The sequence below is a fragment of the Actinomadura sp. CNU-125 genome, assembly GCF_001942465.1.
In the GTDB taxonomy this organism is placed as follows: Bacteria; Actinomycetota; Actinomycetes; order Streptosporangiales; family Streptosporangiaceae; genus Spirillospora.
On the sequence record NZ_MKJY01000443.1, the window covers coordinates 1 to 46,100 of the forward strand.

Genomic DNA, 46,100 nt, shown 5'->3' on the forward strand with positions numbered 1-46,100 from the left:
CCGGCGGCGGCACGTGGGAGCCGTCGGCCCGGCGCGGTTCGGCCGGCTGCTCCCCCGCCGGCGCCGCGCGGCGCTCGGCCAGGACGGCCATCAACGCGCGCGCCGTGTCCGCGTCCATCCGCAGCAGGACGCTCGGCGTCCCGCCCTGGTCGACGAAGGGGGACACCGACGGGTCGGTCGGCAGCTGCGAAAGCGCGGCCCGCATCTCCTCGCGGAGATCCTGGGCCAGCCGCAGCGCCTGTCGGTCACTGTCGCTCAAGTGTGCGGTCATCGCGATCTCCGGCGAGTTCACGTGCGGGGGTCCGGGGCAATCCTGCTAGCAATGGCGTGCATGTGCAAGAGCCGATGCACGTGCATTTTACGGTATATCTCCCCGTAACCTTCGCGCACGCCGCTCGTTCGTGACCGCCCCATGCACCGCGTTCCGGCCGTCCGTAACGTCTTGACCAGCACAAATGCCGATCACCGACGGTGAGCCCTGATCGTCGCGGCACCGCGGCGGGCGGACGGCCCGGGCCGCGGACCCGGTCGGCGACGTTGCGAGTTCCCGCCGGTCGGAGGGGCGTCCGCATAGCGCCCCGACGAGCGGGAACGCCACCGGCGCCGGCACGTCCGCTCCGCCCTGAGACTTATCTCACTCGCCCGGAAGACGCCGGGCGCGCGCCTCGCCGACGGCCGTGTCCTATTACTCCCCGCGCCAGGGAAGACTCAGCGCCGCCGCGACCGCGAGAACGCACACGACGACGGCGACCACCCGGTACCCGGCGGACAGCCCGCCGGTGAACACCTCGATCACCCGGGCCCGCGCCGCCGTGTCCCCGCCCGCGGCGCCCAGAGCTTCCCCGACCGAGTGCGCCGGCCCGCCCGTCCCGGACGGCGGCCCGCCCGCGAGGCGGCCGGTCAGGACCGTCCCGAGGACGGCGACGCCGAGCGCACTGCCGATCTCCCGTGCGGCGCTGTTCAGGCCGGAGCCGAGACCGGCGCGGGCGGGCGGCAGCGAGGCCATGACGCGGACCGACAGCGGCGGCACGCACAACCCCATCCCGATCGACATGAGCGTCAGGACGAGCGCGTACAGGGGATAGGGCGTCGATGCGTCCGCGAAGGACAGCAGCCCCAGTGCCCCGCGATCGTGAACAGGCCGAGCGCGGCCACCGCACGGACGCCGAACCGCTCCGTCAGCCCCACGCTCCGCCGCGACACCACCACCATGCCGACCACGAGCGGGACGATCGCCGCACCGGTGAGCAGCGGCGAGTAGCCCTTCGCGTACTGCAGGTACTGGGCGTTGACGAAGAACAGCGCGAACAGCCCGAAGAACGCCAGGGCGATCCCGAGCACCCCGCCGCGCACCGGCGCGATGGCGAACAAGCGCGGGTCCAGCACCGGATGCGCCGTGCGCGCGCGCACACCGCGAACAGCGGAAGCAGGACGGCGGCGCAGCGAACCCGGCGAGCACCGGCGCGGACGTCCAGCCGCGCACGGGCCCCTCGATCACGGCGAGCAGCAGCGCGAACGGCCCGCCGGTGATCAGCGCGACACCGGGCGCGTCGAGGGCGGCCGGGGGCCGCTCACCGCGCGGCGCGAGCGCGCGACCAGCGCCGCCAGGACGACCGCGACCGGCGCGCCCTGGCAGGAAAAGGCGCCTGCCAGGGCAGCCACTGCAGGACCGCTCCCCCGGCGACGTTCGCGACGCGCCGCGACGCCCGTCGCGGCCGTCCAGGCGGCGATGGCGCGGGCCCGCCCCGGCGACCAGCCGTCCCGCCAGCATGACGGGCACCGCGGTCGCGGCGGCCGACAGCAGGCAGCCCGCGGCGAAGACGCCGAGCCCCGCGAGCAGGACGCCTTTGCGTCCGTACCTGTCGCCGAGGGCCCCGGCGAGGATCAGCAGGCAGCCGAACACCAGGACATAGGAGTCGACGATCCACAGCAGCTCCGTGGACGACGGGGCGAGCGATCCCGCCGAGAGTGCGGGGATCGACAGGTTGATCGCGGCGACCATGGCCACGACCAGCACGACACAGCCGCACATCAGCGACGTCATCGCGCGTCCGGGTCGGGCGGGGGCGCCGATCGCGATGACGCGGGCCGGGGCGGCGCGGCGTCACGGGCGGCATCGGGCGTCATGGGACCTCCGGGGTCGGTGAAGAGACGCGGCTCATCCGGCCGCACTGACCGGGACGTTCACGCTGCAGGCCGAGGACGGCACCATCAGCGTGCTGGCCGGGACGCTGCTCGACCGGATCGCGGCGGACGCCCCCGGCGTCACGCTCCGGTTCCTCGGCGAGGGCCCGCGCGACGCCCACCTGCTGCGCCACGCGGAGGTCGACCTGGAGGTCGGGTGATCGACGCCGCCGTCCCCGACACCAGGGTCGAACCGCTCCTGGAGGACCGGTTCGCCTCGGTCGTCCGCCCGGGCCGTCCGCTGGCCGGCCGGACGCCGACGATCGCCGAGTGGGCGTCGGCCGCCCACATCGTCAACACCCGGCGCGGCCGCCTGACCGGGCCGATGGACGCGCGGCTCGCCGAAGCCGGGCTCGGCCGACGGCCGGCGGCAACCGTCCCCACGGTCGCCGCCGCACTGCTCGTCGTCCGGGGAAGCGGCCTGATGGGCTTCGCCGCCGAACGGCTCCACCGGCCCCTGGTCGAGGACCTCGGGCTCGTGTGGGTACCGATCCCGCTGGAACTGCCGCCGCTCGTCCTGTCCCTGGCGTGGCACGCTCGCTACGACGCCGATCCGGCCCACGCGTGGCTGCGGGAGTGCGTCCGGGCGGCGGTCCACGACGTCGCCACAGGACCCGCAGTAGGGTCGGCACGGTGACGCAGACCCTCGGCATCCGGGCCCTCAACCGGGCGACCCTGGCACGGCAGTTGCTCCTGGCGCGGGAACGGGCACCGGTCACCGAGGCCGTGGGCCGGCTGCTCGGGATGCAGGCGCAGGAGCCCAAACCGCCCTTCCTCGGCCTGTGGACGCGCCTGGACGGCTTCGACGCGGCCGAACTCCGCGCGGCGCTGCACGACCGCACGCTCGTCCGGGCGACGGCGATGCGCGCCACGCTGCACCTGATGACGGCACCGGACTACACCGCCTTCCGCACGACGTTCCAGCCGGTCCTGGACGGCGCGATGCGGGCGCTGGGCGACCGCGCCGAGGGGCTCGACGTCGGGAAAACGGTCGAGGCGGCACGCGCGCTGCTGCAGGACGGGCCGAGAACGTTCAACGAGATCCGCGCGCTCCTTCAGGAGGAGTTCCCGGACGTCAACGAACGCGCGCTCGGCTACGCCGTCCGGATGTGCGTCCCGCTGGTCATGGCGCCGACGGACGACCGGTGGACCTTCCCCCGCGCGTCCGGGTTCGCGCTCGCCGACTCGTGGCTCGGCTCGGCGCCCGCCGCCGAACCGGACGTCGACGCGCTGATGCTGCGCTACCTGGCGGCCTACGGGCCCGCCTCGGCCGCCGACGCGCAGACCTGGTCGGGGCTGGCCGCGCTCGGCGAGGTGTTCGACCGGCTGCGGCCGCGGCTGCGCGTCTTCGCCGACGACGCGGGCTGCGAGCTGTTCGACCTTCCCGACGCGCCGCGTCCGGACGAGGACGTCCCGGCGCCCGCGCGGTTCCTGCCGGAGTTCGACGCGCTCGTCCTGGCGCACGCCGACCGGCGGCGGATCATCGCCGACGCCCACCGCCCGTCGCTCACCACGAAGAACCTGCGCGTCCGCGCCGTGTTCCTGTGGGACGGGTTCGCCCGGGGCGTCTGGGAGACCGAGTACAAACGCCGCGTCGCCACCCTGCGGCTCCGCCCGTTCGAGCCGCTGCCACCGGAGGCCGTCGAGGCGCTCACCGCCGAGGGCGAGGCGCTGCTGCGCTTCGTCGAACCGGCGGCGAAGGAGACCGCGGTCGCCGTAGCATGACGCTATGGGGGCGATCAACTCCGAATAGTGATCGATCTGATATCTGTATTGATTGAAAGATCCACCATTTCGGCGCAAGCTGTCTCCGACGTCAGGAATGTCCCGCCCGTTCCTTCCGACACACCGCCGACAGGACGCGACCATGTTCGAGATCTGGGAGACGAACGAGCCGGCCCGGCTCATCAGCGACGCGGGGAGCCTGGAGGTGGCGCTGGAGAAGGTCGACACCATGTGCCGGCTCCGGCACGACCAGGCCGTCGCCCACATCGGCGACGAACGGGAGAACTACCACTTCGAGATCCGCGGCGACGACGGCCGGGCCCTCGCCCGCCTGAGCTACGTTCCCGACACCTCCCGCGCCTACCAGAGCGTCGTGATCGAGGAGATGCGCCACCCGCACCCGGCCACCGACGGACACTGACGGGCACTGACGGGCACCGCCGCGCCCCGTCCCGACCGGCGCGTCCCAAGGCCACAGACAGCCACCGGCCCACCGACGCGTCCCCGCACGGACGCGGGCGGGGACGTGACAGGATGCCTCCTGTCGTCGACGGAGCAGCCTCACCAGACGGGAGTGCCGGTGCGCAAGGCGCGGCGATCGCCACTGCGGGACGAGGCGGCGGAAGAGGCCGGAGAGCTGACCGCCGCGGCCCTGGCCGCGCTGTCGCACGGCGACCCCGACGCCTTCCGGGAGCGGACGTCGCCCTCGCCACGCACGCGGGCGGCCCGTGGACGCGGGCCGTCGACCGCTGCCTGGCCGGACGGCTGCACGGCGCGGTCACCACCGCGTGGGAGCGCGGCTGGCAGCCCGCCGACGTCGTCCGTTACACGGCGCGCCGTCGCACCGCCCGGCATGCGCGGATCGCGGCGGACGCGATCGCCGCGGAGTTGCGCGCCTACTCCGCCGCGACCGTGGACGAGCGCTGGCACGAGCAGCTCGCCGACCTCGACGCCCGGGTCTGGTGGGGCGAAGACGCCGACTACGCGGACGCCTGGTGCGCGCGCGAGGACGCGGACCGCGGGACCTTCGTGGCATGCACCGCCGAGCTCGTCCACCTCCTGGAGGGGCTGCCCCGGCTCGCGCGGATCGGGCCGCTGCCGGGGGCCGCGCGGCAGGACGTCCCGCGACACCGCGCCCGCGACGTCGACCAGCGGATGCTCGGCCGGGTACGGGCCCTGCTCGCGAAGGCGGAGTCGACGGAATTTCCTGAAGAGGCCGAGGCGCTCAGCGCGCGCGCCCAGGAACTCATCGCCCGCCACAGCATCGACCGCGCGCTCCTGGACGCCGAGTCGGACGACGTGGCCGGGCCCGCCGGGTGCCGTGTGCCCGTGGACAACCCGTACGACGCGCCCAAGGCCGTCCTGCTGACGGTCGTGGCGGACGCCAACCACTGCCGGGCCGTCTGGCACCGCGAGCTCGGCTTCTCGACGGTGCTGGGCTTCCCCGCCGATCTGGCGGCGGTGGAGATGCTGTTCACGTCCCTGCTGGTGCAAGCGACGTCGGCGATGGTGCACGCGGGCCCCCGGCGGGACGCGCACGGGCGCTCACGGACGCGGTCGTTCCGCCACGCGTTCCTCAACGCCTACGCGGCGCGGATCGGCGAACGGTTGCGGGACGCGGCCGGCGGGGTCGCGGAACGGGCCGCCGCGGAACGGGAGGCATCGGGCGCCGACGGGAAGGATCCGCTTCCCGTGCTGGCGGCGCGCGACGGGGTCGTCGACCGGGCCGTCGAGACGATGTTCCCGAATCTGGCCAGGGGACGGGCGGGTTCGGTGTCGAACCTCGAAGGCTGGGCGGCCGGGCGGGCGGCCGCGGACCTCGCCAGCCTGAACGGCCGCTCCGAGGTCACCGGGGCGCGTCGCCGTACCTAGGCTCCGCGCACGGGGTCCCCCCGGGGGGCGAGGGGGACGTCCGTTCAAGTGCTCGCCTCTGCTCGTCGGGATCGGACGGGGAGCGGGTCAGCCCTTCTTGCGCCGGGTGTTCCCGCCGCGGCCGCGCAGCGGGACCTGCGCCTCCTTCAGGACGTTGTAGATGAACCCGTACGACCGGCCCGTCTCGGCCGCCAGATCCCGGATGCTCTCGCCGGCCGCGTACCGGGGAGCGAGCTCCTTGGCCAGCTGCCGGCGTTCGTCACCGGTGACTCGGGTACCCCTCGACAGCGTTCGGGTCACGGCAACCTCCTCTTCGACGGCTGGGCCGCGGGTCCGTCCCCGCAGCTCACAGCAGTGTTGATCTACCCAACGTACACATTCCCCCCAATTACGCCCGCGATGCCGCACGAATCGCCGCGAATTCGGCCGAAGCTGGTCTTTTCCGTGGTGAACGGCGTGTCGTGACCCGATCTCGACCCCGGTTATCCACAGAACGCGTTTCTACTGCGCCGGACCGTCACGGCGGCACATGCTGTCCCCGTTCCCGTCCCGCTCGGAAGGAGCCCCGCATGACCGTCACGATCCCGGTTCCCGCGACGACCACTTCCCGCTTCGCCGTGGCCGCCGACCACGTCCCCGACGATCTGGTGAACCTCCTGCTGCGCACCCCGGCCGCCCGTACGCTCCGCACATCGCCGGGCGTGTCGGCTCTCCCCAGCTCGACCTCGCCCGGGACGAACCGACCAGCATGCGCTGGAACCCCCTGGGCGTCAGGGCCGCCCGTCCCGAGGACCGGCGGGACGAGTGGGCCTTCCACGACGCCGAGCAGTTCGCCGTCGTCACGGCCGCCGCCCCGATCACCGACCAGCCCCGTGCGGGACAGGTCGCCCGCGCCGCCGCCCGCGCCCTCGCCGAAGCCGTCGGCGGGGTCGCCGCGGACCTGGTCACCGGCCACATCCTCGCGCCCGGTGCCGAACGGCCCCGTTTCGTCCTCGCCGACCAGTGGCTCGGCGACGTCCTGCCGCCCTTCCGGGCGAACGGCCGCTGCACCGCCGCCGAGCCCGAGCGCGATCCCGAGGGCGTCAACGGCTGCTCGTGCGTCCGTCTACGCACCCGCGGCCTCCGCCGCTTCGGGCTTCCCGAACTCCAGATCGACGGCGTCGCCTGCCCGCACGATCTCGCCGCGCTGAACGTTCTGCGCAGCACCGCACGCAGGCTCCTGACCGACCACTGGTCCTGGCTCGCCACCGGCCCCACCGACCGCTCCCGCACCATTGACCACGACGTCCACCTCACCGGGACCGACTTCGGCGAGTTCTGGGGTTCAAGCCGCCGCGCCCACCCCGTACCAAGCCCCTTCCGGGTCCGTCTCGGCCCGCTCGCCCCGCGCCTGCTGACCGTCGGCCCGCCCGAAGAGTTCGAGGGCACCGTCAACGACTGGCTCTGGGGCGACCAAATCCCCCTTGGCCTCTATGACGTGGTCAGCTCCCCCGCCGACCCGCCTCTTCCGACGGCCGCCTGACGCATCACCCGGCGGTTCGACATGTGTGGCTCCCACTGCAGCGTGGGAGCACCGCACGGTCACTTGCCCCGCCCCCGCAAATCACGCGAAACCACCAGGCAGCGCACCGGGAACACGAAAAAGATCTACACCCCCAGAATCTTAAAGTGACCGAATCTCCACGCTCCGTAGTCGATCCGGTTACGATCGGAACCCGACGGTGACCAAGGCGATCCCCCGGGGCGAACATGAACCGTTTCGTGCCAGATCTCAGACTCGCCGCCGTGGCCGGCAACCTGTGCCGCTCCGCATGCGGCGCGCTGGGCTGCACGGCCGCGGCCGGCGTCATTTCCATCGGCGCCCCCGCCGCGGGAGCGGAGGCCGCCCACGCCGGCGAGCCACGGCCACGCAGGCAGGTCTCGGCCGCCTGCAACCACCCCGAGCGGATCAGAGCAGCACCCTTCATCGCACCCGCCGTCCACGAACCGGGCGACTCGGCCGAGCCGTCTCGTCCCGTGGCCGTCGCGAACGCGCCCGGGCATACACGGCCATCGCCGGTCCGTTCTCCTGTCGGCCCGCTGGAGACGGTGCTCTTCCTGCTCCTCCTGCTCCCGGTCATCGCGGGGATCTGCTACCCGCTGCGGCGCCGCGCCGCAGCGCGCACGCGAGCAGCCGAGCCGGCCCCCCGGACGGTGCTCCGCTGCAGGCCCCCGTTCGACCCGTTCGCCATCGAAGCCGTGGGCCTGGCCGGTCCGGGAGCCCTCGCGACGGCGCGCGTGATGGGCCTCGCGGCGCTCGGGACGCACACCTCCTCCCTGGTTGTGATCCCCCGGCCCGACGCCATCAGAATGTTCGGCCTCGACGAAGACGAATTCCTCGACGACGACATCACCGAACTGTTCATTCCGGGAAACCTCGACGCCGCCCTGGCATACCTGGAAACCGAGCTGGCCATCCGAAAGAACGCCGGAAAGCCCGCCGTCCCCCGTTTGCTCCTCATCGCCGACTGCGCGGGCGAAACCGACCGGATCCACGAACTCCTGGCCCGACATCAGAATGGCGTGTCGGCGATCCTGATGGGCCCCTGGACCGGTGACCGCGCGACCATCACCGCAGGCGGTCTGGTGATCGGCCCACCGGACGAGACCGAGCTCCCCGATCGCCTGCCGACGATGTCCACGATGCAGGCCCGCGACCTCCTCCACGCCGCCGCCGTCCCCCCACCGGTCCGCAAACGCCCCTCCCGTCGCCCCTGACGAACACAGTGGTCCGGTCTAGTCGCGTCGGCGTTCAGAACCCGGCCGGTAGATACTCGCGGGACGCCACCGGACCACAAACAACGCCGACGCACAACCAGAGAATCGTGGCAACCGACAGAAGCCACCCGACACCCGAACCACAACAAAGACACGCGAAAGCGCCTCGCCCCCAGCCCCGCGTAGACACCCAGTTGATCACCCCCAAAGGTGAACCGAGGTACGAACAAACGGACGACGAACAAGTCACCCCACAAGTCCCGCCGCCCAACGGTCGTCACAACACTGGTCATGTTGATCAAACACCGACCAGTTCATGCAGACGCTCGGCCACACGGGCGAAACGGCCGTTAAGTTCGCGAACACCGGCATCGGGTTCACGGGTGTGGAGGGGCCGCGCTCTCGCAAGGTGCTGCCGCAACCAGCCGTTGGCGTTCTCGCCAGAACCGCACCCCAAGCCGGGTAACTGAAGCAGGCCATGATCGCGGGGCCATGACGAGCGCACCCGGCGCGATAGTCCCGCCGCCCGACCCCAAGCGCGCCTGAGGCGGGACGGCAAGTCTGAACAGCCGTGACCAGCACGTCCCGGAAGCTTTCGACACCGTGGTCACCAAGAGAATCCGGGAGCGGGACGTACCGGACCACCCGCTCGACGGATCTGCCGATGTTTGCAAAGAGCCGAGGCATCAGGCATTTCGAGGCACACGGGCGTGACGTGAGGCACGCAGGTCCGCCGTAGAACACGCGGGCCTTGCCGGAGCAAGCGCACCGGGCTTGGCACGCGCCCGCTCCGCCGCGACCCGCAGCACTTCGGCGAGCGCGTCCCGGCGCCTCGCGTGACCACGCGCGTCGGGCTTGGCGCACGCCTTGCATGGGTGCACGGCACTCGCGTAAGCACGCGGTTCCAGTGCGCAGCACACCGGTGCGACGCGGAGCACCCAGATCTCGCATCGGCACACGGGCGTCGCGCGGGCACGCGCGCCGGGCGTGGCACGCGCACCTTGATGGGCGCACAGCACTTGCGTGAGCACGCGGATCCGGCGCGAGGCACGCAGATCTCGCATGGACATGCATACGGGCCTCAACTGGGCACGCGCGCCTTGCATGACCACGCGCGCCTTGCATGGGTGCACGGCGCTCGCGTGAGCACGCGATCCGGCGCGAGGCACGCAGGTCTCACGTGGGCACCCAGACCCGCATCGGCATGCGGGCCTCACTTGGGCGCGCGGGTCTGGAGTGGCACGCGGAAGCGTAGCGGGGCTGGTGCGAGGGCTTGGCTTGCGCAGGTGGGCGGGGCGCGTGGGGGTTTGGGAGCCAGGTTGTGCATTCGGTGTGCGGTGGGGCAGAGGGTCGGCATGGCGGGCTTCTCTCAGGGGTCGGGGAAGGCGTCCGTATCGACCCTGACGCTTCGGAGGGCGCGGAGCGCCCGGCGGAGGACCGCCGTGTCCGGTGGCTCGTCGACGCCTCGGTCGAGGTAGGAGTCGCAGCGCGCGAGCCAGGCTCGGGCGGCTTCCTCGATGCGGGCCTCGGCTCTCCGGGATCTCGCCAGAGCCAGGTCGCGTTTCTCGGCGAGGATCCGGCGGGTCAGTTCGTCGTCGGCGGCGAGGGCCTGGACGTCGCGGAGTTCGAAACGGCCCAGCCGGTCCCGTTCGAGTCCGCGTTCGTCGGCCGTCCGGTCGAAGGTCTTCCTCGGCCAGTCGAGGATCATCGCGGCTCCGCCGGCGTCGACGCTGTCGAGGAGGGGGCCTTTGCGCGCCGCGACGACCTGCCGGACGGCCTCGGCATCGAGCGCGTCCAGGTCGCGGAGGAGGTAGACGGGGTGGCCGCGGAAGCTGCTGATGACGGTGAGGTCGCCGCGGGCGGCCAGCACCTCCACGTCGCGGCGTTCCACGTCGAGGCGGACCCGGACGGCGAGGCGGGCGGCGGCCCGGGTGGAGCCGATCGGCGGCTCCTCTCCGAAGGCGGCGACGAGTCGTTCGCCGCGATCGCGGCATTCCTCCGCGAGCCCGGACGACCAGCGTTCGCCGTCCAGGTCGGGATCGGGGAGGAGTCCGTGCTCCCGGCCGAGGCGCATCTGCCAGCGGGAGATTCCGACGTACCGGGCGAACTGGTGAGTGCCGTAGTGGGCGGGCATGGTCGGGCCTTTCATCCGAAGCGGAACGTTGTCTGGATCCAGCGTCACCCGCGCGGCTCGCGACCGTCACAGAAAAGCGCCCCTGTGGATAACTTCGCGGAACGTTTCTCCCATTTCGGTTATTGCAGGTCATTTCATTGGGCTTCTCGGAACTCACGACTTGAGAGGGTCGCAAAACGTGCAAAGGTAAGGACATGAACTCGATGAGGCGGTTGGGAATCGGGCTGGCGGCGGTGGGCCGTCCGGCGTACATCAATGTGGGCAGGGCCGAGGAACTGCCGTTGCACCGGAGCGTGGACGAGCTGCGCAGAGCCACCTGGGAGCTCTTGGACGCGGCGTTCGCGGCGGGCATCCGCTGGATCGACGCGGCCAGGTCGTACGGCAGAGCGGAGGAGTTCCTCGGCGGCTGGCTCGAGGATCGCGCGCCCCACAACGTGACCGTGTCGAGCAAGTGGGGTTACGCGTACGTCGGGGACTGGGACATCGAAGCGCCGGTGCACGAACTCAAGGAGCACAGCCTGGCGCGGTACCGGTCCCAGTACCTGGAGACCCGTGCCCTGCTGGGCGATCGTCTGTCCGTCTACCAGGTGCATTCGCTCACCATGGACAGCACCCTCTTCAAGGACGTCCGGCTCCAGGCCGCCATCGCGGAAGCCGCCTCCGACGGCGTGCGGGTCGGGTTCTCCACATCCGGGCCCGCACAGGCCGAAACCATTCGGCGGGCGATGGCGCTGGAAGTGTCGGGCCAGCGCCTTTTCAGCACGGTCCAGTCGACCTGGAACATTCTGGAGACCTCGGCGGAGGACGCATTGCGGGAGGCCCACGCGGACGGCTTGCACGTGATCCTCAAAGAGGTGATGGCGAACGGGAAACTGGCCCTGAGACCACCCATGGCGGCGCGGACGGTCGCATTCGAGAACCGGGTGGAACCTGACGCCCTCGCCATCGCGGCCGCATTGCACCGTCCGTGGGCGGACACCGTCCTGGTCGGCGCGGTCAGCCCCGCACAGCTCGAGGCCAACCTGCAGGCGATGGGCGTCTCGCTGGACGAGCGGGAACTGCGGGTGCTCGCGCGCCTGAGCGTCCCTCCGGAGCGCTACTGGGCCGAGCGGAGCGCCCTTCCCTGGACCTGACCGGCGCGCGGGCGGCGAGGCCGCCGGTTCATGGCACGATGAAGCGCGCCCACCAAGATCGGATTCGTGTCGATGCAGCCAGAACCTCCCCAGATGATCGGCCCTTACCGCGTTGTCGCGCGGCTCGGTTCGGGCGGGATGGGCGAGGTGTTCCTCGCTACGTCGCCGAGCCGCCGGGCGGTCGCCGTGAAGGTCATCCGTGAGGAGCTGGTGGACGATCCGAAATGGCGCGCGGGTTTCCGGCGGGAGGTGACGTCGGCGCGGTCGGTCAGCGGCTTCTACACGGCGCCCGTCGTCGATGCGGACCCCGATGCCGACCGGCCGTGGCTGGCCACCCAGTACATCCGGGGCGTGAGCCTCTCTACGGCGGTGCGGGAGAAGGGGCCCCTGCCGGAACGGGCCGCGTGCAGGCTCGGGGCCGGGCTGGCGGAAGCCCTGATGGCGATCCACGACGCGGGGATCGTGCATCGTGATCTCAAGCCGTCGAACGTGCTGCTGGCGTCGGACGGGCCCCGCGTGATCGACTTCGGCATCGCGCGACCGCTCGGGGCCGTCTCGCTCGGGCGTACGGAGATCATGGGGACGCCGGCGTACATGTCACCTGAACAGGCGCTCGGCGAACCCGTGACGCCGCGCAGCGACGTCTTCGCGCTGGGGTCGACGCTCGTCTTCGCGGCGACGGCTCGGCTCCGTTCGGCGTCGGCCGCAAGGTGCGCGGGCGGATCGTCCACGGCGTGCCGGACCTGAGCAGGCTGCCCGACCCGATGCGGGGCGTGGTGACGCGCTGCCTCAGCAAGCCGGCGGAGGACCGTCCGTCACCGGATCAGGTCCTCACCGCGTTCTCCACGCTCCTGGACGCGCATTACGGCGTGGAGTGGCTGCCCTCGGGCGTCGAGGAGCTCATCGGCGCGCACGAGCGGACGCTCCCGGAGGTCACCGCCGAACTGCCCACGCTCCGCGAGCCCTCCCCGTAGGGGTCAGAGACCCTCGGCGAGGGCGTCCCAGAAGGCCGTCTCGTAAGCGTGCATGAGCCGTGCGCAGCGGACGGCGTCGACGGGGTCGTCGCCCGCGTCGAGGCCCGCCGCCACGACGGCCGAGGCTTTCCCGTCGAAGCCGGGCGGAGGCTCGGCGAAAAAGGAGAAGAAGGCGACCGCCTCCTCCGAAAAGCCGTAGCGGGCGCGCAGGGCGCGGGCCGTGCGGCCGCAGTACGTTCCCCACTCCTCCAGGTTGACCAGCATGGCCAGGGCCACTTCCGTGGCCGTCCCGAAGGCGGCCCGCTGGGCGAGGTGGGCCGGGTAGGTCTGGGCGAACGGCAGCGGCTCATACGTGTTGAGATTCTTCTCACTTTCCCCGAGCGCCATGGCGAAGTCGTCCAGCAGGGTCAGTGCCCGCCCCTCCCCCTGTGCGAGCCCCAGGAAAAGGTCGCCGGAGGGCGGATCCGGATACCGTGCCGCCAGGAGGGCGAAACTACGCTGATCGCTCCGCACGATGCGATACTCCTCGACGGCCAGCCAGACCAGGCGTTCTCGGGGCAAGTCGCCCGTTTCAAGGAGATCAAGGAAGCGGTTGCCAGCCGAACCGGCCTCGATCTCCCGGCGGGCGCGCGCGACCAGCCCGGCCGCCTCGTGGTCGCTCATGACTCCACGTGAGCACCCCGGGACCCATCCGTCAACGCACCAGGCCCGGATTGGCCCATGTGATCACCTGGATACGATGAAGAGCGGAACGTCTACGCAGGTGTGGACCCAGTTGGGAGCGAGCGAGTATGTCGGATTTCGAGCTCAACCACGCGGGTGGCCGGATGCCGCTCGAGGTGACCGAGGCGACCGAGGGCCCCTCCGGACTGGGGGTGAACACTCTGCTCAAGGACACGGGACACGTGACCCTTGATCCGGGTTTCACGAACACCGCGTCCACCACGTCGGCCATCACCTATATCGACGGTGAGGCGGGCATCCTGCGTTACCGGGGCTACCCCATCGAGGAACTGGCCGAGAAATCGTCCTTCCTTGAGGTCGCCTACCTGCTGATCTATGGGGAGCTGCCGTCCGGCGACCAGCTCGCCGCATTCACCGACAACGTCCGCAACCACACCTTGCTCGACGAGAAGTTCCGCGCGTTCTTCTCGGCCTTCCCGCGGCGCGCCCACCCGATGGCGGTGCTGTCGTCCGCGGTGAGCGCGCTGTCGACGTTCTACCAGGACAGCCTCGACCCCTTCGACCCGGAGCAGGTCGACCAGTCCAGCATCCGGCTGATCGCCAAACTCCCGACGATCGCGGCGTACGCGTACAAGACGTCCAATGGCCAGCCGCTCCTGTACCCGGACAACAGCCTGGGTTACGTCGAGAACTTCCTGCGCATGACGTTCGGGCTGCCCACGCAGCCGTACGAGGTCGACCCGGAGATCGTCCGGGTGCTGGACATGCTGTTCATCCTGCACGCCGACCACGAGCAGAACTGTTCCACCTCCACCGTGCGGCTCGTCGGCTCCAGCCAGGCCAACCTGTTCTCGTCGGTCTCCGCGGGCGTCGACGCCCTGTTCGGCCCGCTGCACGGGGGCGCCAACCAGGCGGTCCTGGAGATGCTGGAGAAGATCCACGAGGACGGCGACGACATCGATTCGTTCGTCCGTCGCGTCAAGAACAAGGAGCCCGGCGTCAAGCTGATGGGCTTCGGGCACCGCGTGTACCGGAACTACGACCCGCGCGCCGCGGTGGTCAAGAAGGCCACGGGCAAGGTCCTGGAGGCGCTCGGCAAGTCGGACCCGCTCCTCGACCTCGCCATGCGCCTGGAAGAGGTCGCGCTGAGCGACGATTACTTCGTCGAGCGCAAGCTCTACCCGAACGTCGACTTCTACACCGGCGTCATCTACAAGGCGATGGGCTTCCCCGCCAACACCTTCACGGTGCTGTTCGCGCTCGGCCGGCTGCCCGGCTGGATCGCCCAGTGGCGCGAGATGCTCAACGACACCACCACCAAGATCGGCCGTCCGCGTCAGGTCTACGTCGGCCCGGGCGAACGCCACTACACGGACGTGTCCGCCCGCTGAGGGCCGACCCGTCGAGGCCGGGCCGGCGTAGCCGGGCCCGGCCCGTAGCCGCCGCTCGACTTATCCACAGAATCCGATTCTAGTTACATGCCCTCCGGCGCTCGCCGAGGCTGGATTCAACACCAGCCGACCGCGCCGAGGAGGCAGCCATGCCCGTCACGATCACCGTTCCCGAGGAGACGACCGCACGGTTCGTCGTCGCCGCCGACCGGATTCCCGGCGACATCGCCGCCCTGATCCGCCGCGCCCTGCCCGGGCCGCAGGCCGAGGCGGTCTCGGACCGCTTCGGCACCCCCGGCCTCATGATCTCCGCCCACCCGGCGGACTCCGCACCGTGGAAGCTGGAGCACGCCACCGGTGTCGACGCGGCCGACGCCGAAGCGATCGAACGCGCGAAGCAGCACATCGGCGTCACATCGGTCATGCCGGCCGACGATCTTCCGGTGGCTCTCCACCTCGCCCGCACCACGGCCCTGCTGATCGCCGAGGAGATCTGCGGGGTCCCCGTCGACGTCGACACGGATCGGATCCTGCCCGCGTTACGCCCCGGCGACTTCGTCCTCGCCGACGAATGGCTCGGCGTGTCCCTCCCGCCCTACCGGAACGGCGGGCGCTGCGAAGCCGGGCCCGACGAAGGCTGCGCCTGCGTCCGCCTCCGCTCCCGCGGCCTGCGGCGCTTCGGTCTCCCCGAACTCGAGATCACGGGCGTGGCCTGCACGCTCGACGTCGCCGCGCTCAACATTCTGCGCACGACCGCGCAGCGCCTCCTCCCCCTCGGAAGGCATCCGGGCCATCACACGGTGAGTTCCGAACCGGCGCTGACCGGCACGGACTTCGCCGCCTTCTGGGGCGGCGGCAAACCGATGTGGGACGGCGCCCCCGTCCGCGTACGGCTGACCGCACCCGCTCCCGGGCGGCTGGCGATCGAGCAACCGGAGGACTTTCCCGGCACCCTGAACGACTGGCTGTGGGACGAACTGCCACCGGTCCTCTACCAGGTGCTGAGCCGCGAACCCGACCGAACACCGGCCACGTCCCCGCCCGGCGGCTAGCGTCGCCTGTCATGGAGGAGTCGTTGCAGAAGGTGCTGGCGGACGTCGCCGCCGAACGTGAAGCCCAGGATCGTCTCTGGGGCGTCCAGGATTTCCCCGACGGAACCGGACCGAAGTTCAACGAACGTGCCGAGCGCTCCAAGCGCGACTGCGCGGACGCCGCGGAATCCGGTGACCTGACCTGGCGGCACGTCCTCACCGAGGAATTCTTCGAAGCCCTGGCCGAATCCGGCATCGACGAACTGCGCGGCGAACTCGTGCAGACGGCCGCGGTGGCGGTCCAGTGGATCCAGGCACTCGATCGTCGAAAAGGCGCATCACCGGAGAAACTGGTCCGCGACCGCATCCCGGAGATCATCCTTCGCTCCGGCCGACACCCGCGAACTCGGTTCGCCGAACAAGACGAGTACACATCGCTGCTCCGCGCCAAGCTCTTCGAGGAGGCGACCGAATACACGACCGACGGTGACCCCGGCGAACTGGCCGACGTCCTCGAGGTCCTGCACGCCCTCGCCGCCGTCCACGGGCTCACTCCGGAGGACCTGGAGCACCTCCGCGCGACCAAAGCCGCCGAACGAGGAGGTTTCACCGCTCGGACCGTCCTGCAACTCCCCGCATCGCGCGGTTGACCAGCCCGCCACGGCCTCGCCCGCACTGCGCCCGCATCAACCTCCGACCGGACTCAACGGGCTCGCACGCCCCGAACCGCTCTTTCTTCGGGTCTTGGTCGACTCGAAGGTAACGGCCGCCCGTCCCGGCCCGGACGCGGACGTCCTGAAGACCGGCTGCTTGGACACCGGGCCCCAGTCGATGACCGTCGGTTCGTTCACCGAGCGACCAACGAGCGAATGGGCCCATGGGCGATGGAGGTGGTGGCTCGACCGCTGAACCTTCTCCGAAGGCTTCGATCGTGAGGACGTCCGCAGACTTCATCCGGTTCGGCTCCCGGTCCCGCAGCGGGCTCGGTGGGAACATTTGTCCAAGACAGGTGGACGAGTGCCGGTGCATCGTTCTCTGCATGAGCAAGTCTGAGGTTGAGAGCTCGTATCGGATGCACGTGGTCCATGACGGCTCGCGCCGGGCGGCGCCGTTGTTGCTCGTCCACGGGTCGGGGGCCGCGGGCGGCTCTTGGAGTCCCGTGGTCCCGGCTCTCGCCGGCCGCCATCACCTCGTCCGGGTCGACCTGCCGGGTTGCGGTCAGTCCCCGCCCGCGGAGTCGCACGATGTGCCCGACCACGCGGGACGGGTGGCGGCGGTGCTGGACGATCTCGGCTTGGACCGCGTCACCGTTGTCGGGCACTCCAGCGGCGGTTACGTCGCCACCGCGCTCGCCGAGCAGCGTCCCGACCTGGTGCGGTCGATCGCGCTGATCAGCACCGGGCCGTCTCCCGACGCGCTCCTTCCGCAGCCGCTCGTCTTGCGGGTGCTGCTCGAGCCGCCCGTCGGCCCGCTGCTGTGGTCGAGACGTTCCGACGCGATGATCCGCAAGGGTATCGAGGCGACGGCCGCCCGGCCGGTGGACGTCCCCGACGACATGGTCGCCGAACTCCGGAGCACCACCTACCGCACGTTCAGGACGGCGCTGCGCAAGAACACCGCCTACATCGCCGAACGGAGCCTGCCCGATCGCCTGGCCGCCCTCGACCTCCCGGTCCTGGTGATCTTCGGCGCCGCCCCGCCCTGGGAGCCGTCGTCGGCGCACCGGTACGACGCGGTACCGGGCGCGCGGGTCGAATCGCTGCCCGGCGTCGGGCACATGCCCATGTTGGAAGCGCCCGAGGCCACCAGCGAGTTTCTGCTGAAGTTCGCGGCCGCGGGAGGCTGACGCCCGGCCACCTCGCGCGGCGGCCATATGCTGGACACGTGCCGCCGACCGCATTGCCATTCGACTGGGCGGACGTGGAAGTCGCCGTCCCGCGCTCGTCGAACGGGCTGCCGGGGATCAGCATGGCGGGGTTCCGCCACCGGGTTCCCGGACGCGTCGACATCGCCATGGTCGCGCATCCGTCCGTCACCCTGCTCATCGATCTGGCCGACGGAGAAGGCATCGTCCACGACGGACCCGGTCGGCGGGAGCGCGGCAGCGTCGTCGTCGGCCTGCTCCCCGGCGATCTCCGGACCGCCGGCCACGGAACCGGGGAGTGCCTGCAGATCCGCCTGGAGCCGGACGCGGCGGCCGCGGTGCTCGGCGCGTCGTCCGAGCTCACCGGGACGCTGGCGCCCCTCACCGACGTCTGGGGCCGCGACGCCGTGCGAGCCGAGGACAGGCTGCGCGCCGCCCTGTCCTGGGACGAGCGGTTCGCGATCGCCGCGGACATCCTCGGCCGACGACTCGATGCCCGTCCCCCGGTCGATCCGGAGGTCGCCCGCACTTGGCGGCGGACGCTCGCCGGCCGGGGAAGGGTGCGGGTCGACCGCCTGGCCGACGAGGTCGGCTGGAGCCGCAAGCGCCTGTGGTCGCGCTTCCGGTCCCAGCTCGGCATCACGCCCAAACACGCCGCCCGGCTGGTGCGCTTCGACCACGCCGCGCACCTTCTCGCAGCCGGGCACACCGCCGCGGACGTCGCCACCCGGAGCGGCTACGCCGACCAGTCCCATCTCCACCACGAAGTCAAAACGTTCACCGGCTGCACGCCCACTGCCCTCGCCTCCGCGCCTTGGCTCGCGGTCGACGACGTCACGTGGCCGACTCCATCGCCGGCTCGCGAGCCCTCCAAGAACGCACCCCGTCGCTGAACTGCCCGTCTGCTCCGCCCGGGAACGTCCCGTCTGCAGATCGGGCACACAGGCACATCCCTGCTCATCGTCGGCAGGACGACCCGTGCGTCGAGCCCTCAGCCAGGCGTCCATGCCAGCGATCGCAGCGGCGGCCAATCTGCAGATGTTCTCGGTGAACCGACACCGTGGACGCCCCGCTCAGCCCACAGCGGCGGGCCGATCTGCGGATCTTGTCGGTGAACCGGCGCCGTGAACGCCCCCGCCCGGCCCGCAACGGCGGCGGGCCAACCTGCGGGCGCGTCGGTGAACCGGCGCCGTGAACGCCCCCGCCCGGCCCGCAACGGCGGCGGCGATCTGCAGGTGTTGTCGGTGAACCGGCCGCCCTGGACGCCCCTGCCCGGCCCACAACGGCGGCGGGCCAACCTGCGGGCGTTGTCGGTGAACCGGCGCCGTGAACGCCCCCGCCCGGCCCGCAACGGCGGCGGGCCGATCTGCAGGTGTTGTCGGTGAACCGGCCGCCCTGGACGCCCCTGCCCGGCCCACAGCAGCCGGGTCCTGGTCGGCATGTCCGGGACACCGTGCAGTCATTGGCGTTTCCGGCGGTGACCACGATCGACGGCGGGTGGCCGTGCCCTTCGGTCGGCGCCGGTTCTTCGGCATGTCGGCTGCGAAGGGTCACTCGGGGGTTCTCATGGCACGACGACGAGTCTTCTGAGCAGGTCGAACTGGGGGACCGCTCCGTGGGCGCTGCCGGAGGGCCGGGGCGCCGTCGTGCTTGTCCGGGCGGAGCGTCGAGCCTGGCAACATGGGCGGCGTGAAGCCGGTCGGTGGGCTTCGGGCGGAGCGGAATGGGGGCGATGGTGCGGGAGCTGGATTCAGCGGTCGTGCTCATCACGGGCGTCATGGCGTCCGGGAAATCGACGACCGCCCAGCTGGTGGCCGAGAGGTTGCCGCGCTCCGTGCACCTGCGCGGCGACGGCTTCCGGCGGATGATCGTGTCCGGTCGTGAGGAGATCACCCCGGAGCCCACCGCTGAGGCGACGGCGCAGCTGCGACTGCGCTACCGGGCGTCCGCCGCTGTCGCGGACCTGTACGCGGGGGCGGGGTGGACCGTCGTCGTCCAGGACATCGTTCTCGGCGAGCACCTGGACGCCTACCTGGACGCGGTGACCACGAGGCCCCTGTTTCTGGTCGTGCTCGCGCCGCGCCCCGAAGCGGTCGCGGCGAGGGAAGCCGGTCGGTCCAAGAACGGCTATGGCGGTCCCTGGACGGTCGACGCCCTCGACGAGGCGTTGCGGCGGGACACCGCGTGTCGCGGGCTCTGGCTCGATACCTCGGACCAGACGCCCGACCAGACGGTGGAGCAGATCTTCGCAGGGTTGGACTCGGCTCGCATCGGCGGTTGAGTCGGTCGACCGGTTGTTCAGGCGGCGCCTATGCGTTGTGCCAGTTCGGGCTCCAGGGGGTAGAGGCGTTCCGGGGGCAGCAGCGCGCTCGCCTTCGATGTCTTGCCGTCCTGGACCAGGCGGTGGATGCGGCGGACGAGCGGGGTGCGGTCCTCGATTCCGAGGATCCAATCGTCCACGTAGCGGTCGATTATGTGGCGGCTCAGGCCGACCTGGATGCTGCGTTGTTCGAGTTTGCTTCCACGCAGGGAGCGTTCGGGGTCCCATTGCACGTGGACGGTCGCTTCGGCGAAACGGCGGCGCCATTCGTCGGAGTCGCGGAAGACGCGGCGGTCCGCATGGGTGGGGACGGCCGAGGCGAGGGCCTCCTCCCAACCGGCGCGGCCGATCCGTACCGCGAGGACCATTTCCTGACCGGGTTTGCGCGCCCAGTTGCTTCGGGCCATCAGCCAGAGGAAGGAGGGCTTGATCCATGTCATCCGGCCTCGCGAGAAGGGTTCCACGAAGGTTCCGCTCCGCACCGCGGGGACGCCGATGTCCGGCCGGTACGCCTGATAGACGGTGATCGAGTCGCGGTCGTATTCGGCGCGGATCCGCCGGAGTGAAGTGGCCATACCCTCTGCTGCGTTTCGTGACGGCTCGCCGTTGATGGTGGCCGCTCGGCCGGTTTGCGTCAACGTATTTGTCGCCGCCGACGGAGAGCGGCCTCCGGGGCGTGCCGGGCATGGTGGAGATGGGTGTGACGGTGCTACTCGGGTACGTCTCGTCGTTCGCGTGGCCGGTCAGGTGCGGGCGCGGCGGCGGTGGGCCTTCTGCCGGCAGGCCGGGCCGCAGTAGCGCGCGGGACGGCCGGTCCGGGCCGGTTTCAGCGGGCCGCCGCAGACCTCGCACACGTTTCGTGACACTTTCGTTTCGTCACCCTGTTTCGTTACGCGAGGGCGGAGGGCGTCGAAGGTCAGGGTGGTGATGCGGCGCGGCGGGACGGCGACGCGGCGGAGACGTTCCATGAGCATGCAGCCGTTCACCAGCGTCCGCACGTCGTGGACGTCCACGTCGTCCCGGACGGCGCCCGCCTCCGTCGCCCTGCGGAGCAGGACGTCCAGGGCGTCGGTGAACGCCGCGTCCATGCATTCCCTGTTCACCGTCCCGGCCCCCTCTTCGAGGAGGGCTTCGCAGAGCGCGTGGTTGACCATCGCGGCCTCTACCACTCGCGTCAGGTAGTCGTAGAACACCGTCCCCGGGTCGTCCGCGGTCTGCAGTTCTCTCGCCTCGTCCACCATGGCTTTGATGCGGACCGTCACCACGGCCTCGAACAGGGCCTCCTTGGTGGCGAAGTTCCGGTAGACGGTGCCCGCGCCGACGCCCGCGCGGCGCGCGATCTCGTCGAGGGGGACGAGCCTGCCGTCCGCGGCGAACGCCTCCAGGGCCGCCCCCATGATGCGTTCCCGGTTCCGGCGCGCGTCCGCGCGCCTGGGCGGTCGGTCCACGGGCGCTCCTTCGGTTGACAAGCGGGGCGTGCGTTCCGGTACGGTCCTAAGCGGGCCATACGTTCCGATTCTACGGGAGAGCCATGACGACGGTGGACGAGGCGAAGCGGCGGCTGGGACCGATCGGCGCGGGACTGATGACGCCCATCGCGCCGGCGCACGAGTGGCGGCGGGCCGCGAAGCGCGTGGAGGACGCGGGGTACGGAACCGTCTGGATGAACGAGGCCATCGGCGGCCGGGAGGTGTTCGCGCAGCTCGGCGTGCTGCTCGCGGCCACCGAGCGGATCGCGGTGGGATCGTCGATCGCCAACCTCTGGGCGCGGCACCCCGCCGCCATGCAGGGCGCCGCGGCCGTGCTCGCGGACGCCTACCCGGGGCGGCTGGCCCTCGGCGTGGGCGTCAGCATGCCCATGCTCGTCGAGCAGAGCGGGCAGAAGTGGGCGAGCCCGCTGGCGCGGACGCGCGAGTACCTGGACGCATGGACGCCGCCGTGGACGCGCGCCCGTGCCGGAGGTCCCGTTCCCGCGGCTGCTGGCCGCGCTCGGGCCGAAGATGCAGGAACTGGCCGGGGAACGCGCCGACGGCGTGCTGCCCGCGGCGATGCCGCCCGAGCACACCCGCCGGGCGCGGGAGCGGCTCGGGGACGGGAAGCTGGTGGTGGTGCTGCAGACGGCGATCCTCGCGACGGACGCGGCGGCGGCGCGCGAGACCGCGCGGAGCACCGGGCTGCTGTCCCTGCCCGGTTCGCCCTACGTCCGCTCGCTCAAGGAGCTGGGCTACGCCGAGGCGGACATCATGGACGGCTCCGACGAGGTCGTCGACGCCTGCTTCGCCTGGGGCGACGAGGAGACGATCGCCCGGCGCGTCCGCGCGCACCTGGACGCGGGCGCCGATCACGTGGCGGTGTCGGTGCTGGCCCCCGACCTCGCGTCGGCCGCGGACCAGTACGAGCGGCTCGCGCCCGCGCTCCAGGTTCAGCGGGCCGCCGGGCGGACGAGTCCCGTCTCGTAGGCGGCGATGACGAGCTGGGCGCGGTCACGGGCGTGCAGCTTGGCCAGCAGGCGGCCGATGTGGGTCTTGACCGTGGCCGGGCTGAGGTGCAGGTGATCGGCCAGTTCGGCGTTGGACAGGCCGCGCGCGACGAGGGTGAGGACCTCCCGCTCGCGGGCGGTGAGGGCGCCGAGCCCGGCGGGCGCGGGCCGGACGGGCCCGGGCCCGCGGACGAACTCGGCGATCAGCCGCCGGGTCACGGTGGGCGCGAGCAGCGACTCCCCCTCGGCGATCACCCGGACGGCCGCGAGCAGGTCGGCGGGCGGGGTGTCCTTGAGCAGGAAGCCGCTCGCCCCCGCCCGCAGCGCCCCGTAGACGTAGGAGTCGAGGTCGAACGTGGTGAGGATCAGCACGCGGACGTCCGGGAGGGCGGCGCAGATCCGGCGGGTGGCCTCGAGCCCGTCCATCTCGGGCATGCGGACGTCCATGAGGACGACGTCGGGACGTTCGCGCCCGGCGAGTTCGACGGCCTCGGCGCCGGTCCCCGCCTCCCCCACGACGCGCAGCCCGGGCGCGGTGTCGATGAGGACGCCGAAGCTGCCGCGGACGAGGGCCTGGTCGTCGGCGACCAGGACGCGGAGTTCTTCCACGGTTCTCACGTTTCGTAGGGGAATCGGGCGGTGACGGCGAATCCGCCCTCGGGCCGGGGCCCGGCGCCGAACTCGCCGCCGTACATCATGACGCGTTCGCGCATCCCGATGATGCCGTGTCCGCCGCCGGGGTCGCCGGGCAGGACGCGCGCGCCGGGGCCGTCGTCGGTGACGTCGACGGCGACCCGGCCGCCGCCGGTGTCGACGCGGACGCTGCAGCGGGCGGGCGCGGCGTGCTTGACGACGTTGGTGACGGCCTCCTGGACGATGCGGTAGACCGACAGCGCGACGCTCTCGGGGACGTCGCCCGCGCGCACGTCGAGATCGACGCGGACGCCCGCCATGGCGGCGCGCTCGGCGAGCGCGTCGAGGGCGGACAGGCCGGGGGCGGGCGCCAGGTCGCCGTCCCCGGCGGCGTCGGCGCGCAGGACGCCGAGGAGTTGGCGCATCTCGGCGAGGGTGCCGCGGCTCGTGGCCTCGATGATCCGGAGCGCGTCGACGGCCTCGGCGGGGCGTGCTTGCGCGACGTGGACGGCGACGCCGCTCTTGACGGCGATGAGGCTCATGCTGTGCGCGACGATGTCGTGCAGTTCGCGGGCGATGCGCAGGCGCTCCTCCCCCACGGCGCGGTCGGCGAGTTCCCGGGCGAAGCGCGCGGCGTGGTCGCGGCGGTCGCGGACGGCTCGGCCGAGCGCCCAGGACGCGCCGAGCACGGCGAGGCCGAGCAGGACGGCGCCGAAGCGTTCGGCTTCCGGGACGACGGGTCCGGCGAGGGCGGCGAGGAGGATGACGGCGCTGCTCAGCACGCCGATGAGGGTGGTGGGCACCCACCGGCGGCGGCGCCGGGTGACGGCGACCGTGTAGAGGGCGTACGCGGCGGCCACGTAGGCGTCCGGCGGCAGGCCGAGGACCGGCCGCAGGGTGGAGGCGGCGAACACGACGGCGAACACGGGGACGGGCCGGACGCGCCGGACGGCGAGCGGCGCGCCGCACGCGAGGGCGAGGAGCACGGCGGGGACCGCCGGAACGCCGGGCCCCGCGGACGGCCGTCAGCACGAGCCACGTAGACGACCGCCGCCGCGGCGTCCCGGGCGATCGGCCGCGACCCGGCGGCCGCGGGGCGGGCGGGACGCGCGCTTCGGGTTCGTGCACGCCGCAACGGTATCCGCAGGTGCCGCGGCGGCGCGTCCGTCCGGCGGGCGTCGGACCGTGGTCGCAGGCGGGCGGACGGTCTCCGCCCGCGGTCGTACGGACGGGTCCGGCCCACGTTCCGATGTGCGCGGCGCCGTCCCGGGCGACCGTTGAGGGCATGATCGAGGTACGGGAACTGACCAAGCGCTACGGCGCGACGACGGCGGTGGACGGCCTGTCGTTCACGGTGCGCCCCGGGACGGTCACCGGGTTCCTCGGGCCGAACGGCGCGGGAAAGTCGACGACCATGCGGATACTGCTGGGCCTGGACGCGGCCTCGTCCGGCGAGGCGCTGGTGAACGGCGGCCGGTACGCGGCGGTGCGCCGGCCGATGTTCGAGGTGGGCGCGCTGCTGGACGCGGGCGCGGTGCACGGCGGGCGGCGGGCGCTGGACCACCTGGGCTGGCTGGCGCGCAGCAACGGCGTGGCGCCGCGCCGGGCGGCCGAGGTGCTGGAGCTGGTGGGCCTGGCCGGGGTGGCGCGCAAGCGGGTCGCGGGCTTCTCGCTGGGCATGCGGCAGCGGCTCGGGATCGCGGCGGCGCTGCTCGGCGACCCGGGCGTGCTGCTGTTCGACGAGCCGGTGAACGGCCTGGACCCGGACGGCGTGCGCTGGATCCGCGAGCTGACGCGGTCCCTCGCGGCGGAGGGCCGGACGGTGCTGATCTCCAGCCATCTGATGAGCGAGATGGAGCTGACCGCCGACCGGCTGGTCGTCGTCGGCCGGGGACGGCTGATCGCCGACACGTCGGTGCGGGAGCTGGCGGACCGGTTCGCGCGCGGGGTGCGGGTGCGTTCGCCGCGCCCGGACGAGCTGACGGCGGTCCTCGCGGCCGCCGGGGGGCGCGTGGAGACCGGGCAGGGCGACGCGCTCACGGTGACGGGGCTGGAGGTGGCCGAGATCGGCGACCGGGCCGCGGCGCACGGCATCCCGCTGCACGAGGTGGCGACGCAGAGCGCGTCGCTGGAGGAGGCGTACATGGAGCTGACCGCGGGCAGCGCGAATTCGGGACGGTGGCGCGATGAGCGCGGTGGAGGCGGGGACGCCGCGGGGCGCGGCGGGAGGCGCGGTCGCGGCCGAGTGGCACAAGCTGCGCACCGTCCGGTCGACGACCGCGATCCTGGCGGTGATCGGCGTCGGCTTCGTCCTGGCCCTGGTCTGGTCGCTGTACGCGGTGCGGTACTGGGACGGGCTGTCGTCGGCGGAGAGGGCGGACCTGACCCCTGCACCGCCCACGCAGTTCCTCCTCACGCTGCTCCCGGTCTGCGGTGTGGTGCTCGGCACCCTGACGCTGACGTCGGAGTACGCGACCGGGATGATCCGCACGAGCCTCACCGTGCTCCCCCGGCGGCTGCCGCTGCTGGGCGCCAAGGCGCTGGCGGCGGCCGGGCTGATCGGTGCCGCCGGGCTGGTGAGCCTCATGGCGGCGGTCCTGGCGGGCCGGGCGATCGTGGGCGACCGCCCGATGCCGGGGTTCGACGGCCCGCTCGCCGAGTACGCCGCCAACGCGGCGGCCGTGGCGGCGACGACGGTGGCGATCACGCTGATGTCGCTGGGACTCGCGGCGCTGCTGCGCTCGACGGCCGCGACGATCACGACCGGGCTGGGGCTGCTGTTCGTCGCGCCGCCGCTGGTGCGGCTGCTGCCGTCGCCGTGGGACGACCGGGTCTGGCGGCTGCAGCCGGGCGGGTTCGCCGACGACATGGCGCCGATTCCGGGGGCGACGACGATTACGGACCCGCTGCCGGCGCCGGTCGCGGCGGCGCTCCTGGTCGGCTACGTCGTGGTCGTGCTGGGCGCCGGGGCGTGGGCGTTCGCGCGCCGGGACGCCTGAGGGACCGCCCCGCGACGGGCGCGGGAGGACGGCGCGTCCGGTGCGCACGGGGCGCCGCCGTCCGCGGGACCGCTCGGCCGATCGCTCAGCCGACCCGCGGGTTCGTGATGCGGACGGCGAGGCGGGAGCGCAGCAGCGCGATCGCCTCGACCAGCCGCGGGGCGGCCGCCTGGGCCCGCACGATCCGGCCGTCGAGCTCGATGACGGCCCGGGCCAGCGCCGGGCGGGGCAGTGCGGGGTCGGCCACGACGCTCAGCGTGACCTGGACGGACGTGACGGTGCCGTGGGCCTCCGCCAGCGCCTCGCCGACGGCGCGCTCGGCCGCGCGGCGTTCGTGCGCGCTGACGTCGCCCGAGATCAGGAACCTGATGTCCGGCCGCTCACGGGTCGCGTTCATGATTCCTCCGGTTCGATCGGTGAAGGGCGCTCGGATCCGGCGGGCGCCGGGCGGATCGCCGCGCGCGCCGCGCCTCTGTTCCAGTGAACGCCGGAACGGTCCGGAGAAAGCCCGCCCGAAGCGAGACCTTCGTCACCGCGGCGGGCACCTGGCACGATCCGGAGGAGATCCGGATCACGTGCGGCCGCCGTCACACGGCCGCCCCTGCCGGGGCCGAGCGGGGGCCGCGTGGGGATGCTCACCGCGCGGCGCCGTCCGGACGATCGGCGTCCCGCGGCCGCACGAAATATTCAACGAACCGTTCGACGTCCGTCATTATCACGTCGCACGAACCGGTCTGGAAATCGCCGCCGATTGGTCGCCGGGGACGTCCGAGAACGCCCGGCAATTCATGTGCCATCAAGGTCGCGCGGCCGTGGAATTGCCGCCGGGCGGCCGGTCCCGGGGCCACGGTCCGCCGCCGCGCCGCCACCGACCGCGCCGACCGGCCGCTCGGGCACGGTCCAAATCGCCCTTCCGCGCCCGCCGGAACGATGGGCGCGTTGGCGCAGGATAGGCGAGAGGGGTATCGTCTGCGACTCCGAACGGCGGGCCCGTCCGCTCTCGAAGCCCCACGGCGCCGCGCCGCGCGGCCCGTTCCAGCACGATTGGGAGATTGTCGAAGGCGCCTTTTCCGTACTTTCCCACAATCGTGCTTCCATCCTCTAACATAGGGCGGTGCCGTTCCGCCCCGCGCAGACCCGTCGACTGGCTGGTGACCCCCTTGCCCCAGGATTCAGCTGTCCCGACTCCGTCGGCCGATGACGATGATCCGGCCGGACGGGTGATCGACTATCCGCGGCGCGGCGGACCGACCGTGCTGCGCATTCTGCTCGGCGCACAACTCCGCCGCCTCCGGGAGGAATGCGGCATCTCCACCGAGCAGGCCGGATACGAGATCCGCGGTTCCCATTCGAAGATCAGCCGGATGGAACTGGGCCGCGTCGGCTTCAAGTCCCGCGACGTCGCCGACCTGCTGACGCTCTACGGCGTCACCGACCCCGCCGAGCGCGCCCCGATGCTGGAGTTGGCCAAGGAGGCCAACACCCCGGGCTGGTGGCACCGGTACGGGGACGTGCTGCCGAACTGGTTCGAGGCGTATCTCGGGCTCGAAGAGGCCGCCTCCCTGCTGCGCTCCTACGAACTCCAGTTCGTTCCGGGCCTGCTCCAGACCGAGGACTACGCCCGCGCGGTCGTCCGCCTCGGCTTCCCCGACGCGTCCGACGAGGAGCTCGAACGGCGGGTGCGGGTGCGGACCACCCGGCAGGAGCGGTTCACCGCGCCGAACGCGCCGACGCTGTGGGCGGTCGTGGACGAGGCGGTCGTGCGGCGGCCGCTGGGCGGCCGCGGGGTGATGCGGCGGCAGCTGGAGCACCTGATGGAGATGTCGGAGCTGCCCAACGTGACGCTGCAGATCGTGCCGTTCGGCGCGGGCGGCCACGCCGCGGCCGGGGGCCCGTTCACGATCCTGCGGTTCGCCGAGCCCGGCCTGTCCGACGTCGTGTATCTGGAGCAGCTCACCAGCGCCCTTTACCTCGACAAGCCCACCGACGTCGACACTTACATGCGCGCGATGAACAACCTCTGCATCACCGCGGCCCGCCCGGACGACACCGGCGGCCTGCTGCGGGGCGTCCTGCACGACCTCTGACCGGCCCGCTGCGACCGGCCCCTGTGTCGGCCCGCTGTGACGGGCTCGTCCGCACGATCGCGCATCGGGTGCGGGCGACGGGGAAGGTCGTCGGAAATCGGCACGCCCACGGGAGGGAACGAAGGATGCTGTTCGGCAAGGAGCACGTCGCCCGCTACCAGGAGACCGACGGCGCGGAGGGGCACGACTGGCAGGGGACGGTCACGCTGCTGCTCACCACGACCGGGCGGCGCACCGGGCGGGAGCGCACCACCCCGCTGATCTACCAGCCGGAGGGCGACGCGTACCTGGTGGTCGCGTCCCTGGGCGGCGCGGACGAGCATCCGCAGTGGTACCTGAACCTGCGGGAGAACCCCGAGGTGAAGGTTCAGGTGAAGGGCGACAGATTCACCGCGCGGGCCCGCACCGCCACGCCGGAGGAGAAGCCCGCGTTCTGGCGGAAGATGGCCGCGACCTGGCCCCAGTACGACGAGTACCAGAAGAAGACCGAGCGGGAGATCCCCGTGGTCGTCCTCGAACGCGTCTGAGCGCGTCCGGGCGCGGTTCGCTTTCGCCGCGGTGGCGGGCCGTGTAGCGTCGGCCTTGAACATCCGTTCGACCGCGGTCCGTCCGAGGCCGCCGAGGTGCACAGTGCCGACGTCACAGACCGCTGACAGCGCCGTCGGCATCCGCGCCGCCGAGAACGCCGCCGGGCAGCCCGCGCGGCTGCTGCGGCGCTGGGAGATCGGGCCGGACGCGCGGTTCGCCGAGCCCGGCCCGGACGCGGCCGCGTTCCGGCGGTCCCGGCGCGTCGACACGGCGAACGGCGCGTTCCTGCTGAAGGAGCATCCCGTCCCGGACCGGCGGCGCATCCTGTTCCGGCACCGGATCACCGGCGCGCTCGACGCGGCGGGCCTGCCCGTCCTCGCGCCCGTCCCCGCCCGGACCGGCCGGACATTGGTCACCGCCGCCGGCCGGGGGTACGAGCTGTTCCCCTGGGCCGGCGGGCGCGGACGGGACGGCCTGGAGCTGACGTTCGCGCAGTGCGAGGAGCTCGGCGGGCTGCTCGGCCGGCTGCACGCGGAGATGGAGCGGCTGACGCCGCCGGTGCAGCAGAGCATGCTGGTGCCCGTGCCGCGCGCCGCGGACGCCGCGGCGGCCGTCGACGCCATGCTGGCGACCGTCCCGCGCGACGGCGGCGGCACCGACTTCGACGCGCTGTCGGAGCGGCGGCTGCGGGAACGGCGGGCGCTGCTGGCGGAGTTCGCCGACCACCAGCCGCCGGACGCGGAGGTCTGCACGGTCGCGCATCTGCACGGTTCGTTCCACGCGGGGAACCTCCGCCACGCGGGTTCGGGCAACGTCACGGCGGTCCTCGGCTGGGACGGGCTCACCACGGGGCCCGTGGCGGGCGAGGTGGTCCGGGCGGCGGCGCGGCTGTTCGCGTGCGAGGACGACCGGGGCCTCGACCTCGACCGGGTGCAGGCGTTCGTCCGGGGGCATCGCGCGTCGTTCCCCCTCGACGCCGGGCAGATCCAGTCGGCGGTGCACCGCGCCTGGTGGGAGCGGCTCTGCGACGTCGCGCCGCTGCGGCACCGGTACCTCGGCGAGGACGGGACCGGCGTCCCGGAGCGGCAGGTCCAGGAGCGCGGCCAGGCGGCGCTCGTGACGTGGTGGACGGCGCACCTGGAGGGCACGCTCGACGCGTTCGCGGCCCCGTACGCGCCGGGCGCGGCGGACGTCCAGGGCGACGAGCACGCGTACGGCTGATCGGGGGCCGGGTGCCCGGGTGCCCGGGGGCGGTGCCGGGCGGCGCGCGCGTCCGGGCGAGGATGAAGCCATGGAGATTCTGAGCAGCCGGATCTTGCTGCGCCCGGCGGACGCCCCGCGCAGCCAGCGCTTCTACCGGGACGTCCTGGGGCTCGCCGTCTACCGGGAGTTCGGCCCGGCCGACTCCCCCGGCGTCGTGTTCTTCCTCGGTTCCGGCTTCCTGGAGGTGTCGGGGCACGGGGACGCCGCGGACGGGTCGGCGGCGATGATCTGGCTCCAGGTCCGCGACGTGCGCGCCGAGCACGAACGGCTCGCGGCGGCCGGGGCACGGATCGTCCGGGAGCCGCGCGAGGAACCCTGGGGCCTGGTGGAGATGTGGATCGAGGACCCGGCGGGCGTCAAGATCGTTATCGTGGAGGTGCCGGAGGGGCACCCGCTTCGCCGCGACACCCGCTGACCAGGCTCCGGACCGTCGCGGAGCCGTCCCAAGCCGTCCCGGAGCGGTCGCCGTTCCGCCTCCGTTTCGTCGGCGCGAATACTGGAAAAACCTGGAATTGTCTGGAGCCTCCTGTACTGTCTGCCGCATGTCCCGGTCCCCCGGCGCGCCGACCCCCGACGCGCTCGAAGCCCGCATCGCCGAGCTGCGTGCGGCCGTGCGGCGGGCGATGGCGTCCGGAGACCGGCGGGGCTCCGCGAGCTGCACGCCGACCTGCGCCGCGCCGAGGAGGCGTGGGACGACGCGGTCCTCGGCAAAGACGGCGACGAGGCTCCCGCCGCGCCCCGCGCCCCCGCCCGCTCGTCCGGACGCCGCCGCGGCGCGACGTCCGGGAACGGTGCGGCCGCCGGGAAGGGCGCGCGCGCCAAGAAGGGCAAGGCCACCGAGGGCGCGCCAAGGGAGGCGCCAAGGGGGGCTCGAAGCGCGGCCTGCTGCCGGTCCGCGAGCAGGTGCACCAGGCGCTGACGCTGCTCGGCGTCCCGTCCGCCCCCAAGCTGGTCGGGACGGTGTACACGGCGTTCTTCCCCGGCGAGATCGCGGCGGGCCGGCTGTCGAGCCTGCGCCGCGACGAGGAACGCTCGTTCCGCACCGCGCCCTACAACCGGCCGTACTACCTGTGCGCCGCGCTGACCGCGGACCTGCTCGCCCCCGCCCGCGGCCTGCTCACCGTCAGCACGTGGCCGCTGGAGCGCCGCATCGTGGGCCCGCTGAGCCCGCGCACCGATTTCCTGACGTCCGCGATCCGGCTGGCCGAGCACGCCGCTGCCCGGCCGACCGGACGCGGCGGACCGAACCCCGACGTGCAGCGGCTGCTGTGGCGTTTCGCGTCCAACATTCCCGGTGCGGTCGACGGTACGGTCGGTACAGTCGATCCGGCCGTGCTCGCCGAAGCCGCCCGGGAGGAGCTGGAAGTGCACCGGGAGGCGGACCGGCGGCGGCGCGAGTCGGCCGCCGGGCGCGCCCTGGACCGGCTCGACGACGCGGAACGGCTGTTCGGCAGCCGGCTGCGGGCCCTGCAGGACGCGCCACGGCGCCCTGCCGTCAATGGAGAGATCGACCGATGACCGAGACCGCGCCGGACCTGGACCGGCTGCGCGGCGGCGCCGCCCCGCGCAACCACGACGCACGCACGATCGCCGCGCTGACCGGCAATCCCGGCTGCGCCCGCCGCGGGGTGATGGACGCGGCGGGGGTCGACAAGGACGCGGTGGCGCGGGAGCTCGGGTTCCCGGCGCCGTTCGGCCAGTCGCAGTTCGCGATCACGCGCGGCAACGCGTTCGAGGCCCAGGTGAAGGCGGACGGCTGCGCGGAGCTGCTGACGCTGCTGCGCGACACGCTCGGGCTGGCCGTCCCGGAGGTCGCCTACGACGACCTCGAAGTGGTCGCGGGCAACGAGGGCCGGGAGCTGCGGCACACCCGGACGCGGCGGCTGCTGGCCCGCGCGCTGGAGTCCGGCGAGGGCACCCTGTTCGACCATCCGCTACTGCGCCTCGACATCGCCGGGCAGCCCGCCTACCTGGAGCCGGACGTCATCGCGTTCCAGCTCGCGGGGCGCCTGCACGTGATCGAGGTGAAGTCGTTCGCGGTCGTCGACGGGCAGGCCGAACCGGAGCAGGTCGCGGCCGCGGCCCGGCAGTCGGCGGTGTACGTGCTGGCGCTGCGCCGGCTGGTGGCCGAGCTGGGCCACGACCCGCGGCGGGTGTCGCACGAGGTGTTCCTCGTCTGCCCGGAGAACTTCTCGAACCGGCCGACGGCGACGCCGCTGGACGTGCGCCCGCAGCTCGCCGTCCTGGAGCGGCAGCTCGCCCGCATCACCCGCATCGACCGGATCCTCGACGCGCTCCCGGACGACCTGACGTTCGAGCCGGGCGACGCGCTCGCCGCGTCGGTCCGCGCGGTCGAGGCCCGGTACGCGCCCGAGTGCATGGCGGGCTGCGAGATGGCGCTGTTCTGCCGGGACGAGGCGCGGGCGTGCGGCGCGACGGGCGCCCTCGGCCGCTCGGTCCGCGACGACCTCGGCGGCGTGGACGCGATCGGGACGGCGCTGGCGCTCGCCGACGGGACCCTGCTGCCGTCCGACGACCTGGCCGAGACCGCCGAGCAGCTGCGCACCGCGGCCCGGCTGCGCGCCGAGGCGCTGGCCGGAGCCGCGCAGGGCGCCGCGTGATCGGCACATGAGCGCGCTGTCCTCGCTCGCCCGCCTGCAGGCGGCGGCCGCCGGGGTCGCGCAGCCGCTCGCCACCGTGCGGCACTGCCATGTCTCGCCGGCGCGCTGGTGCTGATCCCGCTGCGGCTCGCCGGGGAGGCGGCGGCGCCGCTGGCGATCATGCTCGGCAGCGACCCGGACGACCCGTCGCTGCTGGTCGTGCCGCAGCCGCGCAACCGCGACCTGCGGTTCGCGTTCGCCGCCGAGGCCGCCAAACTCGTCCTGAACCACATCGAGACCAGCCGCGGCGCCGTCGAGCTGCTGGCGCCGAGCAAATCGGCCGCCAAGTCCGGGGAGGCCGAGGAACGGATCCGGTACGGGGACGCGCCGCAGGTGCTGGTGCCCAACCGCGGCGGGGTCACGTTCCTGCGGCTGCTGGGCCGCTCCACCCGGTTCCGCAGCACGGAGGGCCCCTACTCGGTCGATCCGGCGGTCCCGGTGCTGGGCCGGTGGCTGACCTGGTTCGCCGACCGGTACGACCATCCCGGATCGTCGATGCTGCTGGCGATGACGGAGACGCTGCGGCTGCACTGGGCGACCGGGCAGAGCTCCCTGGAGGACGGGAACCTCGCCGCGCTGCTCGGCTGGATCGACCCGCCGGACGGGCTGGACGGCCCGGCCGCCGCGGCCCGCGCGGAGGACCCGGTGACGTGGCCGCCGGCCGGGCCCGCGACCGACCCGACGTTCGACAACGAGGTGCTCGCGCCCGCGATCGCCGCCTACGACCGGTCGAACGGCGCGCCCCGCACCGAGGAGCGGCTGCGCACGGCCGTCGCGTCCCAGCTCGCCCCCACCTGGAACCTGATGTGGCGCGCGGCCGACCTGCTGCGCGCCCTGCCGGAGGGCGCGAGCGTCCAGCGCCGCTGGGAGCGCGACCGCGACTCCTTCACCTATTACCACCAGACGTTCGGCGAGGCGTATCCTCAGGCGCGCCGCGACACGCCCGTCCGCGCGGCCCGGCGGCTGCACGATCTGGAGCGGGCGCAGGACGCCTACGAGGCGCAGCGGGCGTTCGACGACCCGCTGGTCATGGCCGAGCACCGGCTGTCGGGCCAGGCGTTCGGCGGCGTCGTCACCGAGTCCGACCCGACCCGGCTGGACGAGACGGGCAAGCGGCCGAAGCTGCGCCCGTACCTGCGGGTGTCCACCGAGGACCCGGTCCGGCTCGATGTGGGGACGACCGTGTGCAACGCGGCGCGGCCCGCACTGAAGGGGAGGATCGTGGAGTTCGGCACGGGAGGCGTGCTGCTGGAGCTGACCGGCGGGATGGGCCGCAAGCTCGTCCCGGAGGCCGGCGTGGTCCCGCGGGTGGGCGAACAGGTGTGCTTCACGTCGCTGACGGAGGGTTCGTTCGGGCAGGCGAAGTTCCCCGACCGCGAGGACACGCCGTGGACGCACGGCGGGCCGCCCGAAGACTACGTGCCGACCGACGAGGACGCCGAAGAGGACTGGTCATGACGACGGGCGAGAGCACGCGCCGCCTGACCCCGGTGCCGTCGGGCGTCCCCCGCCCCGCCGGGCGTCCGGCGGTGGACCCGGGCGGGCTCCCGGCCGAGGACCCGGGGAAGGCCGCGGCCCGCGTCGTCGACGCCGTCCTGGCGGACCTGTCCGGTGCCCATAAGGGCGTGGTCGTCGACTCCCCGCCCGGTGCCGGGAAGTCCACGCTGGTGGTGCGCGCCGCCGGGCACCTCGCGGACGCGGGCGAGCGGCTGATGATCGTCGCGCAGACCAACGAGCAGGTCGACGACCTCATCGAGCGGATCGCCGAGGCGCATCCGCGGCTGACGATCGGCCGCCTGTCGGCGTCGCAGTACGTGCCGTCCGAGCGGGTGCTGGCCTGTCCGCAGGTGCAGGTGCGGCAGAAGGTCGGCGACCTCGCCGAGCAGATCGTCGTGATCGCGACGGCCGCGAAGTGGGCGACGCTGTCGGACGGCTCGTGGCCGTGGGCGATCGTCGACGAGGCGTACCAGATGCGGTCGGACATGCTGCTGCGCATCGCCGGGCGGTTCGAGCGGGCGCTGTTCGTGGGCGACCCCGGCCAGCTCGACCCGTTCTCCACGGTCGAGGTGGAGCGCTGGGCGGGCCTGGCGTGGGACCCGATGCGCAGCGCCGTGTCCGTCCTGCTCGCCCACAACCCGGACCTGCCCGTCCACCGGCTGCCGGTGTCGTGGCGGCTGCCGGCGTCGGCGGCGCCGGTGGTCGCGGACGCCTTCTACCCGTTCACCCCGTTCCGTGCCGGGACGGGCCCGGCCGACCGGCGGCTCGAGTTCTCCGCGGGCGGCATGGGCACCACCTACGACCGGGCGCTGGAGGAGGCCGCGGCCACCGGCTGGGCCCTGTTCGAGCTGCCCGCCCGGCACACGCTGCGCACCGACTCCGAGGCGGTCCGGGCGACGGCGGCGCTCGCCGTCCGGCTGCTGCAGCGCGGCCCGATCGCGCACTCGGAGAAGGGGACGGCGCAGGTGGACGCGTCGCGCGTCGCGATCGGCGCGGCGCACCGCGACCAGGTAGCCGCGATCCGCGCCGCGCTCGGCCCGCACGGCGCGGGCATCACCGTCGACACCGCGAACCGCCTGCAGGGCCGCGAGTACGACGTCACGGTCTTCCTGCATCCGCTGTCGGGGCGCCGGGACGCCACCGCGTTCCATCTGGAGACCGGACGGCTGTGCGTGCTGGCGTCCCGGCACCGGCACGCGTGCGTCGTGGTGGCGCGGGCGGGCATCCCCGAGCTGCTGGACGCCCACCCGTCGGCCGAGCCGGTGCACCTCGGCGTGCCGGTGAAGTTCCCGGACGGGTGGGAGGCGAACCAGTCGGTCCTCGCGCACCTCGCCCGGCACCGCGTCGCGGCGGGCTGACCGCCCGGTCGCCCGCCCGCCCGGCGGGTCCGGGTCAGGCCGGGCCCGCGGTCGCGGCCCAGCGGCCGGCGTGCCGGGTGATCGTGATCGGGTGGTCGAAGCATTCGCTGACGGCCTCGGTGGTGAGCACCTCGCCGGCCGGACCGGACGCCAGCACCCGTCCTTCCCGCAGGAGCAGCGCGTGGCTCGTGCTCGTCGGCAGCTCCTCCAGATGGTGGGTGACCAGGACGGTCGTCAGGTCCGGACGGTCGGCGCGCAGCTGGTCGATGCTCGCGAGCAGCCGTTCGCGGGCGGCGACGTCCAGGCCGGTGGCGGGCTCGTCAAGGAGCAGCAGCGGCGGGTCCGGCATCAGCGCCCGCGCGATGAGCGCCCGGCCGCGCTCGCCCTGCGACAGGTTCGGCCAGCGGGCGTCGGTGCGCGGCGTCAGGCCGAGCAGCGCGATCAGCTCGTCGGCGCGGCGCAGGTCGTCGCCGGTGGGCGTCCAGCGCGGCACCAGCTCGATCGTCCCGGTGACGCCAGTCAGGACGATCTCGCGGACCGTCCGCGCCGACTCCAGCGGGTGCCGCGGGTTCACCTGCCCGATCATCGGCCGGAGCCGCTGCACGTCGACGCGCCCGAGGCGGTGCCCGAGGATCTCGGCGGTGCCGCGCGTCGGGTGGGTGTAGGCGCCGAGGATGCCGAGCAGGGTGCTCTTGCCGGCGCCGTTCGGGCCGAGCAGTGCCCAGTGCTCGCCGCGCAGGACGGTCATGGTGACCCGGTCGAGCAGCAGCCGCCGCTCGCGGACGAGATCGATCTTGTCGGCGTTCAGGACGACGCCGGATTCGGCGGGGGGCATCGGCACCTCCGTTCGGGGTGCGGGCGCGCACGCAGGGGCCGAAAGAGCCCGCGAAAGATCACAGATCACCGGGTCACGGGCATCGGACCATGGGACGCGCCGGGCGCGGACGGACGCGGGCGGAGGCCGGGATCGCCGGGGCGCGGGCGTCGGGGAAGATCTGCAACTTATCCGAAGAGCCCGGCACCCGGGTACAACGGGAGCCGCCGGGCGGATACTGTGAGAGCCGGTGCCTCAGCGATCAGGGGAGGGACATGGAGGACATCGGCTTCATGTGCGCCCGCTGCGGCGGCGAGGTGCACGACGTCACGCACAACCGCGAGGGATCGCTGGACGGCGTCGGCTACCGCCACAACCGCAGGGTGGAGCCGTGGGACCACGAGCTTGAGCTCGCGGTGGGCGAGCCCGCCGCGCAGGACCGGGCGTGCGACTTCTGCGGCGGACCGGAGACGAGCTGGCTGTACTACCCCACGCTCGACCCGGAGGACACCGACATGTTCGAGGTCGAGCTCGACACCACGCACCTGTCGGACGACGACACCGCGGTCGCCGTCCTCAACATGCTGTACCCGTGGTACGCGTGCGACACGTGCTCGGTGATCGTCGCCGACCGCAACGTCGACCGGCTCATCGACCGGGCCCTGGACCGCACGCCCGTCCGCGCCGACGGGCCCGTGGACGAGGAGACCGTCCGGGCGCGGCTGCGGGGGTCGCTGTCGGTGTTCTTCACCACCCGGCCGGGCCGCCCGCAGCCCTCGCGCGCCGTCTGAACGGTCCCGGCCGCGGTGCCGCGGCCGGCGCCCCGCCGGACGTCCCGCCGGCCCGTCCCGCCGTTGCGGGCGGGGTCGGCGCTTCGGACGTCCGACCCGCTCATTATGATCGGTCCCGTTTTTGCGGCGGATCGTGAGCACGGGGGAAACGGCACGTGATCATTGAAAGACGGTTCCACGGACCGGATGAATCGGGCAACGGCGGCTATGTGGCGGGGCTGCTGGCGAAGCGGGTGCCCACCGACACCGTCACGGTGTCCCTGCGGCGGCCTCCGCCGCTGGAGACCGAACTGACCGTCACGGTGGAGGACGAGCGCGGCCACAGCGTCCGGCTGTGGGACGGCGAGCGGCTGATCGCCGAGGGGCTGGCCGGTGCGATCGTCGTGCCGCCCGTCCCGGGCGTCCCGTTCGAGGAGGCGGTGACGGCGGCGGAGAAGTACCGGGCGGCGGAGAACAACCCGTTCCCCGGCTGCTTCGTGTGCGGCCCGGACCGCGAGCCCGGGGACGGGCTGCGGCTGGAGCCGGGGCCGGTCGCCGAGGACACGGTGGCGGCCCCCTGGACGCCCGAGGAGCTCCCCGGGCGGGAGCTGGTGTGGGCGGCGCTGGACTGCCCGGGCGCCTGGTCGTTCGACGTGGCCGCGCGCCCCGCCGTGCTCGGCACGATGACCGCGCAGGTCTCCGACGTTCCCGAGGCCGGGGAGCGGTGCGTGGTCATGGGGGCGACGCGCAGCCGCGAGGGCCGCAAGACGCACACGGCGACGGCGCTGTACGGGGCGGACGGACGGCTGCTGGGCCGCGCCGAGCAGATCTGGATCGAGATCGACCCGGAGCGGTTCCGGAGCTGATCGCGAGCGGTTCCGGAGCCGATCCGGTGCCCGGCGGCCGGACGTCCGCGCCGCCGGGCGGTCCGCCCGGGCCCGCCGGGGCGGGTCACGGGCCGGTGAACAGGGGGTCCTCCCGGTCCGAGCCGTTCACGCCGCGGCCGTGGTCCCCGGCCTGGCCGCCGCCGCTCTGGTTCGGGGGCCGGTAGGGCGAGGCGGGCGGCAGCTCCGGGCCGGGAGTCCCGTGGGGCCCGGTGCCGCCGGGGAAGGGCCGCCGATGGGCGGCGGGCCCGGGGGCACGCCGGGGGCTGCGAGCCGTTCGGTACCTGCCCGTTCTGCGGTTGCCCGTTCTGCGGCTGCGCGTCCTGCGGCTGCCCGTCCTGCATGGCGGTGCTCTGCATCTGGCCGCTCTGCATCCGGCCGCCCTGCGGCGTGCCGGGCGTGAAGGTGCCCTGGGTGAACTGGTCCACCTGACGGCGCGCGCGGTCGGCCTCGGCGCGGGCCGCGTCGCGCTCTTCGGCCAGCGCGGTCAGCGCGGCCTGCTGGTCGGCGACCGACTGCGACAGCTGCCGCAGCTGCGTCGACTGGTCGTTCAGCCTGCCCGTCAGCTCGTCGCGTTCGGTCGCCGCGGCCTGCGCCTGCGCCTGCGCGGCGTCGCGGTCCTTGACGGCCTCGTCGGCGCGCGCCCGGACCCGGACGACCTCGGCCTCGGCCTCGGACTGGGCGCGCAGCGCGGTGCTGCGCTCGGCCTCGGCCTTGCTGGCGGCCTGCATGGCGCGCTGCCGCTGCGCCTCGGCGTCCCGCATGGCGTTGCGCAGGTCCTCGGCGCCCTGCTTGGCGACGGCCGCCTCGACCCGCTGCGACTCGGCGCCGCTCTCCGCCTCCGACACCTTGGCGTGCAGCTCGACGAGCTCGGCGCGGGCGCTCTCCAGCGCGGACAGCAGTTCGGCCTCGCGGGCCGCGATGCGGTCCCGCTCGCTCTCGGCGGCGAGCTTCGCGGTCATCGACTGCTGCGCGATCTGGTGCGCCTCCTCCCAGGCCTGCTGGGCGGCGTCCCGCTTGGCGGTCGCGAGCCTGGCCTCCTCGCGGGCGCGGTCGGCGTCCTGCTCGGCGCCGTCGGCGCGCTGGCGGGCGGACGTGGCCTCCTGCCAGGCTTCCTCGGCCCGGCGCTGGGACGCGTCGCGCTCGCTCTGCGCGATGGCGAGCTCGCGGGCGGCCTCGGCCCGCACCTCGGCGACGCGCCGCTCGACCCCGGCGACGCTCAGCTCGGAGGTCAGCGACTCGGCGAGCACGTCGGCGGCCTTCTCCAGCCGCTCGACCATCTCCCAGGTCGAGGCGACATGCCCGGTGAGGCCCGGCGCGTCCCGGCCGCGTTCCCGGCGGTCGCGGGCCTCGCGGGCGCACGTGCCGTCGTCGTCCCGGCAGTACCGGACGACGCGGGTCGCGCCCACCGGCTGCGGTACGGGACGTCCGCAGTTCGCGCACGGCCACACCGTGACGGGGTCGCCCATGCGGGCCACCGCCGTCTCCCCCGTCCCCCCGGATGCGCGTACGGCGTCGCCCGGTCCCCCGGGGACCGCGGCCGGAGACGTCGCGGCCGTCTCCTGCGGGCCGCTATTGTCGCGCTCTTGGCTGTTTGGCATGGAACGAACGATACGCACTAGTTGGCGCGACCGCAGTGACTTGGGTGGCACATGTGGGGGCGCCCGCGACGCACCCGGCGACGGAAAACGGCCCCGGCCGCCGATCGGACGGCCCGCGGGCCGCGCCGTCGGGGCCGGAAGGCGTCTCCGTCAGGGCCGGAAGGCGTCGGTCGCCTCGATCAGCCGGTGCCGGATGCCCGGTTCGGATCCGCCGTGCCCCGCGTCCTCGACGATGTGGAACTCCGCCTCGGGCCACGCCCGGTGCAGCTCCCACGCCTGGTCGGGCGGGGTCTTCATGTCGTAGCGGCCGTTCACGATGACGGCCGGGACGTGCCGGATCCGGTCGACGCCCGCCAGGAGGCCCCCGGGCGGCAGGAATCCACCGGCGGAGATGTAGTGGTGGGTGATGCGGGCGAAGGCGAGGACGAGCGAGTCGTCCAGCTCCGGCGGCGGCACCGGCAGCAGCGTGTTCGCGGCCAGCTCCCAGCCGATCCACGCGCGGGCCGCGGGCATCCGGACGGCCGGGTCGCGGTGGCCGATGCGGCGGCCGTACGCGGCGATCAGGTCGTCCCGCTCGGCGGGCGGGATCGCGTCGCGGAACGCCGCCCACTCGGCGGGGAACAGCCGCGACGCGCCGCCGGGGGCGAACACCCACGCCTCGTCCGCCGGACGGACGAGGTAGACGCCGCGCAGCACCAGTTCGGTGACGCGGCCCGGGTGCGCCTGCGCGTAGGCGAGCGCGAGCGTGCTGCCCCAGCTGCCGCCGAAGACGAGCCAGCGGTCGACGCCGAGATGCTCGCGGAGCCGCTCCATGTCGGCGACCAGGTGCGGGGTCGTGTTGCGTTCCAGCGAGACGGACGGGTCGCTCGCGTGCGGGCGGCTGTTCCCGCAGCCGCGCTGGTCGAACAGCACGATCCGGTAGGCGGACGGGTCGAAGAAGCGCCGGTGGTCCGGCAGGAGACCGCCGCCCGGGCCGCCGTGCAGGAAGACCGCGGGCTTGCCGTCCGGGTTGCCGCAGACCTCCCAGTAGATCTCCTCGCCGCCGCCGACGTCGAGGAACCCCGAATCGTACGGCCGGACGACCGGATAGAACTCTCGCGACCCCATGCGTTCAGTCGTATCCGGTGAACGATCAAGGACGCAACCGGCCTACTATCACGGCGTGACGGCGATCAGATGCACGCAGTGCGACGGCACGGACCTGGACCCCGGGTTCGTCGAGGACTCCGGCGACCACAGCAAGGGGTACGCCCGGTGGATCCCCGGCCCGCTGAAGGTCGGGGTCTTCGGGGGCGCGAAACGCTTCGGCAAGGACCGCTGGCAGATCGACGCGTACCGGTGCCGCAAGTGCGGCCACCTGGAACTGTACGCCTCGGCACAGGCCTACTGAACTCTGCCGGCCTCCCGGCGACGACCCCTCACAGCTGGGCCATCGCCTTCCGGATGCGCTTGTCCGACACCGGGTAACGCGTCCCGAGCTGCTGGGCGAACAGGCTCACCCGGAACTCCTCGATCATCCACCGGACGTGCTCCACCGGCTCGTCCTCGCGGCGCGCCGGGTGAAGCCGCTGCAGCGTCCGCCGGTACTCGGCCTTCAGCGCCTCGACCTGGCCCGCGAGCAGCCGGTCGCGGTTCGGGTTCTCGGGGAGCTTGTCGAGCCGGGCCTGGACGCCCCGCAAATAGCGGACGAGGTCGGGCAGCCGCTGCCAGCCGGTCCGGGTGACGAAACCGGGACGGATCAGCGTCTCCAGGTGGCCGCGCGCGTCGGCCAGCGCCGGGACGAGCGTGATGCTCTTCGTCGCGCGGATGCGGCGGTCGGCCTCGTGGGCCTCGGCCAGGACCCGCTCGACCTGCGCGACGATCTGCGCGGTCGCGTCGTGCAGGTCGGCGCGGACCCGGTCGTACAGGGCGCGGAACCCGGCCTCGTCCCACGCGGGCCCGCCCGCGTCGGCGATGAGCCGGTCGGCGGCGGCGGTGACGCAGTCGTCGAACAGCGCGGCGACCGACCCGTGCGGGTTGTGGCTGAGCGCCAGCTTGCCCTGGTTGGTGAGGCGGCTCTGGATGAGCTTCACCGGGGACGGCGCGTTCAGCAGGACGAGGCGGCGGGTGCCGCGCCACATCGCGCGGCGCTGCTCGGCCTCCGTCTCGTACATGCGGACGGCCACGGTGTCGCCCTCGTCGGTGAGCGCCGGGTACGCCTTGACGTCGTAGCCGGCCTGGTTGCGCTCGTAGGTGCGGGGCAGCTCGCCGATCGTCCAGTCGGTGAGGCCGGTCCGCTCGACGGTGGACGCCGCCTTCGACAGCGTGCCCCGCACCTTGCCCGCGAGGCGGCGTTTCAGCTCGTCCAGGTCGGTGCCCTCGCCGAGGGTGCGCTTACGGTCGTCGACGACGCGGAACGTGATCCGCAGGTGCGCCGACAGCCGTCCGGCGTCCCACGCCTCGCGCGCCACCGGGACGCTCGTCAGCGCCGTGAGCTCGCGCTCCAGCGCGTCCAGGAGCGGCTCGCTGCGCGGCGCCACCCGGTCGAGGACCTTGCGGGCGTAGTCGGGCGCGGGCACGAAGTTGACCCGCAGCTGCTTGGGCAGCGACCGGATCAGCTCGGTGACCAGTTCGGCGCGCAGGCCGGGGACCTGCCATTCGAAGCCGTCCGCGCGCACCTGGTTGAGGACCTGCACCGGGATGTGGACGGTCACGCCGTCGGCGTCCGCGCCCGGCTCGAACTGGTACGTCAGCCGCAGCCGCAGCGGGCCCTGCTTCCACACGTCCGGGTAGTCGGCCCCGCTGACGCCGCCCGCGGTGTCGTTGATGAGCATCGACTTCTCGAACCCGAGCAGGTCGGGGTCGGCGCGGCGCGCCTTCTTCCACCAGGAGTCGAAGTGCCGGCCGGACACGACGTCCTCGGGGATCCGCGCGTCGTAGAAGTCGAACAGGGTCTCGTCGTCCACGAGGATGTCGCGGCGCCGCGCGCGGTGCTCCAGTTCCTCGACCTCGTCCAGGAGCGCCCGGTTGTCGTGGAAGAACTTGTGGTGGGTCTCCCAGTCGCCTTCGACGAGCGCGTGCCGGATGAACAGCTCGCGGGACAGCGCCGGGTCGATCGATCCGTAGTTGACGCGGCGGTCGGCGACGATGGGGACGCCGTAGAGCGTCACCTTCTCGTGCGCCATGACGGCCGCCTGCTTCTTCGACCAGTGCGGCTCGCTGTAGTTGCGTTTCACCAGATGACCGGCGAGCGGCTCGATCCACTCCGGCTCGATCTTGGCGTTGATCCGGCCCCAGAGCCGGGACGTCTCGACCAGCTCGGCCGACATCACCCAGCGCGGCGGCTTCTTGAACAGCGCCGACCCGGGGAAGACGGCGAACTTCGCGCCGCGCGCGCCGATGTACTCGTGCCCGCGCCGCGGTTTCTCGCGCTTGGACGGGTCGTTCCGCGCGGCCTTCTCGGACCGTCCGGGCGCGTCCATCAGACCGATGTGCGACAGCAGGCCGGACAGCAGCGACACGTGGACGCGGTCGGGCGCGGCGTCGGCGTCGTTCAGCGTCACGCCGAGCGACTTGGCGACCTGCTTGAGCTGCCCGTGCAGGTCCTGCCATTCGCGGATGCGCAGGAAGTGCAGGAACTCGTTCTTGCAGGTGCGGCGGAACGCGCTGCCCGACAGCTCCCGCTGCTGCTCGCGCAGGTAGTTCCACAGGTTCAGGTAGGCGAGGAAGTCGGAGGTGGGGTCGGCGAACCGGCGGTGCTTCTCGTCGGCGGCCTGCTGGTGCTCGGCGGGCCGCTCGCGCGGGTCCTGGATGGACAGTGCGGCGGCGATGACGAGGACCTCGCGGACGCAGCCGTTGCGGTCGGCCTCCAGGACCATGCGGGCCAGCCGCGGGTCGACGGGCAGCTGCGCGAGGCGGCGGCCGAGCGGGGTGAGGCGCTTCTTCGGGTCCTGTTCCGCCGGGTCGATCGCGCCCAGCTCGTGGAGGAGGTCGACGCCGGCCTTGACGTTGCGGCGGTCCGGCGGCTCCACGAACGGGAACGCGGCGATGTCGCCGAGGCCGAGCGCGGTCATCTGCAGGATGACCGACGCGAGGTTGGTGCGCAGGATCTCCGGGTCGGTGAACTCGGGACGGGACTCGAAGTCCTCCTCGGAGTACAGCCGGATGCACACGCCCTCGGACACGCGCCCGCAGCGGCCCTTGCGCTGGTTCGCCGACGCCTGCGACACCGGCTCGATCGGGAGCCGCTGCACCTTCAGCCGGTGGCTGTAGCGGGAGATGCGGGCGGTGCCGGGGTCCACGACGTACTTGATGCCGGGGACGGTCAGGGACGTCTCCGCGACGTTCGTCGACAGGACGACGCGCGCCCGCGGTGGGACTGGAACACGCGGTGCTGCTCGGCCGCCGACAGCCGCGCGTACAGCGGCAGGACCTCGCTCGTCCCCCGCTGTTTCGCGAGGTGCTTGGTCAGGGCCTCGGCGGTGTCGCGGATCTCCCGCTCGCCGCTGAGGAAGACGAGCACGTCGCCGGGTGCCTCGCGGCCCAGTTCGTCGACCGCGTCGATGATCGCCTGGATCTGGTCGCGGTCGGGGTCGGCGGACGGGTCGTCGGGGTCGGTGACCGGCCGGTACCGGACCTCGACCGGGTACGTGCGGCCGGACACCTCCACGATCGGGGCGTCGCCGAAGTGCCGGGAGAACCGCTCCGGGTCGATCGTCGCGGAGGTGATGATCACCTTGAGGTCGGGGCGCTTCGGCAGGATCTCCCTGATGTACCCGAGCAGGAAGTCGATGTTGAGGCTGCGCTCGTGCGCCTCGTCGATGATCAGCGTGTCGTACTGCCGCAGCAGCCGGTCCGTCTGGATCTCGGCGAGCAGGATGCCGTCGGTCATCAGCTTGACGAGCGTGCCGTCGCTGGACCTGTCGGTGAACCGCACCTTGTAGCCGACGGTCTCGCCGAGGTCGGTGCCGAGTTCCTCGGCGATGCGGTCGGCGACGGTGCGGGCGGCTAGCCGGCGCGGCTGGGTGTGCCCGATCGAGCCGAGCACGCCGCGTCCGAGCTCCAGGCAGATCTTGGGGATCTGGGTCGTCTTGCCTGACCCGGTCTCTCCCGCGACGATCACGACCTGGTTGTCGCGGACGGCCTCCAGGATGTCGTCCTTCTTCTGCGCGACCGGCAGCTCCGCCGGGTAGGTGATCGCCGGGACGGCCGCGCGGCGCCGCTCGACGCGGCGCTCGGCGGCGCCGACCTCGGCGGCGATCTCCTCGGCGACCTTCGCACGCCGCCCGGCGTCCTTCATCTTCTCGGTGCCGTCGATGCGGCGGCGCAGCCGGCTCCGGTCGCGCGGCATCAATTCGGGCAGGCGCGCGCGCAGGTCGGCGAGCGGCGATCTCACAGGCGTCCTCATAACCGTTGACAAGGATAGGCCGCGGGCGTCGCGCCCCTCCCCCGGCCGTGGCCCACCGGGCGCCGCCCTCGGAACCTTTGCACGGTAGCCGGGAGGCTCCCGCGGGGGCGATCCATTTTTTCCGCGGACGCCCGAACCACAACGCGTCCATGACCGCCGCAATTCCCTGGCGTATCGGACGTACCGGATTCATCGCTCAACGTAGTGCGCGCACGCGCCGGATCGGTCACCATGGGTAGACGTGGAGACACCGAGCGCAGCGGGCCGCTACCGGATCGAGCGCCTTCTCGGGACGGGCGGCTTCGCGTCCGTCTGGCTGGGGCACGATCCGGACCTCGACGCCCCCGTCGCCATCAAGATCCTCGGCGAGCACTGGACGATGCACATGGACGTGCGGGAGCGGTTCGTCCAGGAGGCCCGGCTGCTGCGCCGCGCCGACTCGCACCGGCTCGTGCAGGTCTTCGACATCGGCGAACTGCCCGGCGAGCGCCCCTACTTCGTGATGACCTACGCCGACCGCGGCACGCTGGAGGAGCGGCTCGCGGCGGCGGACGCGCCCGCGGACGGGCCGCCGGACGCGCTGCCGGACGCGCCCGCCGACGCGCTGACGGACGCGCTCGTCCTCGCCGGCGAGATCATCCGGGGCGCGCAGGACCTGCACGACCTCGGCATCGTGCACCGGGACCTCAAACCGTCGAACGTGCTGCTGCGCACGGCGCCCGGCGGCACCGGCGAGCGGGTCGTGCTCGCCGACCTCGGCATCGCGCGGAGCGGCGACCACCTGTCGAGCCTGACGCTGCCCGCCGGGTCGCCCGGCTACATGTCCCCGGAGCAGACGCAGGTCGACGGGGCGCCGGACCACCGCGCCGACGTGTACGGGCTCGGGGCGCTCACTTACCGGCTGCTCACCGGGGAACCGCCCGGCACGCCCGCCCGGCCGCCCGGCGACGTCCGTCCGAGGATCCCGCCGGACGTGGACGCGGCCGTGATGCGGGCACTGGACCCCGACCGGGAGCGGCGCTGGCAGAGCGCGGCCGAGTTCGGGGCGGCGCTGGAGGCGGCGGCCCCGCCG

43 protein-coding genes and 4 pseudogenes are annotated in these 46,100 nt (G+C 73.0%); 31 read left to right on the plus strand and 16 right to left on the minus strand.

Annotated features, from left to right (window positions below; translation table 11 throughout):
- The 4 genes and pseudogenes from BJF79_RS36425 to BJF79_RS67735 form a co-directional block, all read right to left on the minus strand.
- Positions 1-259 (minus strand): hypothetical protein (locus tag BJF79_RS36425; protein ID WP_143220724.1); only part of this gene is annotated, 259 nt, incomplete at its 3' end.
- A 426-nt stretch (positions 260-685) separates the two neighbouring features.
- On the minus strand, positions 686-1,054 hold the full coding sequence (locus BJF79_RS63375; protein WP_262403090.1) for a hypothetical protein: 369 nt from the start codon (positions 1,052-1,054) through the stop codon (positions 686-688).
- 5 nt (positions 1,055-1,059) lie between these two features.
- Complete coding sequence (locus tag BJF79_RS63380) at positions 1,060-1,386, minus strand: hypothetical protein (protein ID WP_262403091.1); 327 nt, start codon at positions 1,384-1,386, stop codon at positions 1,060-1,062.
- Between the two features lie 364 nt (positions 1,387-1,750).
- A pseudogene (locus tag BJF79_RS67735) lies at positions 1,751-2,044 on the minus strand (MFS transporter); the annotation flags it as partial.
- 172 nt (positions 2,045-2,216) lie between these two features.
- Between BJF79_RS67735 and BJF79_RS63385 the strand changes: the two are divergent.
- From BJF79_RS63385 to BJF79_RS36450, 5 genes are all read left to right on the plus strand, one after another.
- The gene (locus BJF79_RS63385; protein ID WP_262403092.1) at positions 2,217-2,345 is read left to right on the plus strand and encodes a hypothetical protein; all 129 of its coding nucleotides are present in this window, start codon (positions 2,217-2,219) and stop codon (positions 2,343-2,345) included.
- Entirely contained in the window at positions 2,342-2,821 is a 480-nt protein-coding gene (locus BJF79_RS36435; RefSeq protein ID WP_075904241.1) for a LysR substrate-binding domain-containing protein, read from the plus strand. The genes BJF79_RS63385 and BJF79_RS36435 overlap by 4 nt, the downstream gene beginning before the upstream one ends.
- Positions 2,818-3,909 (plus strand): winged helix DNA-binding domain-containing protein, encoded by a 1,092-nt coding sequence (locus BJF79_RS36440; RefSeq protein WP_075904243.1) that lies wholly within the window; start codon positions 2,818-2,820, stop codon positions 3,907-3,909. The genes BJF79_RS36435 and BJF79_RS36440 overlap by 4 nt, the downstream gene beginning before the upstream one ends.
- 142 nt (positions 3,910-4,051) lie before the next feature.
- The gene (locus BJF79_RS36445; protein ID WP_075904301.1) at positions 4,052-4,330 is read left to right on the plus strand and encodes a hypothetical protein; all 279 of its coding nucleotides are present in this window, start codon (positions 4,052-4,054) and stop codon (positions 4,328-4,330) included.
- 113 nt (positions 4,331-4,443) lie between these two features.
- The gene (locus tag BJF79_RS36450) at positions 4,444-5,781 is read left to right on the plus strand and encodes a DUF2786 domain-containing protein (RefSeq protein ID WP_083734514.1); all 1,338 of its coding nucleotides are present in this window, start codon (positions 4,444-4,446) and stop codon (positions 5,779-5,781) included.
- Positions 5,782-5,868: 87 nt separating this feature from the next.
- On the opposite strand, the gene BJF79_RS36455 is transcribed toward BJF79_RS36450, so the two are convergent.
- Positions 5,869-6,081 carry a helix-turn-helix domain-containing protein gene (locus BJF79_RS36455; protein ID WP_075904247.1) on the minus strand — a complete coding sequence of 71 codons (213 nt, stop codon included), beginning with the start codon at positions 6,079-6,081 and terminating at the stop codon, positions 5,869-5,871.
- 448 nt (positions 6,082-6,529) lie between these two features.
- Here BJF79_RS36455 and BJF79_RS36460 point away from each other — a divergent pair, with 448 nt between their 5' ends.
- Entirely contained in the window at positions 6,530-7,303 is a 774-nt protein-coding gene (locus tag BJF79_RS36460) for a hypothetical protein (RefSeq protein ID WP_075904249.1), read from the plus strand.
- A gap of 227 nt (positions 7,304-7,530) precedes the next feature.
- Positions 7,531-8,538, plus strand: coding sequence for a hypothetical protein (locus BJF79_RS36465; RefSeq protein WP_143220726.1), 1,008 nt, complete (start codon positions 7,531-7,533; stop codon positions 8,536-8,538).
- A 1,369-nt stretch (positions 8,539-9,907) separates the two neighbouring features.
- On the opposite strand, the gene BJF79_RS36470 is transcribed toward BJF79_RS36465, so the two are convergent.
- Positions 9,908-10,687, minus strand: coding sequence for a hypothetical protein (locus BJF79_RS36470; protein WP_075904254.1), 780 nt, complete (start codon positions 10,685-10,687; stop codon positions 9,908-9,910).
- Between the two features lie 188 nt (positions 10,688-10,875).
- On the opposite strand from BJF79_RS36470, the gene BJF79_RS36475 reads away from it, so the two are divergent.
- From BJF79_RS36475 to BJF79_RS36485, 3 genes are all read left to right on the plus strand, one after another.
- Positions 10,876-11,805, plus strand: a complete 930-nt coding sequence (locus BJF79_RS36475) for an aldo/keto reductase (protein ID WP_262403093.1) — start codon at positions 10,876-10,878, stop codon at positions 11,803-11,805.
- Between the two features lie 93 nt (positions 11,806-11,898).
- Positions 11,899-12,552 carry a serine/threonine-protein kinase gene (locus BJF79_RS36480; RefSeq protein WP_075904259.1) on the plus strand — a complete coding sequence of 218 codons (654 nt, stop codon included), beginning with the start codon at positions 11,899-11,901 and terminating at the stop codon, positions 12,550-12,552.
- Complete coding sequence (locus tag BJF79_RS36485; RefSeq protein WP_143220727.1) at positions 12,540-12,779, plus strand: hypothetical protein; 240 nt, start codon at positions 12,540-12,542, stop codon at positions 12,777-12,779. Before BJF79_RS36480 ends, BJF79_RS36485 begins: the two co-directional genes overlap by 13 nt.
- Positions 12,780-12,782: 3 nt before the next feature.
- On the opposite strand, the gene BJF79_RS36490 is transcribed toward BJF79_RS36485, so the two are convergent.
- Positions 12,783-13,442 (minus strand): hypothetical protein, encoded by a 660-nt coding sequence (locus tag BJF79_RS36490; RefSeq protein ID WP_075904263.1) that lies wholly within the window; start codon positions 13,440-13,442, stop codon positions 12,783-12,785.
- A gap of 128 nt (positions 13,443-13,570) precedes the next feature.
- On the opposite strand from BJF79_RS36490, the gene BJF79_RS36495 reads away from it, so the two are divergent.
- From BJF79_RS36495 to BJF79_RS36520, 7 genes are all read left to right on the plus strand, one after another.
- Positions 13,571-14,854, plus strand: a complete 1,284-nt coding sequence (locus BJF79_RS36495; protein ID WP_075904265.1) for a citrate synthase — start codon at positions 13,571-13,573, stop codon at positions 14,852-14,854.
- 149 nt (positions 14,855-15,003) lie between these two features.
- Positions 15,004-15,906, plus strand: coding sequence for a hypothetical protein (locus BJF79_RS36500; protein WP_075904267.1), 903 nt, complete (start codon positions 15,004-15,006; stop codon positions 15,904-15,906).
- 11 nt (positions 15,907-15,917) lie between these two features.
- Positions 15,918-16,535 carry a nucleoside triphosphate pyrophosphohydrolase gene (locus tag BJF79_RS63390; protein WP_262403094.1) on the plus strand — a complete coding sequence of 206 codons (618 nt, stop codon included), beginning with the start codon at positions 15,918-15,920 and terminating at the stop codon, positions 16,533-16,535.
- 422 nt (positions 16,536-16,957) lie between these two features.
- Positions 16,958-17,731 carry an alpha/beta fold hydrolase gene (locus tag BJF79_RS36510; protein ID WP_083734516.1) on the plus strand — a complete coding sequence of 258 codons (774 nt, stop codon included), beginning with the start codon at positions 16,958-16,960 and terminating at the stop codon, positions 17,729-17,731.
- A 74-nt stretch (positions 17,732-17,805) separates the two neighbouring features.
- Positions 17,806-18,642: a helix-turn-helix domain-containing protein gene (locus BJF79_RS36515; RefSeq protein WP_075904270.1), complete on the plus strand. Its 837-nt coding sequence runs from the start codon at positions 17,806-17,808 to the stop codon at positions 18,640-18,642.
- 231 nt (positions 18,643-18,873) lie between these two features.
- A complete protein-coding gene (locus BJF79_RS54380; protein ID WP_143220728.1) occupies positions 18,874-19,134 on the plus strand; it encodes a hypothetical protein in 261 nt (86 codons plus the stop codon).
- A 338-nt stretch (positions 19,135-19,472) separates the two neighbouring features.
- On the plus strand, positions 19,473-20,030 hold the full coding sequence (locus tag BJF79_RS36520) for an AAA family ATPase (protein WP_262403095.1): 558 nt from the start codon (positions 19,473-19,475) through the stop codon (positions 20,028-20,030).
- A 17-nt stretch (positions 20,031-20,047) separates the two neighbouring features.
- Here BJF79_RS36520 and BJF79_RS36525 read toward each other — a convergent pair whose 3' ends face one another.
- Entirely contained in the window at positions 20,048-20,707 is a 660-nt protein-coding gene (locus tag BJF79_RS36525; protein ID WP_316043511.1) for a DUF4291 domain-containing protein, read from the minus strand.
- A gap of 105 nt (positions 20,708-20,812) precedes the next feature.
- On the minus strand, positions 20,813-21,517 hold the full coding sequence (locus BJF79_RS36530) for a TetR/AcrR family transcriptional regulator (protein ID WP_262403096.1): 705 nt from the start codon (positions 21,515-21,517) through the stop codon (positions 20,813-20,815).
- A 137-nt stretch (positions 21,518-21,654) separates the two neighbouring features.
- Here BJF79_RS36530 and BJF79_RS36535 point away from each other — a divergent pair.
- Positions 21,655-22,528, plus strand: a pseudogene (locus tag BJF79_RS36535) (TIGR03620 family F420-dependent LLM class oxidoreductase).
- Here the strand turns inward: BJF79_RS36535 and BJF79_RS36540 are convergent.
- Both BJF79_RS36540 and BJF79_RS36545 read right to left on the minus strand, forming a co-directional pair.
- Positions 22,492-23,157: a response regulator gene (locus BJF79_RS36540; RefSeq protein ID WP_075904274.1), complete on the minus strand. Its 666-nt coding sequence runs from the start codon at positions 23,155-23,157 to the stop codon at positions 22,492-22,494. The pseudogene BJF79_RS36535 and the gene BJF79_RS36540 sit on opposite strands and share 37 nt — an antisense overlap.
- Before the next feature lie 5 nt (positions 23,158-23,162).
- Positions 23,163-24,167, minus strand: a complete 1,005-nt coding sequence (locus BJF79_RS36545; protein ID WP_075904276.1) for a sensor histidine kinase — start codon at positions 24,165-24,167, stop codon at positions 23,163-23,165.
- A gap of 299 nt (positions 24,168-24,466) precedes the next feature.
- Here BJF79_RS36545 and BJF79_RS36550 point away from each other — a divergent pair.
- Both BJF79_RS36550 and BJF79_RS36555 read left to right on the plus strand, forming a co-directional pair.
- A pseudogene (locus tag BJF79_RS36550) lies at positions 24,467-25,345 on the plus strand (ABC transporter ATP-binding protein); the annotation flags it as partial.
- Between the two features lie 22 nt (positions 25,346-25,367).
- Complete coding sequence (locus BJF79_RS36555; RefSeq protein WP_075904278.1) at positions 25,368-26,180, plus strand: ABC transporter permease subunit; 813 nt, start codon at positions 25,368-25,370, stop codon at positions 26,178-26,180.
- Positions 26,181-26,265: 85 nt separating this feature from the next.
- Here BJF79_RS36555 and BJF79_RS36560 read toward each other — a convergent pair whose 3' ends face one another.
- Entirely contained in the window at positions 26,266-26,577 is a 312-nt protein-coding gene (locus BJF79_RS36560; RefSeq protein WP_075904280.1) for a BRCT domain-containing protein, read from the minus strand.
- Between the two features lie 823 nt (positions 26,578-27,400).
- On the opposite strand from BJF79_RS36560, the gene BJF79_RS36565 reads away from it, so the two are divergent.
- The 8 genes from BJF79_RS36565 (at position 27,401) to BJF79_RS36600 (ending at position 35,573) form a co-directional block, all read left to right on the plus strand.
- The gene (locus tag BJF79_RS36565; protein WP_083734517.1) at positions 27,401-28,267 is read left to right on the plus strand and encodes a helix-turn-helix domain-containing protein; all 867 of its coding nucleotides are present in this window, start codon (positions 27,401-27,403) and stop codon (positions 28,265-28,267) included.
- A 125-nt stretch (positions 28,268-28,392) separates the two neighbouring features.
- Positions 28,393-28,794 (plus strand): nitroreductase family deazaflavin-dependent oxidoreductase, encoded by a 402-nt coding sequence (locus BJF79_RS36570; protein ID WP_075904284.1) that lies wholly within the window; start codon positions 28,393-28,395, stop codon positions 28,792-28,794.
- A 103-nt stretch (positions 28,795-28,897) separates the two neighbouring features.
- Positions 28,898-30,016, plus strand: coding sequence for a phosphotransferase enzyme family protein (locus tag BJF79_RS36575; protein WP_262403097.1), 1,119 nt, complete (start codon positions 28,898-28,900; stop codon positions 30,014-30,016).
- Between the two features lie 70 nt (positions 30,017-30,086).
- Positions 30,087-30,473, plus strand: coding sequence for a VOC family protein (locus BJF79_RS36580; protein WP_075904286.1), 387 nt, complete (start codon positions 30,087-30,089; stop codon positions 30,471-30,473).
- A 488-nt stretch (positions 30,474-30,961) separates the two neighbouring features.
- On the plus strand, positions 30,962-31,576 hold the full coding sequence (locus tag BJF79_RS52050; RefSeq protein ID WP_083734518.1) for a hypothetical protein: 615 nt from the start codon (positions 30,962-30,964) through the stop codon (positions 31,574-31,576).
- Positions 31,573-32,679 (plus strand): hypothetical protein, encoded by a 1,107-nt coding sequence (locus BJF79_RS36590; protein ID WP_075904288.1) that lies wholly within the window; start codon positions 31,573-31,575, stop codon positions 32,677-32,679. The genes BJF79_RS52050 and BJF79_RS36590 overlap by 4 nt, the downstream gene beginning before the upstream one ends.
- 108 nt (positions 32,680-32,787) lie before the next feature.
- Positions 32,788-34,176 carry a hypothetical protein gene (locus BJF79_RS36595; protein ID WP_262403098.1) on the plus strand — a complete coding sequence of 463 codons (1,389 nt, stop codon included), beginning with the start codon at positions 32,788-32,790 and terminating at the stop codon, positions 34,174-34,176.
- Positions 34,173-35,573: an AAA domain-containing protein gene (locus tag BJF79_RS36600; RefSeq protein ID WP_083734519.1), complete on the plus strand. Its 1,401-nt coding sequence runs from the start codon at positions 34,173-34,175 to the stop codon at positions 35,571-35,573. The genes BJF79_RS36595 and BJF79_RS36600 overlap by 4 nt, the downstream gene beginning before the upstream one ends.
- Positions 35,574-35,607: 34 nt before the next feature.
- On the opposite strand, the gene BJF79_RS36605 is transcribed toward BJF79_RS36600, so the two are convergent.
- Positions 35,608-36,408: an ABC transporter ATP-binding protein gene (locus BJF79_RS36605; protein WP_075904289.1), complete on the minus strand. Its 801-nt coding sequence runs from the start codon at positions 36,406-36,408 to the stop codon at positions 35,608-35,610.
- A gap of 254 nt (positions 36,409-36,662) precedes the next feature.
- On the opposite strand from BJF79_RS36605, the gene BJF79_RS36610 reads away from it, so the two are divergent.
- Entirely contained in the window at positions 36,663-37,178 is a 516-nt protein-coding gene (locus tag BJF79_RS36610; protein WP_075904291.1) for a hypothetical protein, read from the plus strand.
- A gap of 205 nt (positions 37,179-37,383) precedes the next feature.
- Here the strand turns inward: BJF79_RS36610 and BJF79_RS66010 are convergent, their stop codons facing one another.
- Positions 37,384-39,510 (minus strand): hypothetical protein, encoded by a 2,127-nt coding sequence (locus tag BJF79_RS66010; protein ID WP_316043512.1) that lies wholly within the window; start codon positions 39,508-39,510, stop codon positions 37,384-37,386.
- Positions 39,511-39,792: 282 nt separating this feature from the next.
- Complete coding sequence (pip, locus tag BJF79_RS36625) at positions 39,793-40,749, minus strand: prolyl aminopeptidase (RefSeq protein WP_075904297.1); 957 nt, start codon at positions 40,747-40,749, stop codon at positions 39,793-39,795.
- Between the two features lie 55 nt (positions 40,750-40,804).
- On the opposite strand from pip, the gene BJF79_RS36630 reads away from it, so the two are divergent.
- The gene (locus BJF79_RS36630; protein WP_075904299.1) at positions 40,805-41,032 is read left to right on the plus strand and encodes a hypothetical protein; all 228 of its coding nucleotides are present in this window, start codon (positions 40,805-40,807) and stop codon (positions 41,030-41,032) included.
- A gap of 28 nt (positions 41,033-41,060) precedes the next feature.
- Here the strand turns inward: BJF79_RS36630 and hrpA are convergent.
- Positions 41,061-45,028, minus strand: a pseudogene (gene hrpA / locus BJF79_RS36635) (ATP-dependent RNA helicase HrpA).
- Between the two features lie 241 nt (positions 45,029-45,269).
- On the opposite strand from hrpA, the gene BJF79_RS36640 reads away from it, so the two are divergent.
- Positions 45,270-46,100 (plus strand): serine/threonine-protein kinase (locus BJF79_RS36640; RefSeq protein ID WP_143220729.1); only part of this gene is annotated, 831 nt, incomplete at its 3' end.

Coding starts and splice junctions, on each gene's coding strand:
- BJF79_RS63375 (WP_262403090.1), bottom strand. CDS start 1,054: ATGTCGATCGGGATGGGGTTGTGCGTGCCGCCGCTGTCGGTCCGCGTC.
- BJF79_RS36445 (WP_075904301.1), top strand. CDS start 4,052: ATGTTCGAGATCTGGGAGACGAACGAGCCGGCCCGGCTCATCAGCGAC.
- BJF79_RS36450 (WP_083734514.1), top strand. CDS start 4,444: ATGCCTCCTGTCGTCGACGGAGCAGCCTCACCAGACGGGAGTGCCGGT.
- BJF79_RS36460 (WP_075904249.1), top strand. CDS start 6,530: ATGCGCTGGAACCCCCTGGGCGTCAGGGCCGCCCGTCCCGAGGACCGG.
- BJF79_RS36465 (WP_143220726.1), top strand. CDS start 7,531: ATGAACCGTTTCGTGCCAGATCTCAGACTCGCCGCCGTGGCCGGCAAC.
- BJF79_RS36470 (WP_075904254.1), bottom strand. CDS start 10,687: ATGAAAGGCCCGACCATGCCCGCCCACTACGGCACTCACCAGTTCGCC.
- BJF79_RS36475 (WP_262403093.1), top strand. CDS start 10,876: ATGAGGCGGTTGGGAATCGGGCTGGCGGCGGTGGGCCGTCCGGCGTAC.
- BJF79_RS36480 (WP_075904259.1), top strand. CDS start 11,899: ATGATCGGCCCTTACCGCGTTGTCGCGCGGCTCGGTTCGGGCGGGATG.
- BJF79_RS36490 (WP_075904263.1), bottom strand. CDS start 13,442: ATGAGCGACCACGAGGCGGCCGGGCTGGTCGCGCGCGCCCGCCGGGAG.
- BJF79_RS36495 (WP_075904265.1), top strand. CDS start 13,571: ATGTCGGATTTCGAGCTCAACCACGCGGGTGGCCGGATGCCGCTCGAG.
- BJF79_RS36500 (WP_075904267.1), top strand. CDS start 15,004: ATGCCCGTCACGATCACCGTTCCCGAGGAGACGACCGCACGGTTCGTC.
- BJF79_RS63390 (WP_262403094.1), top strand. CDS start 15,918: ATGGAGGAGTCGTTGCAGAAGGTGCTGGCGGACGTCGCCGCCGAACGT.
- BJF79_RS36510 (WP_083734516.1), top strand. CDS start 16,958: ATGCACGTGGTCCATGACGGCTCGCGCCGGGCGGCGCCGTTGTTGCTC.
- BJF79_RS36520 (WP_262403095.1), top strand. CDS start 19,473: ATGGGGGCGATGGTGCGGGAGCTGGATTCAGCGGTCGTGCTCATCACG.
- BJF79_RS36555 (WP_075904278.1), top strand. CDS start 25,368: ATGAGCGCGGTGGAGGCGGGGACGCCGCGGGGCGCGGCGGGAGGCGCG.
- BJF79_RS36560 (WP_075904280.1), bottom strand. CDS start 26,577: ATGAACGCGACCCGTGAGCGGCCGGACATCAGGTTCCTGATCTCGGGC.
- BJF79_RS36570 (WP_075904284.1), top strand. CDS start 28,393: ATGCTGTTCGGCAAGGAGCACGTCGCCCGCTACCAGGAGACCGACGGC.
- BJF79_RS36580 (WP_075904286.1), top strand. CDS start 30,087: ATGGAGATTCTGAGCAGCCGGATCTTGCTGCGCCCGGCGGACGCCCCG.
- BJF79_RS36590 (WP_075904288.1), top strand. CDS start 31,573: ATGACCGAGACCGCGCCGGACCTGGACCGGCTGCGCGGCGGCGCCGCC.
- BJF79_RS36600 (WP_083734519.1), top strand. CDS start 34,173: ATGACGACGGGCGAGAGCACGCGCCGCCTGACCCCGGTGCCGTCGGGC.
- BJF79_RS36605 (WP_075904289.1), bottom strand. CDS start 36,408: ATGCCCCCCGCCGAATCCGGCGTCGTCCTGAACGCCGACAAGATCGAT.
- BJF79_RS36610 (WP_075904291.1), top strand. CDS start 36,663: ATGGAGGACATCGGCTTCATGTGCGCCCGCTGCGGCGGCGAGGTGCAC.
- BJF79_RS66010 (WP_316043512.1), bottom strand. CDS start 39,510: ATGGGCGACCCCGTCACGGTGTGGCCGTGCGCGAACTGCGGACGTCCC.
- pip (WP_075904297.1), bottom strand. CDS start 40,749: ATGGGGTCGCGAGAGTTCTATCCGGTCGTCCGGCCGTACGATTCGGGG.